General features: G+C 62.9%; 49 protein-coding genes, 1 tRNA gene, 1 pseudogene and 1 riboswitch (1 of these 52 only partly in view). Of the genes and pseudogenes, 19 read left to right on the top strand and 32 right to left on the bottom strand.

What is annotated here, in order from left to right; all coding sequences use genetic code 11:
* Positions 1-819: 819 nt before the first annotated feature.
* Positions 820-909 (bottom strand) — tRNA-Ser (locus IT775_RS16130).
* Between the two features lie 198 nt (positions 910-1,107).
* Between IT775_RS16130 and IT775_RS16125 the strand changes: the two genes are divergently transcribed.
* Both IT775_RS16125 and IT775_RS16120 read left to right on the top strand, forming a co-directional pair.
* Complete coding sequence (locus IT775_RS16125) at positions 1,108-3,282, top strand: YjbH domain-containing protein (protein ID WP_246525652.1); 2,175 nt, start codon at positions 1,108-1,110, stop codon at positions 3,280-3,282.
* 2 nt (positions 3,283-3,284) lie between these two features.
* On the top strand, positions 3,285-3,944 hold the full coding sequence (locus tag IT775_RS16120; protein ID WP_212702251.1) for a YjbF family lipoprotein: 660 nt from the start codon (positions 3,285-3,287) through the stop codon (positions 3,942-3,944).
* An 86-nt stretch (positions 3,945-4,030) separates the two neighbouring features.
* On the opposite strand, the gene ychF is transcribed toward IT775_RS16120, so the two are convergent.
* Positions 4,031-5,128: a redox-regulated ATPase YchF gene (gene ychF / locus IT775_RS16115; RefSeq protein ID WP_212702250.1), complete on the bottom strand. Its 1,098-nt coding sequence runs from the start codon at positions 5,126-5,128 to the stop codon at positions 4,031-4,033.
* 93 nt (positions 5,129-5,221) lie between these two features.
* On the opposite strand from ychF, the gene IT775_RS16110 reads away from it, so the two are divergent.
* Together IT775_RS16110 and trpA are read left to right on the top strand one after the other, a co-directional pair.
* Positions 5,222-5,626 (top strand): VOC family protein, encoded by a 405-nt coding sequence (locus IT775_RS16110; RefSeq protein WP_212702249.1) that lies wholly within the window; start codon positions 5,222-5,224, stop codon positions 5,624-5,626.
* A 67-nt stretch (positions 5,627-5,693) separates the two neighbouring features.
* A complete protein-coding gene (gene trpA, locus IT775_RS16105) occupies positions 5,694-6,485 on the top strand; it encodes a tryptophan synthase subunit alpha (RefSeq protein WP_212702248.1) in 792 nt (263 codons plus the stop codon).
* A gap of 209 nt (positions 6,486-6,694) precedes the next feature.
* Here the strand turns inward: trpA and IT775_RS16100 are convergent, their stop codons facing one another.
* Together IT775_RS16100 and IT775_RS16095 are read right to left on the bottom strand one after the other, a co-directional pair.
* Entirely contained in the window at positions 6,695-7,471 is a 777-nt protein-coding gene (locus IT775_RS16100; RefSeq protein WP_212702247.1) for a ZIP family metal transporter, read from the bottom strand.
* Positions 7,472-7,486: 15 nt separating this feature from the next.
* Positions 7,487-7,942 (bottom strand): MaoC family dehydratase, encoded by a 456-nt coding sequence (locus tag IT775_RS16095; RefSeq protein WP_212702246.1) that lies wholly within the window; start codon positions 7,940-7,942, stop codon positions 7,487-7,489.
* Between the two features lie 129 nt (positions 7,943-8,071).
* On the opposite strand from IT775_RS16095, the gene IT775_RS16090 reads away from it, so the two are divergent.
* From IT775_RS16090 to IT775_RS16060, 8 genes and pseudogenes are all read left to right on the top strand, one after another.
* Entirely contained in the window at positions 8,072-9,235 is a 1,164-nt protein-coding gene (locus IT775_RS16090) for an alpha-hydroxy acid oxidase (RefSeq protein WP_212702245.1), read from the top strand.
* A 145-nt stretch (positions 9,236-9,380) separates the two neighbouring features.
* The gene (locus IT775_RS16085) at positions 9,381-10,028 is read left to right on the top strand and encodes a hypothetical protein (protein WP_212702244.1); all 648 of its coding nucleotides are present in this window, start codon (positions 9,381-9,383) and stop codon (positions 10,026-10,028) included.
* Positions 10,025-10,783, top strand: coding sequence for a sulfite exporter TauE/SafE family protein (locus tag IT775_RS16080; protein ID WP_212702243.1), 759 nt, complete (start codon positions 10,025-10,027; stop codon positions 10,781-10,783). Before IT775_RS16085 ends, IT775_RS16080 begins: the two co-directional genes overlap by 4 nt.
* Before the next feature lie 232 nt (positions 10,784-11,015).
* Positions 11,016-11,651 carry a 50S ribosomal protein L25/general stress protein Ctc gene (locus IT775_RS16075; protein ID WP_212702242.1) on the top strand — a complete coding sequence of 212 codons (636 nt, stop codon included), beginning with the start codon at positions 11,016-11,018 and terminating at the stop codon, positions 11,649-11,651.
* A 136-nt stretch (positions 11,652-11,787) separates the two neighbouring features.
* Positions 11,788-12,465 (top strand): aminoacyl-tRNA hydrolase, encoded by a 678-nt coding sequence (gene pth / locus IT775_RS16070; RefSeq protein WP_212702241.1) that lies wholly within the window; start codon positions 11,788-11,790, stop codon positions 12,463-12,465.
* A pseudogene (locus IT775_RS21605) lies at positions 12,462-12,635 on the top strand (DUF2332 family protein); the annotation flags it as partial. The gene pth and the pseudogene IT775_RS21605, both read left to right, overlap by 4 nt.
* Positions 12,636-12,750: 115 nt before the next feature.
* Positions 12,751-13,497: a DUF2332 domain-containing protein gene (locus IT775_RS16065; protein WP_281414369.1), complete on the top strand. Its 747-nt coding sequence runs from the start codon at positions 12,751-12,753 to the stop codon at positions 13,495-13,497.
* Between the two features lie 171 nt (positions 13,498-13,668).
* A complete protein-coding gene (locus tag IT775_RS16060; RefSeq protein WP_212702240.1) occupies positions 13,669-14,046 on the top strand; it encodes a DUF2237 family protein in 378 nt (125 codons plus the stop codon).
* On the opposite strand, the gene IT775_RS21600 is transcribed toward IT775_RS16060, so the two are convergent.
* The 11 genes from IT775_RS21600 to IT775_RS16005 all read right to left on the bottom strand — a co-directional run bounded on the left by IT775_RS21600 (position 14,028) and on the right by IT775_RS16005 (position 23,268).
* The gene (locus IT775_RS21600; protein WP_343231153.1) at positions 14,028-14,306 is read right to left on the bottom strand and encodes a helix-turn-helix transcriptional regulator; all 279 of its coding nucleotides are present in this window, start codon (positions 14,304-14,306) and stop codon (positions 14,028-14,030) included. The genes IT775_RS16060 and IT775_RS21600 overlap by 19 nt on opposite strands.
* 268 nt (positions 14,307-14,574) lie before the next feature.
* Complete coding sequence (locus tag IT775_RS16050; protein ID WP_212702239.1) at positions 14,575-15,099, bottom strand: hypothetical protein; 525 nt, start codon at positions 15,097-15,099, stop codon at positions 14,575-14,577.
* A 102-nt stretch (positions 15,100-15,201) separates the two neighbouring features.
* Complete coding sequence (locus IT775_RS16045; protein ID WP_212702238.1) at positions 15,202-15,690, bottom strand: hypothetical protein; 489 nt, start codon at positions 15,688-15,690, stop codon at positions 15,202-15,204.
* Positions 15,691-16,198: 508 nt separating this feature from the next.
* Positions 16,199-17,440 carry a tryptophan synthase subunit beta gene (gene trpB, locus IT775_RS16040; protein WP_212702237.1) on the bottom strand — a complete coding sequence of 414 codons (1,242 nt, stop codon included), beginning with the start codon at positions 17,438-17,440 and terminating at the stop codon, positions 16,199-16,201.
* A gap of 128 nt (positions 17,441-17,568) precedes the next feature.
* Positions 17,569-17,829, bottom strand: coding sequence for an N-(5'-phosphoribosyl)anthranilate isomerase (locus IT775_RS16035; RefSeq protein ID WP_212702236.1), 261 nt, complete (start codon positions 17,827-17,829; stop codon positions 17,569-17,571).
* A 47-nt stretch (positions 17,830-17,876) separates the two neighbouring features.
* On the bottom strand, positions 17,877-18,521 hold the full coding sequence (locus IT775_RS16030) for a phosphoribosylanthranilate isomerase (RefSeq protein ID WP_212702235.1): 645 nt from the start codon (positions 18,519-18,521) through the stop codon (positions 17,877-17,879).
* A 7-nt stretch (positions 18,522-18,528) separates the two neighbouring features.
* Positions 18,529-18,885 (bottom strand): lipopolysaccharide assembly protein LapA domain-containing protein, encoded by a 357-nt coding sequence (locus tag IT775_RS16025; protein ID WP_212702234.1) that lies wholly within the window; start codon positions 18,883-18,885, stop codon positions 18,529-18,531.
* Positions 18,886-18,892: 7 nt separating this feature from the next.
* Positions 18,893-19,174 (bottom strand): integration host factor subunit beta, encoded by a 282-nt coding sequence (ihfB, locus tag IT775_RS16020; protein WP_212702233.1) that lies wholly within the window; start codon positions 19,172-19,174, stop codon positions 18,893-18,895.
* Between the two features lie 364 nt (positions 19,175-19,538).
* A complete protein-coding gene (rpsA, locus tag IT775_RS16015; RefSeq protein WP_212702232.1) occupies positions 19,539-21,218 on the bottom strand; it encodes a 30S ribosomal protein S1 in 1,680 nt (559 codons plus the stop codon).
* Positions 21,219-21,522: 304 nt separating this feature from the next.
* Positions 21,523-22,524, bottom strand: a complete 1,002-nt coding sequence (locus IT775_RS16010) for an aldo/keto reductase (RefSeq protein WP_212702231.1) — start codon at positions 22,522-22,524, stop codon at positions 21,523-21,525.
* A gap of 114 nt (positions 22,525-22,638) precedes the next feature.
* Positions 22,639-23,268 (bottom strand): NAD(P)H-dependent oxidoreductase, encoded by a 630-nt coding sequence (locus tag IT775_RS16005; protein WP_212702230.1) that lies wholly within the window; start codon positions 23,266-23,268, stop codon positions 22,639-22,641.
* A gap of 97 nt (positions 23,269-23,365) precedes the next feature.
* Here IT775_RS16005 and IT775_RS16000 point away from each other — a divergent pair, with 97 nt between their 5' ends.
* Positions 23,366-23,764 (top strand): winged helix-turn-helix transcriptional regulator, encoded by a 399-nt coding sequence (locus tag IT775_RS16000; protein WP_212702229.1) that lies wholly within the window; start codon positions 23,366-23,368, stop codon positions 23,762-23,764.
* On the opposite strand, the gene cmk is transcribed toward IT775_RS16000, so the two are convergent.
* The 5 genes from cmk to trmB all read right to left on the bottom strand — a co-directional run bounded on the left by cmk (position 23,761) and on the right by trmB (position 27,053).
* Positions 23,761-24,375, bottom strand: a complete 615-nt coding sequence (cmk, locus tag IT775_RS15995; RefSeq protein ID WP_212702228.1) for a (d)CMP kinase — start codon at positions 24,373-24,375, stop codon at positions 23,761-23,763. The two genes, IT775_RS16000 and cmk, sit on opposite strands and share 4 nt — an antisense overlap.
* The gene (locus IT775_RS15990; RefSeq protein WP_212702227.1) at positions 24,375-24,770 is read right to left on the bottom strand and encodes a GFA family protein; all 396 of its coding nucleotides are present in this window, start codon (positions 24,768-24,770) and stop codon (positions 24,375-24,377) included. The genes cmk and IT775_RS15990 overlap by 1 nt, the downstream gene beginning before the upstream one ends.
* A complete protein-coding gene (locus tag IT775_RS21485) occupies positions 24,767-24,892 on the bottom strand; it encodes a hypothetical protein (RefSeq protein WP_281414368.1) in 126 nt (41 codons plus the stop codon). The genes IT775_RS15990 and IT775_RS21485 overlap by 4 nt, the downstream gene beginning before the upstream one ends.
* Complete coding sequence (gene aroA / locus IT775_RS15985) at positions 24,889-26,241, bottom strand: 3-phosphoshikimate 1-carboxyvinyltransferase (RefSeq protein WP_212702226.1); 1,353 nt, start codon at positions 26,239-26,241, stop codon at positions 24,889-24,891. The genes IT775_RS21485 and aroA overlap by 4 nt, the downstream gene beginning before the upstream one ends.
* A gap of 98 nt (positions 26,242-26,339) precedes the next feature.
* Positions 26,340-27,053 carry a tRNA (guanosine(46)-N7)-methyltransferase TrmB gene (gene trmB / locus IT775_RS15980; protein ID WP_212702225.1) on the bottom strand — a complete coding sequence of 238 codons (714 nt, stop codon included), beginning with the start codon at positions 27,051-27,053 and terminating at the stop codon, positions 26,340-26,342.
* A gap of 224 nt (positions 27,054-27,277) precedes the next feature.
* Here trmB and IT775_RS15975 point away from each other — a divergent pair, with 224 nt between their 5' ends.
* Entirely contained in the window at positions 27,278-27,703 is a 426-nt protein-coding gene (locus IT775_RS15975) for a DoxX family protein (RefSeq protein WP_212702224.1), read from the top strand.
* Positions 27,704-27,806: 103 nt separating this feature from the next.
* On the opposite strand, the gene metK is transcribed toward IT775_RS15975, so the two are convergent.
* The 8 genes from metK to miaB all read right to left on the bottom strand — a co-directional run bounded on the left by metK (position 27,807) and on the right by miaB (position 35,789).
* Positions 27,807-28,988, bottom strand: a complete 1,182-nt coding sequence (gene metK, locus IT775_RS15970; protein WP_212702223.1) for a methionine adenosyltransferase — start codon at positions 28,986-28,988, stop codon at positions 27,807-27,809.
* A gap of 6 nt (positions 28,989-28,994) precedes the next feature.
* Positions 28,995-29,044, bottom strand: a riboswitch (SAM-SAH riboswitch).
* A 32-nt stretch (positions 29,045-29,076) separates the two neighbouring features.
* Positions 29,077-30,537, bottom strand: a complete 1,461-nt coding sequence (gene lnt / locus IT775_RS15965; RefSeq protein WP_212702255.1) for an apolipoprotein N-acyltransferase — start codon at positions 30,535-30,537, stop codon at positions 29,077-29,079.
* A gap of 84 nt (positions 30,538-30,621) precedes the next feature.
* A complete protein-coding gene (locus tag IT775_RS15960; RefSeq protein ID WP_212702222.1) occupies positions 30,622-31,512 on the bottom strand; it encodes a hemolysin family protein in 891 nt (296 codons plus the stop codon).
* Between the two features lie 35 nt (positions 31,513-31,547).
* Positions 31,548-32,066, bottom strand: a complete 519-nt coding sequence (ybeY, locus tag IT775_RS15955; RefSeq protein WP_212702221.1) for an rRNA maturation RNase YbeY — start codon at positions 32,064-32,066, stop codon at positions 31,548-31,550.
* Positions 32,067-32,134: 68 nt separating this feature from the next.
* Positions 32,135-33,145, bottom strand: a complete 1,011-nt coding sequence (locus tag IT775_RS15950; RefSeq protein WP_212702220.1) for a PhoH family protein — start codon at positions 33,143-33,145, stop codon at positions 32,135-32,137.
* Positions 33,146-33,292: 147 nt separating this feature from the next.
* Positions 33,293-33,607: a hypothetical protein gene (locus IT775_RS15945; RefSeq protein ID WP_212702219.1), complete on the bottom strand. Its 315-nt coding sequence runs from the start codon at positions 33,605-33,607 to the stop codon at positions 33,293-33,295.
* Positions 33,608-33,628: 21 nt separating this feature from the next.
* Positions 33,629-34,147: an OmpA family protein gene (locus IT775_RS15940; protein WP_246525650.1), complete on the bottom strand. Its 519-nt coding sequence runs from the start codon at positions 34,145-34,147 to the stop codon at positions 33,629-33,631.
* Between the two features lie 313 nt (positions 34,148-34,460).
* Positions 34,461-35,789, bottom strand: coding sequence for a tRNA (N6-isopentenyl adenosine(37)-C2)-methylthiotransferase MiaB (gene miaB, locus IT775_RS15935; protein ID WP_212702217.1), 1,329 nt, complete (start codon positions 35,787-35,789; stop codon positions 34,461-34,463).
* A 124-nt stretch (positions 35,790-35,913) separates the two neighbouring features.
* Between miaB and IT775_RS15930 the strand changes: the two genes are divergently transcribed.
* From IT775_RS15930 to IT775_RS21480, 3 genes are all read left to right on the top strand, one after another.
* Positions 35,914-36,783, top strand: a complete 870-nt coding sequence (locus tag IT775_RS15930) for a hypothetical protein (protein WP_212702216.1) — start codon at positions 35,914-35,916, stop codon at positions 36,781-36,783.
* A 164-nt stretch (positions 36,784-36,947) separates the two neighbouring features.
* On the top strand, positions 36,948-37,511 hold the full coding sequence (locus IT775_RS15925) for an OmpA family protein (protein ID WP_212702215.1): 564 nt from the start codon (positions 36,948-36,950) through the stop codon (positions 37,509-37,511).
* A 528-nt stretch (positions 37,512-38,039) separates the two neighbouring features.
* On the top strand, positions 38,040-42,677 hold the full coding sequence (locus IT775_RS21480) for a M10 family metallopeptidase C-terminal domain-containing protein (protein WP_212702214.1): 4,638 nt from the start codon (positions 38,040-38,042) through the stop codon (positions 42,675-42,677).
* 160 nt (positions 42,678-42,837) lie between these two features.
* On the opposite strand, the gene IT775_RS15915 is transcribed toward IT775_RS21480, so the two are convergent.
* From IT775_RS15915 to fabA, 3 genes are read right to left on the bottom strand one after another with little or no spacing between them, the layout of a single operon-like run.
* Entirely contained in the window at positions 42,838-43,629 is a 792-nt protein-coding gene (locus IT775_RS15915) for an enoyl-ACP reductase FabI (protein ID WP_212702213.1), read from the bottom strand.
* Positions 43,630-43,635: 6 nt separating this feature from the next.
* Positions 43,636-44,865: a beta-ketoacyl-ACP synthase I gene (gene fabB / locus IT775_RS15910; protein ID WP_212702212.1), complete on the bottom strand. Its 1,230-nt coding sequence runs from the start codon at positions 44,863-44,865 to the stop codon at positions 43,636-43,638.
* 49 nt (positions 44,866-44,914) lie between these two features.
* Positions 44,915-45,424 (bottom strand): bifunctional 3-hydroxydecanoyl-ACP dehydratase/trans-2-decenoyl-ACP isomerase, encoded by a 510-nt coding sequence (fabA, locus tag IT775_RS15905; RefSeq protein ID WP_212702211.1) that lies wholly within the window; start codon positions 45,422-45,424, stop codon positions 44,915-44,917.
* 168 nt (positions 45,425-45,592) lie between these two features.
* Here fabA and irrA point away from each other — a divergent pair, with 168 nt between their 5' ends.
* On the top strand, positions 45,593-46,018 hold the full coding sequence (gene irrA, locus IT775_RS15900; protein WP_425519563.1) for an iron response transcriptional regulator IrrA: 426 nt from the start codon (positions 45,593-45,595) through the stop codon (positions 46,016-46,018).
* A 138-nt stretch (positions 46,019-46,156) separates the two neighbouring features.
* On the opposite strand, the gene IT775_RS15895 is transcribed toward irrA, so the two are convergent.
* Positions 46,157-46,744: a hypothetical protein gene (locus IT775_RS15895; protein WP_212702210.1), complete on the bottom strand. Its 588-nt coding sequence runs from the start codon at positions 46,742-46,744 to the stop codon at positions 46,157-46,159.
* A gap of 252 nt (positions 46,745-46,996) precedes the next feature.
* Between IT775_RS15895 and IT775_RS15890 the strand changes: the two genes are divergently transcribed.
* On the top strand, positions 46,997-47,525 hold the 5' portion of the coding sequence (locus IT775_RS15890) for an alpha/beta hydrolase family protein (RefSeq protein ID WP_212702209.1). Its footprint extends 338 nt past the window's final position; 529 of the gene's 867 nt are visible here — the first part of the coding sequence; it begins with the start codon at positions 46,997-46,999; its stop codon lies beyond the right edge, outside the window.

Genomic DNA, 47,525 nt, shown 5'->3' with positions numbered 1-47,525 from the left:
GTCAGACATTTTACCGCTCGTTTTTCGAACGGTGAATCACGCCACCCGGCGGAAATCAATGGGTCCTGACCCTAGCGGCACGTATACCACGTCAGAAGCAGCTGCATGAACGCAATGCACAGGCACTGCTGGTGCAGATCGAAGCGCTGATTGGGCAACTATTCGGCCTTTCTGAAGAAGACATGACCTTGATCAGAGCAGTGCGGATCCCGGTATGAGTTAGTGTCAGAGTATGTGGTGCAATTTTCTCGGCCGCACTGATGCAGTCCCAGGCGGCCATCGAGGAGTATGGTCGAGTTGGAGTTTCAACGCTTCAATCACGTGTCACACGAAAACCTCGATAAAAAACTGAACCTTTCAGAGCTTCTAGCATAGCAGGTCAGCGGTGACTTTCTTCTCTCCGTCGTCGAAGCCGTGCTGCAGCTAACCCTGGAGGCCGATGTCGAGGGCCGATTGGCGCTGCCCACCCTGATGCGGTAGCTAGTCAGGCGGGCTCGACACCATCGCTATAGTATCGGCGAAGGGCCTCTTCAATACCAACTCTTTCCACCAGAAATCATCGGCTGGCTCAGCATGCCAACAGTTTTTCGTGTGTACGTGAACCAATTTGAACCAACTAGAATCATGAAATTTTCCTGCGGGCAAACCTTCCATCGTCCGTCGATACAAATAGCCAGACGTGTAAGAAAAGGTGTAGTGGGTTCAGCTACCCCAGCTTCAAGCGTGTCCGAATGTGGGTGAAAGTGTGGGGTAAATTTCGACACACGCCATCATGCCGCTCGTAAGACGCTGAATTTAATTCATATTTTTATATAATGGTGGCGGAGACGAAGGGATTCGAACCCTCGAGACGGTTTCCCGCCTACTCCCTTAGCAGGGGAGCGCCTTCGACCACTCGGCCACGTCTCCGCGGACGGGTTTATCTAGGCTGGCGGGCGGGGACAAGCAGAAAATTGAGCCGTCATGACAAAGCAGCGGCATCACTTGTGGGACATTGGCAACGCTGGGAGCGAAATCGGCCGCGGAAATCCCTCCGGATGGACAGGCAGTGCTTTTTTGCCTACCCAGAGGGACAGCACTTGCGAAACCAGCGAATTTTAAACGGGCATGAAACAGATGCGATTTTCCAGGACGACAACACCGGTCAAGACGCCCGGACGGGGCCGTCGGAGCCTGATGGCCAGCGTGTCGGTCCTGCTTCTGGCGCCACTTGCCGCGGCGGCCGAGGACGATGACGCGAATCCCTTCGTCGCGCCCCAGCCGCCGGGCTTCAACCTTTACGGCACCGTCGGCTTGGTCGACATGCCCACCGCCGACATGGCCCCCGACGCGACACTGTCGACCACGATTTCCCATTTCGCCGGCACCACCCGCACCACGCTGAGCTTCCAGGTTCTGCCGCGGCTGAGCGGCAGCTTCCGCTACAGCGCCATATCCGGCCTGCTGCTTCCGGGCAGCATCTATGACGGCAGCAAGACCTATTACGACCGCAGCTTCGACATGCGCTACCAGCTCCTCGAGGAAACCCGCGACCGCCCGGCCGTTTCGGTCGGCCTGCAGGATTTCATCGGCACCGGTCTTTATGGCGGCGAGTACATCGTAGCGAGCAAGTCGATCACGCCGCGGCTGAGAATCACTGGCGGTCTGGGCTGGGGCCGGCTGGGCAGTTACGGCGCGATCGGATCGACCGGCACCCGCCCGGCCGAGATCATCGGCCGCGGCGGCATTCCCACCTACGACCGCTGGTTCCGTGGCGATTTCGCCCCGTTTGGCGGGATCGAATGGCAAGCCACCGACCGGCTGTCCTTCAAGGCGGAATATTCCTCCGACGCCTATACAGACGAAGCGGACACCAGTGGGCTGTTCAGCCGCGACACGCCGTGGAATGTCGGCATCGACTACAAGTTCAAGAGCGGCATTCAGCTGTCGCTGTTCTCGCTCTACGGATCGGAAATCGGCGCCCTGGTCACGGTCCACAGCAATCCCAGATACGCCCCCTCGCCCGGCGGGCGCAACGGCGCGCCGGTGCCGGTCAAGCCGCGCAGCGCCGCCGATATGCGTGACCTGGGCTGGACCAGCGACGATGTGACGACCGCCAATATCCGCACCCGCCTGGCAAAGGCGCTGAAACGCGACGGGCTGGTCTTCGAAGGCATCGAACTGAGCGCGACCAAGGCGGTACTGCGCATGCGCAACCCGCTTTACATGGAAGAACCGCAAGCCCTGGGCCGCGCCGCGCGGGTGATGACCCGGATCCTGCCGGGATCGGTGGAACAGTTCACCATCGTGCCGATGGTCAGCGGCATGACCACCACCGCGGTGACCTTCCGGCGCAGCGACCTGGAGCGGCTGGAAAACGCCCCGGCTGCCGATTTGCTGGCCCGGACCCGGATCGAAAACGCCTATCGGCTTGCCCCTGCGGCGGAACAGGATCTCTATCCGGCGCTGTCCTGGTCGCTTGGCCCCTACGTCGCGCTCAGCGTGTTCGACCCCGACAACCCGGTGCGGGCCGATATCGGATTGCGGCTGAATGCGGATTACCATTTGGCTCCGAACTGGGTTCTGTCCGGCTCTGTCACCCAGAAACTTCAGGGCAACCTCGATACCGACACCACCTCGGTCCCTTCGGCGCTGCCGCGGGTGCGCACCGATTATTCCCAGTACAGCCGGAACACCGACCCGGCGATCGAGCACCTGACGCTGACCACCTTCGGCCGCCCGGGCAAGGATTTCTACAGCCGCGTGTCGGTCGGATACCTGGAAAAGATGTATGCCGGGATATCCGGTGAAATCCTGTGGAAACCGATCGACAGCCGCCTCGCCCTCGGGGCCGAGCTGAACTATGTCCAGAAACGCGATTACGACCAACTGTTCGGCCTGCGCGATTACGACACCGTGACCGGCCACGTCTCGGCTTATTACGCACTCGGCCGTGGCTTCCACACCCAGCTGGATGTCGGCCGCTACCTGGCCGGGGATTACGGCGCGACGGTTTCACTGGACCGCGAGTTCGCCAACGGCTGGCGCCTCGGGGCCTACGCGACCTTCACCGATGTGCCCTTCGACGATTTCGGCGAAGGGTCCTTCGACAAGGGCCTGCGGCTGACCATCCCGATGAGCTGGGCGCTCGGCACGCCGTCGCGGACCGTGAACAACATCAATGTCCAGTCGCTGACGCGCGACGGCGGCGCACGGCTGAATATCCGCGACCGGCTGTACCAGCGGGTGCGCGAGAATCACCGAAGAGACCTGATCAAGGAATGGGGACGGGTGTGGCGATGACGATGAATTCTGTTTTGCGGCGCCCTGCCCTGCTGGGCGCGGTCGCGCTCGGCCTTTTGGCTGGCTGCGGCAACGCGCCGGGGCGCGTCGACCTCAAGGAAATCATGCGCACCACCCTGAGCGGCAAGAAATCCGCGCCGCCCGAGGTGGATATCGCGGCCACCTTGCAGGCGACACCCGATCCGGTCTCGCTGGTGGTGCTGCAAAAGACCAATTCGGTTTCCCCGATCGTTGAAGTCGAACGCAACGGCGCCTATCGCACCTATGTCACGCCGTCACGCCAGACCATGACCCTGCGCCAGGGCGTGGTCACGGCGACGCGCGGGCTGAGCAACGATCTGATGTCATCGGACGTCGACGACACGCTGCGGCTGATTTCCGCCCGCCGGCCGGGCCAAACCCGGCGCGTCATGCGCTATCTCGATGGCGAGGAACAGATCGTCGCGCTGAATTTCGAGTGCCAGATGAGCGTCGGCGGCAGCCAGAAGGTCGCCGCGGGCGAAGTGTCGGCCATGGCCCGCGTGATGAGCGAAAACTGCAAGGGCGAAGGGCTGAGTTTCACCAACACCTACCTTGTCGACGGTTCCGGCGAGGTGCTGAGTTCGGTTCAGTGGCTCAACCCGACATATGGCCCCGCCGCGATCCAGGTGCTGCGCCGGTAGCACCGGACGGGAACAGGAATGTAAAAAGGCCCGCGCATGTTGCCCGGGCCTTTTTCATTGGGAATGCAGCCTGGCGCCGCCCCCGATCAGGTATTGAACAGGAAATGCAGGACGTCACCGTCCTTCACCACGTATGCCTTGCCCTCGGCGCGCATCTTGCCCGCTTCCTTGGCGCCCTGTTCCCCCTTGCAGGCGACAAAATCGTCATAAGCGATGGTTTCGGCGCGGATGAAGCCCTTTTCGAAATCACCGTGGATCACGCCCGCCGCCTGCGGCGCCAGCGTGCCCGCCTTGATGGTCCAGGCACGCGCCTCCTTCGGGCCAACGGTGAAATAGGTTTCCAGATGCAGCAATGCGTATCCGGCTCGGATCAACCGGTCGAGCCCGGCTTCCTCCAGCCCCATTTCGGACAGGAACATTTCAGCCTCTTCATCATCCAGCTGGCTGATCTCTTCCTCGATCCGGGCCGAGATGATGACATGGGAATTGCCCTGCTCGGCAGCCATTTTCGCCACCGCCTCGGAATGGGCGTTGCCGGTGGCGGCCTCTTCCTCGGATACGTTGCAGACGTAAAGAACCGGCTTGGTGGTCAACAGCTGCAGCATCTTCCAGGCCTTGAGGTCTTCATCGTCCACCTCGACCACGCGGGCGGGCTTGCCATTTTCCAGGGCCTCCTGCGCGGCGGCGAGCAGGCGGTCCTGCTGCTGGGCTTCCTTGTCGTTGCCCTTCAGCTTGCGCACCAGGTTAGCGCGGCGCTTCTCGATGCTTTCCAGGTCGGCCAGCATCAGCTCGGTCTCGATCGTGTCAGCATCGGCGACCGGGTCGACCCGGCCTTCGACATGGGTCACGTCGCCGTCTTCGAAACAGCGCAGCACATGGGCGATCGCATCGACTTCGCGGATATTGGCCAGGAACTGGTTGCCCAGGCCTTCGCCCTTGGACGCGCCTTTCACCAGCCCAGCGATGTCGACGAAGGTCATCCGCGCCGGCAGGATCGCCTTGGACCCGGCGATTTCGGCCAGCGTGTCGAGCCGCGCATCGGGCACGTTCACTTCGCCCACGTTCGGTTCGATGGTGCAGAACGGGAAATTCGCCGCCTGCGCGGCCGCGGTTTTCGTCAGCGCGTTGAACAGGGTCGACTTGCCGACATTGGGCAGACCCACGATTCCCATCTTAAAGCCCATGACCGGCCTCCTGTGACATTTCCGTGCCGCTTCTAGGCAAGGACTGTGTAGGACGCAAGCCACGTGTTAGCTTTGGGTATTGGAGGTGGCAAAATGACATTCACACCGCATTTGTATTTCGACGGCACCTGCGCCGAGGCGATGACCTTCTATGCCGACCTGTTCGGCGCCGGGGACCTGCAGATCATGCGCTTCAGCGACGCGTCCGGGGAAACCGGCCTGCCATCCAGCGACCGGGTGATGCATGCCCAGTTCAGCGCGGGCGGCCATGCCCTGATGGGATCGGACGTTCCGCCCGGGACGCCACATCAGCCGCAGACCTCGGTTGCGATCACCCATACCGCGCCCGATACCGAAACCGGACAGGTCCTGTTCGACCGGCTGGCCGATGGCGGCGAGGTCACGATGCCCTTCGCCCCCTCCTTCTTCGCCCCCGCTTTCGGCATGGTGACGGACCGTTTCGGCACCCATTGGATGATCATCGTAATGCCGGGATAAGGCGGCATTGATTTTCCCCGCCGAAACGGGCACATCCCTTCTGAGCAATGCAACAGAGGATGCCCGCATGACCCGCATCGACGCCAAATTCGCCGCCTTGAAGGCCGAGGGGAAGAAAGCTTTCGTGGCCTACATGATGGCGGGCGATCCCGACTATGACACCTCGCTGGAGATCATGAAGGCGCTGCCGGCGGCCGGTGTCGACGTGATCGAGCTGGGACAGCCCTTTACCGACCCGATGGCCGACGGCCCGACCATCCAGCTGGCCGGTCAGCGCGCGCTGTCAGCCGGGCAGACGCTGCAGAAAACGCTCGACATGGCGCGCGCGTTCCGTGAAACCGACGATACCACGCCGATCGTGATGATGGGATATTACAACCCGATCTACAGCCGTGGCGTCGACCGGTTCCTGACCGACGCCAAGGCGGCCGGGATCGACGGCCTGATCGTAGTCGACCTGCCGCCCGAGGAAGACGACGAACTGTGCATCCCGGCGCAGAAGGCGGGGCTGAACTTCATCCGGCTCGCCACGCCCACCACCGACGACAAGCGGCTGCCCAAGGTGCTGCAGAACACGTCGGGCTTCGTCTATTACGTGTCGATCACCGGCATCACCGGCGCGGCGGAAGCGCAGGCCACCAATGTCGGCCCGGAAGTGGCCCGGATCAAGGCCAAGACCGACCTGCCGGTGATCGTCGGCTTCGGCATCAATTCGCCCGAGGCCGCCGAAACCATCGCCGGCACCGCCGACGGCTGCGTGGTGGGATCGGCCATCGTCAAGCAAATCGGTGCCGGAAAATCCACCGAAGAAATCGCCGCTTTCGTCAAGTCGCTGGCCGACGGCGCGCACCGCGCCTGAGACACGGGCGCCGCTTCACAAAGAGTGCGAAAAGATGGGGGCGCTGCCACCGTCGCGCGCCGCGCGACTCCCCCGGGATATTTGTGAAAAGAAGAAGCAGCGTTTTCTTGGTGCCAATACCCCGCCGGAGGCATCCCCGAGTGAAATCGGCGGAGGCGATTTCACGAGACATCAGGCGCGCGCCACCGGCGCGCACAATCGGATCACGCTCAGCCCAGGATCACGTCGAGCAGCATCATCAGGATCAGACCGGCCAGAAGTCCCCTCGTCGCCTCGTCCTGATGGCCGTTGCGATGGGTTTCGGGGATGATTTCGTGGCTGATGATATAGACCATTGCGCCGGCCGCGAAGCTCAGCCCCAGCGGCAGGACATAGACGGAAACATGGACCAGCGAGACCCCAAGCGCCCCGCCCACCGGTTCCACCAGCCCGGTCAACAACGCGAGCAGGAAGGCACGCCCGCGGCCATACCCCTGCCCCAACAAGGCCACCGCCACCGCCAGCCCCTCGGGCGCATTCTGCAACGCGATGCCGGTGGCCAGCGTCAGCCCGTTGGCCATGTCGCCGCCGCCAAAACCGATGCCGACCGCCATGCCCTCGGGGAAGTTGTGGATGGTGATCGCCAGCACGAAAAGCCAGACCTTGGGCAGCGCGCCGGGATCGGCGCCTTCCGGACCGACGACGAAATGTTCATGCGGCAGCACCCGGTTGAGCCAGGCCACCAGCCAGGCGCCGAGCGCGATACCGACGCCCGACAGCCCCGCCGCCGCCGACACCGATCCGTAGATATCGGTGCCGTAATCGATCCCCGGCAGGATCAGCGAGAAGAACGAGGCCGACAGCATCACCCCTGCGGCAAAACCCAGCATGGTATCGTTGCTGCGCTGTGACGGGCGCTGCCCGAACAGTACCGGCAGGGCGCCCACCCCGGTGGTCAGCCCCGCCGCGAGGCTGGCCAGCGTGCCGATCAGGATGATGTTGTCCATCGCCCCTCCTTGCCGCTACGCTGGTTTGCCCGTTACAGGCCTCCGGCGCAGGATATGGGTGGTGCGATAGGTCATCACCTTGTCGCCGTCCTGGTTATACGTGTCGTAACGGATCTCGGTCCGGCCCCGGTCGGGGCGCGACCGCGACGGGGCCGATCCGATCACCTCGGCGTTGACGCGTAGCGTGTCGCCCGGGCGTACCGGCTTCAGCCAGCGCAATTCGTCTATGCCCGGCGAGCCCAGCGACGCCTCGTTCCAGATGTCTGCCTCCAATGTCAGCAGGAACCCCACCACCATGGTCTGGAACCCGCTGGCGATCAGCCCGCCATAGGGGGTGTCCCTGCCCGCATCTTCGTCGACGTGAAACGGTTGCGGATCGTATTTGCGGGCGAAATCAACCATTTCGTCCAGCGGGATTTGCCGCGTGCCGGTTTCGAAGGTAAAACCGACAGGCAGGTCGTCGAAATACATATGGCGTCTCCTCGCACCTGTGGTTGACAGGGTCGTGTATCTGACGCCGGATGGCAATGGATTTACCATTGCCCTGAATCGCCGCCATCGGTAAGGAAACCTAACCAATATCGCAGAAAGAGCACGATTATGCCTGTCATCACCTGCATTGAAGACCTCAAGCGTATTTATCAGCGCCGCACGCCGCGGATGTTCTACGATTACGCCGAAAGCGGCAGCTGGACCGAACAGACCTTCCGCGAAAACGTGTCCGATTTCGAACAGATCAGGCTGCGCCAGCGGGTGGCGGTGGACATGTCGGGGCGCTCGACCGCGACACAGATGATCGGGCAGAACGTGGCGATGCCGGTGGCGCTGGCGCCGGTGGGGCTGACCGGCATGCAATGCGCCGACGGCGAGATCAAGGCGGCCCGCGCGGCGGAGAAATTCGGCGTGCCCTTCACCCTGTCGACCATGTCGATCAATTCGATCGAGGACGTGGCCGAGGCCACCACGAAACCGTTCTGGTTCCAGCTTTACACCATGAAGGACACCGATTTCGTCAGCCGCCTGATCCAGCGCGCCAAGGCCGCGAACTGTTCGGCGCTGGTGATCACGCTGGACCTGCAAATCCTCGGCCAGCGCCACAAGGACCTGAAGAACGGGCTGTCGGCGCCGCCGAAGCTGACGCCGTCGACCATCGCCAACCTGATGACCAAGTGGCGTTGGGGTCTGGCCATGCTGGGCGCCAAGCGGCGCCATTTCGGCAATATCGTCGGCCATGTCGAGGGCGTGTCGGATGCCGCCAACCTCGGCGCCTGGACCGCCGAGCAGTTCGACCCGACGCTCGACTGGAGCAAGATCGCCAAGATCAAGGAAGAATGGGGCGGGCCGGTGATCCTGAAGGGGATCCTCGATGCCGAGGACGCCAAGATGGCGCTGCAGGTGGGGGCCGACGCGATCGTGGTGTCGAACCACGGCGGCCGGCAGCTTGACGGCGCGATCAGCTCGATCAAGGCGCTGCCCTCGATCCTCGACGCGGTGGGCGACCATGTCGAGGTGCATCTCGACAGCGGCATCCGGTCCGGCCAGGACATCCTGAAGGCCGTCGCGATGGGGGCCAAGGGCACCTATATCGGCCGCGCCTTCGTCTATGGATTGGGCGCGATGGGTGAACAGGGCGTCAGCACGGCACTGCAGGTCCTGCACAAGGAACTGGACACGTCGATGGCGCTGTGCGGCCGGCGCCGGATCGACGAGCTCGACCGGTCGGTGCTGCTGGTGCCGGAGGATTTCGGCGGCCGCTGGCAATAGGCGGAAAGGGGCGAAGGGGGGGCTGTCTGCCCCCCGGCCCTGGCGGGCCTCCCCCCGAGGATATTTTCGAACAGGAGAAGGGCTGGGGTTTTGACAGAGCCCGCGGCTTGGGGCAGGTTGACGCGGAGTTGCAAAGGGGCGCCGCATGCTGGTTTTCGTCGATGCCAATCTGGTTCTGTTCGCGGTGCCGAAAACCGGGTCCACCGCCTATCATATGGCGCTGAAGGGCATGGCCGATATCAGCTTCGCCCGCAAACCCGGCTACAAGCACATGGCGCTGCGCAAGTACGAACGCCATTTCGCGCCCTACCTGAAAGACGCGCATGGGCTGGAGCCGGAACGCGTGGCCGTCATGCGCGACCCCGTCGAACAGATCCGCAGCTGGTACCGGTACCGGTCGCGCCCGACACCGCGCAAGGAAAAGGGCGTGCTGGGCGGGATGAGCTTCGATGATTTCGTGGCCGAGGTGATCGCGCCGAAACCGGCGGAATTTGCCAAGATCGGATCGCAGCTGACCTTCCTGTCCTCCGATGACGGGGCGGTCCGGGTCGATCACCTATTCGCCTATGAACGCCCGACCCTGTTGCGGCAATTCCTGACCGACAGGCTGGGCAAGGATTTCGAGACCAAGCCGAAGAACGTGTCGCCGCAGATCGACGCGCCGCTGAGTGCCGAAATGGAGGCGCGGCTGCGCGCGGTGCGGGCAGAGGAATTCGCGCTTTACGACCGGATCGTCGCAGCCGACGGGCATCTGCGGGGGCCGGTCATCGCTCAATCGGGTTACGACGGATGAGTGTCGGGTTCGATCCCGTCATTGCGAGTGTCACGATTGCAGCGGTTTTCCTGATCTCGTTCATGAAAGGTGCCTTCGGCGGAGGCTTCGCGATCGTGGGCATCCCGCTGCTTGCGCTGGTGATGGACCCGATCGAAGCGGGGGCGCTGCTTGCCCCGCTCTTTGTCGCCATGGATCTGGTCGCCCTGCGCTTTTGGTCACCCGCCACCTGGTCGAAGCCGGACCTGAAGGTCCTGCTTCCCGCGCTCGTGGTGGGGATCGCGCTCGGCACATGGCTGCTTGGCGTTCTCGATCCGGGATATGTCGCGATCCTGATCGGGCTTCTGACACTCGTCTTCGCCATCCGCTGGTTTCTCGGCGGCGGCCAGCCAAAGCCCCGAGCGCGTTCGGTGCTGAAAGCGGCAGTCGCCGGGACTGCGTCGGGCATGACGACGATGTTGGCCCATTCCGGCGGCCCTCCGCTGGCAATCTATCTCCTGCCGCTCGGGCTGCCGAAAAACGTCTATGCGGGAACGACGAGCCTGTTCTTCACCGCCGGCAACCTCATCAAGGCCGTGCCGTGGCTTTGGATTTGGGCGCTGTCAGTTCAGCAGTGGGGGCTGATGGCGCTCTGTCTGCCGGCAATTCCGGCCGGAGTGTGGGCAGGCTGGCGGCTGCACGAGCGTTTGGACCAGGTTCTGCTGTACCGCATCCTCTATGCGCTGCTTGTCGTCGTTGCCCTGAAACTGATCTGGGATGGCGCAAGCGGCGGCTGACGGCCCACCGGCTGCGGAGCCGCTTCCCTGTCCCGCATGAGGCGCGGAATCCGCGCCGGTCACCACGTTCGGTGAACCGCATGCCCGCGGTGTGAAGCGGAGAACGCCGAGGCATGGGCAGACAACGCCAAAAACCCCTTTCCAATCGGGCCCGAGTCGTCTATACGCGCGGCTTCATGCGGGTATACAGCCTTGGAGGATACCCGCGCATCTAACATATTGGAGAATTCAAATGGCTGGAGAAATTCCTGATCTTCACGCCGAGGTCCGGACGGGGACAGGCAAGGGCGCCGCTCGTCAGGCACGTCGCGAAGGCAAAGTACCCGGTGTGGTTTTCGGTGGTGACGCCGACCCGGTGGCAATCAACCTGCCGTTCAACGAACTGTTCAAGCGCCTGAAGGCCGGCCGGTTCAAGTCGACCCTGTTCAACATGAAGCTTGACGGTCACGACGACGTGCGGGTGATCTGCCGCGACGTTCAGCGCGACGTGGTCAAGGACCTGCCGACCCATGTCGATTTCATGCGCCTGCGCCGCACCAGCCGCATCAACCTGTTCATCCACGTGGATTTCCTGAACCAGGAAACCTGCCCGGGTCTGAAAAAGGGCGGCGTTCTGACCGTTGTCCGCCCCGAAGTGGAACTGAACGTGCTGGCCGGCGACATTCCGGAAAAGATCGAAATCGATCTGGCCGAAACGGATATTGGCGACGTGCTGCACATCAGCGACGTCACCCTGCCCGAAGGCGCCAAGGCAACCATCGACCGTGACTTCGTGATCGCCAACATTTCGGCCCCGTCGGGGCTGCGTTCGGCCGAGGATGAAGCCGAGGGCGAAGAAGCCGAAGCAGCCGAAGGCGGCGAAGAGTAATCTGCGCGCCCTTGGGCCAGAAAATTCCGAGAACGCGGATCCCCCGGGGTCCGCGTTTTTCTTTGCGCGGCCTGTGCGTTGAACCCGCCCCTGCCAACCGCTAGATTGCGCCCGAGCAGGCAGAAGGAAACCGCGCATGCAGCTTTGGGTGGGATTGGGAAATCCGGGGGCGAAATACGCCGGCAACCGCCACAATATCGGGTTCATGGCGCTGGACCGGATCGCCGATAACCACGGCTTCGCGCCGTGGCGGAAGAAGTTCCAGGGCCAGCTGAGCGAGGGCAAGCTGGGGTCGGAAAAGGTGATCCTGCTGAAACCCGAAACCTTCATGAACCTGTCCGGACAGTCGGTCGGCGAAGCGATGCGGTTCTACAAGCTTTCCCCCGCTGACGTGATGGTATTCCACGACGAGTTGGACCTTGCGCCGGGCAAAGCCCGGGTCAAGCAGGGCGGCGGCCATGCCGGCCATAACGGTCTGCGCTCGATCCATCAGCATATCGGCGCCGATTACGGCCGGGTGCGGCTGGGCATCGGCCATCCCGGCCACAAGGATCGCGTGGCGGGGTACGTGCTGTCTGATTTCGCCAAGGCCGATCAGGATTGGCTCGACGATCTGCTGCGTGGGATCAGCGACGGGGCGGCGGATCTGGCGGCGGGCGACAGCGGCCGTTTCCTCAATGCCGTGGCGCTGCGGGTAGCCCCGCCGCGTAGTTCCGGCGGCGCCAAGCCGAAGCCGGAACAGCCCGCCAAGACCGCTCCGGAACCGCAAGACACCCGCAGCCCGATGGAAAAGCTGATGGACAAGTTCAAGTGAGCCTGCGGGCACATTTCCGCCAGCAGGCCGAGGTCTGCGATGCGCTCGGGTCGGCCTTCACCGCGCGCTTGTTGCGCTGTCTCGCCGCGCGAATGATGCCGGGGCGGGCGGTTGAAACCCGCCTGTTCGACTGGCCCGAAGCGCGACTGAAATCCGACGCGGTCGCGCTGCGGCTGGCAGGGGCGCTGCACGCGCTGGTGCTAATGGGCCGCGACGACGGCCTGAGCTCCCCCTCCGCCGCAGCAGGCGGCGGAGGGGGAGCTCTGGAATGCAGTCGACGCGGCGCTGGCGGCCCACGAGGCGCATATCCTTCACTGGCTCGACAGTGCACCGCAAACCAACGAGGTGCGCCGCGCGATGGCGCTGATCCTCGGGGCTGCAGTCGCCGCGGATCATTTTCCGGGCCTGCCCCTGCGGATCAGCGAACTGGGCGCTTCGGCCGGGTTGAACCTGAATTTCGACCGCTTCGGCCTGACCCTGCCTGAAGGCCGCATCGGGCCGGAAGATCCGGCGCTGACGCTGAGCCCGGATTGGCAGGGCACCCCGCCCCCTCTGGCGCGGTTCCAGCTCGCCGAGCGGCGCGGTATCGACCTCAACCCGGTCGATCCGCGTGATCCGGATCAGGTGCTGCGGCTGAAAAGCTATATCTGGCCCGATCAGCCGAACCGGATGGCAAGGACCGAGGCCGCACTTTCGATCGCGCAGCCGCTGGTCGATCCGGGCGATGCCGGAGACTGGTTGATGCGGCGTCTGGCCGACCCGGTGCCGGGCCGGATCGATTTCCTCTATCACACCATCGCCTGGCAGTATTTCCCCGACACCACCGCGCGGACCTGCCGGGCTGCCATCGACCGGGCCGCCGCGCGCGCCACGCCGCAGGCGCCCTTTGCCTGGCTCAGCTTTGAAATGGACGATCAGCGCCCCGGAGCGCCGGTTCTGCTGCGGCTCTGGCCAGGAAACATCGCGATGCCGCTGGGGCGGATGGATTTCCATGGCCGGTGGTTTCGCTTCGCCCGCAACCCCGCTCCCTGAAACGCCACGACAGCGCGAACTGCCGCGTTTCCGCCCCGTCATTCCGCCCGGCCGTCCGATACGCAAGCGGGGTTTTCGCAGGACTGACAGAGAGCCGCTGGCCGATCGTGAATTTCGTACTATCTCAACGCGTTGCCCACCCCTACACTGGTTCGTAAAACAGGAGCGCACATGGTCACCCCCTACCCGTCCGTCAATGTTCTCGGCACCGCGCTGGAACCCTGTTCCCGCGATCCTCTAACCGGTTATTTCCGCGACGGCCATTGCAACACCTGCCGCGAAGATACCGGCAGCCACACGGTCTGCGTGATCATGACCGCCGAATTCCTGGCCTTTTCGAAATATGTCGGCAACGACCTGACCACACCGCAACCACAGTTTCAGTTCGCGGGGCTGAAACCGGGCGACAGCTGGTGCCTGTGCGCCGCACGCTTCCTGCAGGCGCATGACGAGGGCTGCGCGCCGCTGGTGCGGCTGCAATCCACCCATCACGACGCGCTGGACATCGTGCCGCTGGAAATCCTGGAACTTTATCGCGCGCCGGATTGAAGCCGGGCCGCGCCCTGTTCCTCGAGACCGGGCAGGCCCTCGGCCATCAGGTCCTCGATGAACAGGCTCAGCAACTGTGGCCGGTTCGCCACTTGCGCCTTGCGATAGATCGCATTGGTCTGCGCCTTCACCGTGCCTTCCGAGGTGTTGCGCAACCCGGCGATCTCCGCAGTGCTCAACCCCTTGATCGAAAACAGCGCCACGTCGCGTTCGGCCGGCGTCAGCCCCCATTGGTCGAACTTTTCTTCCAGCAGGTCCATGAAGGCGCCCGAGGCCACCCGCAACTGCCCTTTCACTCGGCGTGCTTCGCGGATGCTGCGCAACAGGGCAAAGCCGCCAAGAACCAGCCCCAGCAGCAACCCAAGCGCCGCTCCGACTTCCAGCAGTTCCCGGCTTTGCCACGAAATCGGGCTGCTACGAACACCGAAAACCGTCAGCAGGATATCGGAAACGAAAAAGATCGCACAGATGGCCTGAACAACGAAAATCAGGACGATCGAGGCAACGCTGCGCATCCGGCCATACCGTTCAGTCATCGCCACCCGGCCCGTCATCACCACCCGAGTCGCCGCCGGAATCGCCTTCGCCTTCACCGGATTCTCCGCCACTGTCGGCATCCGCATCGCCGCCACCATCGTCGCCGCCGCCAGAATCACCACCGCCGTCGTCGCCACCGCTGTCGTCACCACCGTCACCGTGGCCGGAATCGCCGCCGTCGTCGCCGCTGTCACTGCCGCCACCGTCCGGGCCGTCGCCGCCCGTCGACGGGGGCCCCGGATTGGCCAGGATCACTGGGCCGCTATCGTCTTCGGAGGCCCAGAAATCACGCAGGATTTCGCCCGTACGCGGATTGACGATAATTTCACGGCGCTCACCATCCCGCCGCGCCAGAATCCTGGTCCGGCCCAGCCAGGTACGCGACACGGTGATTTCCTGGTAGCCCTGCTGCTTGAGCTGGGACACGACGCTGTCGCGCACCCCATCTGCCGCGGCAGGCAGGGCCGCCAGCATCATCACGATGATCAATGGCTTCAGTTGAACTTTGCCGAACATATCACAGACCTACACAGGATACTGGCTGCCCCGTCAAGCGGGGCAGCCTGATGTTAACTCATACAACGCTTACTCGTACAAAGCGATTGGTAAGCGCAGCGATCAGTCGTCACCGCCTTCGCCACCGTCGCCTTCTCCTTCGCCGCCTTCGCCACCATCGCCATCACCGCCGTCGCTGTCACCGCCGTCGTCGCCACCGTGGTCGCTTTCACCGCCGTGATCGCCTTCGCCATCGTCGCTGCCGTCGTCATCGCCGTAGCCGTGTTCTTGTTCCTGCTCCTGTTCCTGCTCCTGTTCCTGCTCTTGTTCTTGTTCCTGCGCCTGTTCCTGTTCTTGCTCTTGTTCACCGGCCGCGTCGTCCTCTTCATCGTCCGAGGACAAGCTCCCATCGCGCGGATCGAAATTCACGTTGCTGGCCGTCTGGTAGGATCCGGCCTTGAAGCTGTTCGCTTCTTCAGTACCAAGCAGCCCGGCCTGGAAAGTGGTCATGAACCGCGCGGTGACGCGGTGCATCGCGGTTTCCGGATTGCTTGCAGTCGCTTGATTGCCCAGCACCAGAATCGAAGCCGCCAGGGGGATAAGTACTTTCATCGATCAGTCTCCTGTTTGTGTTTTGCCGAAGCCGCGGCGGGGACATGCCACGTTCGGCTTGACTGCAAGAAAGACAGCTTCCGGGACATTGGCCATTCGCCCCGGGTTTATACCTTACCGATAAACCTGAGTTTACAAATTTATCATATTTATTCAGCCACTTAGGGAAAATTCACAGAGCAAGGAAATTGCCGCCCAACAACCGCTTCCATCCGAATAAACCTCAGTTTATGGCCTCATCTGCAACGGGATCGCGAATGCCCGTCCGTTTGCCCAGCGACATGTCCGCGAAGAATGACCTGGGCCGTCGCAACGATCCCGGCGGATGGAAAAGACCGCCCTGACAGGACGGGAAACCCCGGACCAAGGGCGCAATGCGATTCGGCCCGAACCGGGAAACCGCGGTGAACGCCATTTCCGGCGGCACATGACGAAAAAAGGGCGCCGCAACCGGCGCCCCTCTCACACGATCCCGAGGATAATGAAACTGTACTGATACCGCTTAAAATCAGCGCCCTATTTCACCGGCGATTTCCACCCCCAGATGGCGCGCCACGGTGAAGATATCCTTGTCGCCCCGGCCACACATGTTCATCACGATGATATGGTCCTTGGGAAGCTCGGGGGCGATTTTCATCACATGGGCCAGCGCATGGCAGGGTTCCAGCGCCGGGATGATGCCCTCTGTCGAACAGCTGAGCTGGAACGCCTCCAGCGCTTCGGCATCGGTGATCGACACGTATTCGGCCCGGCCGGTATCGTGCAGCCAGCTGTGTTCAGGCCCGATCCCGGGATAGTCGAGCCCCGCCGAAATCGAATAGCCTTCGAGGATCTGGCCATCATCGTCCTGCAGCAGGTAGGTTCGGTTGCCGTGCAGCACCCCGGGCCGGCCGCCGGTCAGCGAGGCGCAATGTTCCATGTTTTCATCCACGCCCTTGCCGCCGGCCTCGACCCCGATGATGCGCACCGATTTGTCGTCGAGGAACGGGTAAAACAGGCCCATCGCATTGGAGCCGCCGCCGATCGCGGCGATCACCGTGTCGGGCAGGCGGCCTTCGCCTTCCTGTTCTTCCAACTGCCAGCGCACTTCCTTGCCGATGATCGACTGGAAATCGCGCACCATCGCCGGATAGGGATGCGGGCCGGCCACGGTGCCGATGCAATAGAAGGTGTCGCGCACATTGGTCACCCAGTCGCGCAACGCGTCGTTCATCGCGTCCTTCAACGTGCCGCGACCGCTGGTCACGGCCACCACTTCGGCGCCCAGCAGCCGCATGCGGAACACGTTGGGTTTCTGCCGCTCGACGTCATGCGCCCCCATGTAGACGACGCATTTGAGACCGAACTTGGCGCAGACCGTGGCGGTGGCGACACCATGCTGCCCGGCGCCGGTTTCGGCGATGATCCGGGTCTTGCCCATCCGCTTGGCCAGCAGGATCTGGCCCAGCACGTTGTTGATCTTGTGCGCACCGGTGTGGTTCAGTTCATCACGCTTGAGATAGATCTTGGCGCCGCCCAGATGCTGCGTCAACCCCTCGGCATAGTACAGCGGAGACGGACGGCCGACGTAATGCTTCCACAGATAATCCATCTCGGCCCAGAAGTCCGGATCGGTCTTGGCCTTCTCATATTCCTCTTCCAGCGACAGGATCAGAGGCATCAGTGTTTCGGACACGAAACGCCCGCCGAAGTCACCGAAACGACCCTTTTCGTCGGGGCCGGTCATGAAGCTGTTGAAAAGATCAGTCATCGGGTGCGCCCTATTTTTACATCGGCATCTTCATACTGGCTTCGCCGCACGAAGGAAATGCCCGGCGACGAAATAACCCTGCAATGCGCATACCTGGCCACAGGCGCAAACGCGGGCGCGCGCCCGCGTCAATCGCCCGCGCGCGCGGGCGATCCCGCCGCCCGGACCCGGCGGATCGGTTCGACATTGCAGCAAACGATGAAGTGACGGCCGTTTTCCAACGCCTGCCAGCCGCGCTTGGCCACCTCGGACAAGAACGCCTCGCGCCCGACGATCCGTTCCACATCGCGGACCTGCCGCTTGATCACACCGCCAAGGCGGGCATCGCGCGATGAAAACACAGCGCGCATCCAAATCTCGAGGGCGATATTATCGGGCAAGCCTTGCATGCCCCGAACCTGGCAAATCTCGGTTAATTACGGATTAAACCAGGCCCTCAGGCCAGTGCCGCCTTGATAAACGCTTCGACCAGCTCCGGATCCTTCACCCCCGGCGCGCTTTCCACGCCCGATGACACGTCGACCTGCCGCGCGCCGGTCAGGTTGATCGCCCGGCCCACGTTTTCCGGCGTCAATCCACCGGCCAGCATCCACGGGCAGGGCCAGTATTTGCGCACCACCAGTTCCCAGTCGAACGGCAAGCCACGCCCGCCGGGCAACTCCGCCCCTTTCGGCGCCTTGGCATCGATCAGCAACTGGTCGGCGATCCCGGCGTAGAGATCGATCGCGGCGACGTCGTCGCGCGTCGCGATCCCCACCGCCTTCATCACCGGCAGACCGTAACGCGCCTTGATCTCGGCCACCCGCTCGGGGCTTTCGGATCCATGCAGCTGCCACATGTCGATGGCGACCTTGTCATTGATCGCATCGAGCTGCGCGTCGTCGGCATTCACCACCAGCGCCACCTTGGCCAGCCCCACCGGTGCCGCCCAGGCCAGTTCGCGCGCCTCATCGAGACCGAGATTGCGCGGCGACTTGGGAAAGAACACGAAGCCGACATAGGCCGCCCCGGCGCGCGCGGCGAGTTCGACATGCGCGGGGTCTTTCAGCCCGCAGATCTTAACTTTCACATCGGATGGCATCGGAAACTCAGGACGCCTCGTCCAGCAGGGCGAGCACTTCATCCTTCTGCTCGGCGGTGTCGGCGCGGCGCTTTTCGCGCTTCAGCTGGCGTTCCAGGTCGTGCACCTCGCGCGCTTTGCGGCTGGCCTCGGCGCGGTGTTTGTATTCGCGCATCCATTCCCAGAAAAACCCGATCAGCAGGCCGGCGACGATACCGCCGAAGATCACCACGAAAAGCGGCAGTTCGACGGTATAGGACAGCCCGGTCAGTTCGGCCAATGCCTCGGGCAGCAGCGACAGGCTGACCATGCCGCGATTGGCCAAGGCCACGGACACCAGAACTGCCCCCAGAGAGGCAAGAAAAGCATAACGAATATAGCGCATGAGCGATTTACTTTCCGTTCAGTCGGTCGCGCAGCAGCTTGCCGGTCTTGAAGAAAGGCACATGCTTTTCCTCGACCTGGACCGCTTCGCCGGTACGCGGGTTCCGACCAACCCTAGCATCCCGTTGCTTGACTGAAAACGCGCCGAAACCACGCAGTTCGACCCGGTCGCCGCGCGCCATTGCGCCGGTGATCTCGTCGAATATTGTGTTCACGATCTTTTCGACATCGCGCTGGAAGAGATGCGGATTTTCATCAGCGATTTTCTGGATCAGTTCCGAACGGATCATCGATTATCTCTCCCCAGTCAAATGCATTGGCTATCGATAGCGCGTTTCCGATGACTATAGGAAGAAAGATCTGGTTGGGAAACAAGCCGCTGGCCTGAAAACCCCCATTCGGGGCTATTTTCGCCCCCTTTGGCGCCAGTTTCCGCCGATCAGAGCGCCTGCCGGCCCTTCATCTCCCGGCATAAGGCCGCCTCGCCCTCCTGCCGCAGCGCAGAGAAGCCCTTGATTCGCATATGATTTCGTTCGCGCATTCGGCGCGGTCCGGGATCATGTTCGTCCCCCGCCGGGCGGCCACCGGCGCCCCACGAAAAAGCCCCGCAACCGTGCGGCTGCGGGGCTCGTTGTTTGCGGTCGGGAACGACGATTACTCGTCGTCGCCCTTCAGGGCTGCGCCCAGGATATCGCCCAGCGATGCGCCCGAGTCCGACGAACCGTACTGTTCCACGGCCTCTTTCTCTTCGGCGATCTCGCGAGCCTTGATCGACAGGCCCAGACGGCGCGACTTCATGTCGACATTGGTGACGCGAACGTCGACCTTGTCGCCGACCGAGAAACGCTCGGGGCGCTGTTCGGCACGATCACGCGACAGGTCCGAACGGCGGATGAAGGACTTCATGCCTTCGTATTCCACCTCGATGCCGCCGTCTTCGATCGCGGTCACTTCGACGGTGATGATCGAGCCGCGCTTCACGCCGCCAGCCGCTTCGGCGAACTTGTCGCCGCCCAGGGCTTTGATCGACAGCGAAATACGCTCTTTTTCCACGTCAACTTCCGAAACGACGGCCTTGACGACATCGCCCTTGCGGTAGTTCTGGATCGCGTCTTCGCCACGTTCGTCCCAGGACAGGTCGGACAGGTGAACCATGCCGTCGATTTCGCCCGGCAGGCCGATGAACAGACCGAATTCGGTGATGTTCTTGACTTCGCCTTCGACCTCGGTGCCCTCGGGATGGGTTTCTGCGAACACTTCCCACGGGTTGCGCATGGTCTGCTTGAGACCCAGCGAAACGCGGCGCTTGGCCTGGTCGATTTCCAGAACCATGACGTCGACTTCCTGGCTGGTCGAAACGATCTTGCCGGGGTGGACGTTCTTCTTGGTCCAGGACATTTCCGACACGTGGACCAGGCCTTCGACACCGGGTTCCAGCTCAACAAACGCACCGTAATCGGTGATGTTGGTGACGCGGCCCTTGTGCACCGAGTTCAGCGGGTACTTGGCAGCGACCAGATCCCACGGATCTTCCTGCAGCTGCTTCATGCCCAGGCTGATGCGGTGGGTGTCTTTGTTGATCTTGATGACCTGAACATTGACGGTTTCGCCGATCGACAGGATCTCGGAGGGGTGGTTCACACGGCGCCATGCCATGTCGGTGACGTGCAGCAGGCCGTCAACGCCGCCCAGGTCAACGAACGCACCGTATTCGGTGATGTTCTTGACCACACCTTCGACGGTGTCGCCTTCGGAGAGCTTGCCGATGACCTCGGCGCGCTGCTCGGCGCGGCTTTCTTCCAGGATGGCGCGGCGCGACACGACGATGTTGCCACGGCGACGGTCCATTTTCAGGATCTGGAACGGCTGCTTCAGACCCATCAGCGGGCCGGCGTCACGCACCGGGCGGACGTCAACCTGCGAACCGGGCAGGAAGGCCACGGCGCCGCCGAGGTCGACGGTGAAGCCACCCTTGACGCGGCCGAAGATCGCGCCTTCGACGCGCAGTTCGTCGGCATAAGCCTTTTCCAGACGATCCCAGGCTTCTTCGCGGCGGGCCATTTCGCGGCTGATGACCGCTTCGCCACGCGCGTTTTCTGCAGAGCGCAGGTAAACCTCGACCTCGTCGCCAACGGCGATTTCGGGGGCTTCACCGGGATTTGCGAATTCTTTGAGATCGACGCGGCCTTCCATCTTGTAGCCTACGTCGATGATGGCTTGGCCCGCTTCGATCGCGATGACCTTACCTTTGACAACCGAACCCTCTTGGGGGGTGTCCATTTCGAAGCTTTCGTTAAGGAGGGCTTCGAATTCCTCCATCGATGTATTCGCCATGTAGCGTTTCTATCCTTCTAAGTATCGATGTTACTGGCCATGCGGTTGTCTCCGCCGGTCTTGGGGTTAATCGTTGGTCCTCGGGCCATCCACAAAACAAAGAGGGCCGGTGATCCCGACCCTGCTCGATCTCTTTATTTTATGGCTCCACGCCTTATCGACAATGGGCTCTATAAATCCTGTCAGGCCAAGTTGCAAGCCTGAACCTTCTTTCGGACAGGCGGCATGGTGCCGGAACTCCGGCCCCACACCCGGCCCGTCAAGAACGTGCGGGCCGGGGTTTGTCCGGCCCCGCCTTCCCGGCTCAGCTAAAGCGTTCCGGCCCGACCCATTGGCCCGCCGAATAGCGGTCGCCATGGGCCCAGCCCACCGGCAGCACCTGTTCGATCCGCGCCACGTCGTCCGCGGTCAGCGTCGCGTTCGTCCCCTTGACCAGCTCGGCGAAATGCGAGGTCGACCTCGTGCCGGGGATCGGCAGAACGTGATCGCCCTTGTGCAGGGTCCAGGCAATCGCCAGCGATGCCGCCGGCATGCCCATTTCCGCCGCCAGAGCGCGGAACCTGTCGGTCGCGGCGATGTTGTAATCGTAATTCGGTTGCTGGAACCGCGGGTTCACCTTCAGGAAACCCAGTTCGGGCACCCGCGAGGCCGGGATCGGATCGTCGGTCAGGAACGACCGGCCCACCGGCGAAAACGCGACGAAGGCGGTGCCCAGTTCTTCGCAGGCCTGCAGCAGGCCCAGTTCCGGTGCCCGCGTGGCCAGCGAATATTCCGACTGCACCGCGGCGATGGGATGCACGGCGACGGCGCGGCGCAGGGTGCTCGGCGCGATTTCAGACAGGCCGATGGACTTGGTCTTGCCCTTCTTGACCAGCGCCGCCAGCGCCTCAGTCACCTCCTCGATCGGGCGCTCGGCCTGATAGCGGTGCATATAGAACAGATCGACACACTCGACGCCCAACCGTTCAAGGCTCTTGTCCAGTTCGGCCTCGAAATGTTCGGGCGAATTGTCGAAGCAGCGGTTGCCGTCGGCATCCTTGGAAATCCCCGCCTTGGTGGCGATGACGAAATGATCGCGCGCCGCGGTCCCGCGGGATTTGAGGAACGCCCCGATGGCGTTTTCGGACCGGCCCATGCCATAGACGTTGGACGTGTCGACATGGGTGACCCCGGCCTCCACCGCCGCATCCATGATGGCATATGAATTTTCGTCCGTCGTCGGCCCGTAGAATTCGGCGAAACTCATCGCGCCGATCCCAAGCGCGGAAACTTCAGGGCCCTGTGCTCCAAGTCGTCTCGATTGCATATCCTGTCCTTTTCGGAAAACGCAGCTGTTTGGCGCGCACAAAACAGACTTCGGTTCAGGGTTGCAAGGGTTCAGGGCCGGAAGGCAGGGACCAACAGGCCCCTGCCCGCGGGATCAGGCCACTTCGGTCACGAAACGGGCACGCGGGCGGCGCACCTTCTTGAGATTGACCAGCCAGTCGCCGTCTTCCTGACGATAGCCAAGCGGCACCACCAGAACCGAACGCAATCCGCGCGCCCGCAGGCCGAGGATTTCGTCGACCGCTTCGGGATCGAATCCTTCCATCGGCGTTGCGTCCACTTCCTCGAACGCGGCCGCGGTCAGGGCGATGCCAAGCGCGATGTAGGCCTGGCGGACGGCATGTTCGAAATTCGCCCGTTCCTCACGCGGCAGGTACAGCGCCTTGAGCCTGGAATAATAGTCGTCCAGCATCTCGCTCGCACCGCGTTCCTCGGCCATCTGGGCAACCACGGAGTCGATTCGCTCCTCGCTGTAGTTATCCCATGCGGCGAAGACCAGAACGTGAGAACCCTCGACCAGCTGCTGCTGCCCCATCGCCGCCGCGCTCAGCTTGGCGCGGGTGTCGGGATCTTTCACCACGATCACCTCGAAGGGCTGCAACCCGCTGGAGGTCGGCGCCAGGCTGATCGCCTCCAGGATCGCATCGACTTTTTCATCCGGAACGGTTTTCGACGGATCCATTTTCTTGGTCGCGTAGCGCCAGTTCAGCTTCTCTTTCAACATGACATCGGTCCTTCGTTTGCTCTTGACCGCATAGGGCGGTATAAAATCGGAACCGGATACATAATCCATACCAAAGGCACCGCAAGAGGGCACATGCATGACCCCTGGTTACACGGAAGGAACCACCGCGCATTCAGAACGGGACGCGGCCCAGTGCCAGTGCATCAAGGACGTGCTGTCGCGCGTCGGCGACCGCTGGAGCGTCATGATCGTCATCGCCCTTGATGACGGAACCATGCGTTTCAATGAACTCAAGCGCTATCTCGGCATCACCCAAAGGATGCTCAGCCTGACCCTGAAGGAACTCGAACGCGATGGGCTGATCAGCCGGACCTATCACCCGACGATCCCGCCCAAGGTGGAATACGCGCTGACGCCGCTGGGAAAATCCTTCAGTGAACCGGTGCGCGTGCTTGGCCGCTGGGCAATCGACAACCTGGCCAATATCGACGCGGCGCGCCAGCGCTACGACGCCGCGGCCGAAGAAACCGCCTAACCTGCCGCGCGCTTGGCGTCGACGGCGTGGATCGCCGCGGCCACCGCGTCCTCGATCGACAGCTCCGACGTGTCGATCAGCACCGCGTCAGCTGCCGGTTTCATCGGTGCGCTAGCACGTTCGCTGTCGCGCGCGTCGCGTTCCTTCACCTCGGCCAGCACCGCGTCGAAGCTCAGCTCCGATCCCTTGCCCTGCAATTCCTTGTAGCGCCGTCCGGCGCGCACCTCTGCGCTCGCGGTGACGTAGAGCTTGGCCTCGGCCTCGGGGCAGATCACCGTGCCGATATCGCGCCCGTCCAGCACCGCGCCGCCCTGCCGTTGCGCGAAGGCGCGCTGGAAATCGACCAGCGCCTCGCGCACTTCGGGGATCGCCGCGACCTTGCTGGCAGCCTGCGCTACCTCGTGGCTGCGCAGGTCCGGCGCCTCCAAATCCTTCGACGTCAGGGTCTGCGCCGCCTCGATCGGCTCCACCCCGTCCAGCATCCGCGCGCCCACCGCGCGATAGAGCAACCCGGTATCGAGATGGGCGAAGCCGTAATGTGCCGCCACTGCCTTGGAAATGGTGCCCTTGCCCGCCGCCGCCGGGCCGTCGATCGCAATTGTGAACGGCATCACTCTATCTCCTCGCTGGACCAGCCTTCGCGGTAGTGCGGCACCGCGTCGATCAGGTTTTCGTAATCGCCTTTGTAGGCGCAGAAGATATGGTTTTCCACCCGCGTTCCCGTCGCCCCGTCCACCGTGCCCAGGCTGACCCAGATCAGCCCGTCGCCTTCGTCCCAGAACAGGTAGGACCCGCAATCGGGGCAAAACCCGCGCCTTGTCCCGGGCGAAGATTCGAACCAGCGCGGATCGCCCTCGATGCTCAGGCTGCCCACCGGCACCGGGGCGGCGATGGAATAGCTGCCGGACGCCTTGCGGCACTGGTAGCAATGGCAGGCGGTCGCAGGGCCGAATTCGCCCGAAACCGCGTACTGGATACGCCCGCATAGGCAACTGCCCCGCCTCATAACCTTCCCCAACGGCGTAGCCCGACATGGCCAAGCGCGATCAGTGCCAGCGCCAGCAGGGCGGCAAAAAGCGCCGCGACCAGCAGCGTCAGCCCCCACCACGCCAGCCGGAACGGGGTCATTGGGAACCGCGTTCGATCCGTGCGCCCAACGCCCCCATCAAGCCTTCGAAAATCGGGAAGGAGGTGGCGATCGGACTGCCGTCATCGACGCTGACCGGCGCCTCTGTCGCCATGCCCAGCACCATGAAGCTCATCGCGATCCGGTGATCCAGGTGGCTGACACAGGTGGCCCCGCCTGGCACGTTGCCATGACCCCGCCCCTTTACGATCCACCAATCCGGGCCGTCCTCGACCTCGACCCCGTTGGCGCGCAGGCCCGCCGCCATCGCCTCGATCCGGTCGGATTCCTTGACCCGCAATTCCTTGACCCCGCGCATCACCGTGTCGCCGGTCGCGAAAGCCGCGACCACCGACAGCACGGGGTATTCGTCGATCATGCTGGCGGCGCGTTCGGGCGGCACCTCGATACCTTTCAGGTCGGGCGAAAACTTCGCCCGCAGGTCAGCCACCGGTTCGCCGCCCTCTTCGCGCATGTTCTCGAAGGTCAGGTCGGCGCCCATGTCCTGCAGCGTATAGAACAACCCGGCCCGGGTCGGGTTCAGCCCGATATTGGGCACCAGCACGTCCGATCCCGGTACGATCAGCGCGGCACAGACCGGAAAGGCCGCCGAGGAGGGATCGCGCGGCACCACGATGGTCTGCGGTTTCAGCTCGGGCCGCCCGGTCAGGGTGATGACCCGGCCTTCATCGGTCACTTCCGTCGTGATCGCGGCGCCGAAGCCCCCCAGCATCCGCTCGGTGTGATCGCGGGTCGCTTCCTTCTCGATCACCACCGTCTGCCCGGGCGCGTTCAGCCCCGCCAGCAAGACGGCTGATTTCACCTGCGCCGACGGCACCGGGACTTCGTAACGCACCGGTACCGGATCAGCGGCGCCCACGATGGTCATCGGCAGACGTCCGCCGGCGCGGCCCACCGCCTGCGTCCCGAACAGCGCCAAGGGATCGGTCACCCGCGCCATCGGCCGCTTGTTCAGGCTGGCGTCGCCGGTAAACGTCGCGGTAATGGGCGATGTCGCCATCGCCCCCATGATCAACCGCACGCCGGTGCCCGAATTGCCGCAATCGATGACGTTCCCGGGTTCGGCAAAGCCGCCGACGCCGACACCATGTACATGCCAGGTGCCGTCTTCGTCGCGCGCCACCTCGGCCCCGAAGGCGCGCATCGCCTTGGCGGTGTCCAGCACGTCTTCGCCTTCCAGCAACCCGGTGATCACGGTTTCGCCCACGGCCATCGCGCCAAGGATCAGCGACCGATGGCTGATCGACTTGTCGCCCGGCACATGCGCCTCGCCTGTCAGGGGGCCGCATTTGCGCGATGTCATCGGGATCGGGGTGCCGTGTCCGGACATGGGTGCTCTCCTCACTACCTGACGGTGTGATAGCGTAATCCCAAAGGGGCGTCCATGTGCCCTTTCATCGTTCCCCGGACACTCGGAACGGAGCGGCCTCAGCGCTTGCGGAACGTCAGGTAATGCGGCACCCGCCCCTCGCGCAGCGCCTTCTGTTCGTAGCGCGTGGAAATCCAGTCATCCCACGGCTCGCGCCAATCGTCAGGCCGTTCGGCCAGCCAGTCGAACCCGGCCTTGGGCACCTCTTCCAGCGTCTGGCGCACGTAATCGGGAATGTCCGTCGCGACCCGGAAAATCGCCCCCGGCTTCAGCACCCGGTTCAGCGGCCCGAGGTATTCCGGCGTCACGAAGCGGCGGCGGTGATGGCGCTTCTTCGGCCAGGGATCGGGATAAAGCAGGAAGGCCTTGTCGATCGAGGCATCGGGCAGCACGTCAAACAGGTCGCGCACGTCGCCCGGATGCACCGACACGTTCTGCGTGCCCAGCCGCCGGATCTTGCCCAAGAGCATCGCGACGCCGTTGATGAAGGGTTCGCAACCGATGATTTCGACCTGCGGATAGGTCTCGGCCATGTGCACCAGATGTTCGCCACCGCCAAACCCGATTTCCAGCCAGACCGGTTTACCGTGGAACCGCGCGGCCATGTCGATCGGGGTGCGGTCGGGGTTTTCCTCCCAACCCACCGCGCCGGGCGACAATGCTTCAAGGTCCTCGTCCAGATAATCCTTCTGCGCCTGATTCATCGTCTTGCCATGAATCCGGCCATAGAAATTGCGCCACGGCGCCTTGGGGTGCTTGTTCGAAGAGGTCATGGCGCGCCCTTTAGCCCGGATGCGCGCGATTCACAATTGCCTGCTTGCACCGGATGGCAAAGCACGCGCCGGACGCGCGCATAAACCGCCCCGCCACTGCGCAACTGTGCGCACGCGAACAATCATTGTCAAAATTGTCCGAATTTTCTGCGCGAGGGCATAAAGGCATGCTGGCCATGACGCCCGGCATGGGCGGACCAAAGATCTTGAAAGGACCTTTTCCGATGACCCAATACCAAACCTATGCCGCGCCGCTGGGCCGTTTTTTCCTGGCGCTGATCTTCATCATCGCGGGGGTACAGAAAATCACCGGCTATGCCGGCACGCAGGGCTACATGGAAATGATGGGCGTGCCCGGCTCGCTGTTGCCGCTGGTCATCCTGACCGAACTGGGCGGCGGCATCGCGCTGCTGCTGGGCTGGCAAACCCGTATCGTGGCCTTCCTGCTGGCGGGCTTCACCCTGCTGTCGGGCATCCTGTTCCACTACCTGCCGTCACTCGGGATGGAAGGGATGGAAGCGCAGGCCCAGAGCATCAGCTTCATGAAGAATATCAGCATCGCCGGCGGCATGTTGATGATCGTGGCGCTTGGCGCGGGCCGTTACGCGCTGGACAATCGCGGCACCGCAGCCAAAGTGCCGGCGGAATAATCCCCACTAAGGCCCTGCCCTGCGCAGGGTCTGGAGTTCATAAAAAAACGGGGCGGAAAATGTACCATTTTCCGCCCCGTTTTCTATTCTCGAAAACGCCCGATCAGAGCGCCGCTTTCAACGCCTCGACCAGGTCTGTCTTTTCCCAGCTGAAACCGCCATCCGCCTCCGGTTCGCGGCCGAAATGGCCGTAGGCGGCGGTACGCGAATAGATAGGACGGTTCAGCGACAGGTGGGTACGGATGCCGCGCGGGGTCAGGTCCATCACCTGCGGGATCGCCAGTTCGATCGCCGCCGCCTCGATATCACCGGTGCCGTGCAGGTCGGCATAGATCGACAGCGGATGCGACACGCCAATGGCATAGCTCAGCTGGATCGTGCAGCGCTCCGCCAGCCCCGCCGCGACCACGTTCTTGGCCAGGTAGCGCGCGGCATAGGCCGCCGAACGGTCCACCTTGGTCGGGTCCTTGCCGGAAAACGCCCCGCCGCCATGCGGCGCGGCGCCGCCATAGGTGTCGACGATGATTTTGCGGCCCGTGAGGCCCGCATCGCCATCGGGGCCGCCGATGACGAATTTCCCGGTCGGGTTCACCCACCATTGGGTTTCCCGGGTGATCCAGCCCTCGGGCAGAACTTCGCGGATATAAGGCTCGACGATGTCGCGGATATGATCGCTGGTCTGATCCTCCTCGGCGTGCTGCGTCGACAGCACGATCGAGGACACGCCAACCGGCTTGCCGTTTTCATAGCGCACCGAAATCTGCGATTTCGCATCCGGGCGCAGGGTCGGTTCGGCCCCGGATTTGCGCGCCTCGGTCAGTCGGCGCAGGATGGCGTGGGAAAACTGGATCGGCGCCGGCATCAGCGCGTCGGTTTCGTTGGTGGCGTAGCCGAACATGATCCCTTGGTCGCCGGCGCCTTCATCCTTGTTGTCGGCGGCATCGACACCCTGGGCGATATGGGCCGACTGTTCGTGCAGCAGGTTGGTGATCTCCACCGTTTTCCAGTGGAACTTGTCCTGTTCGTAGCCGATATCCTTGATGCAGTCGCGGGCGATGCCGTCGATCCTGCCCATGTATTCGGTCAGCTTGGATTGATCCGACAGACCTACCTCGCCGCCGATGACGACCCGGTTGGTGGTCGCGAAGGTTTCACAGGCAACGCGGGCTTCTGGTTCCTCGGCCAGAAACGCGTCCAGCACCGCGTCGGAAATCCGGTCGCAGACCTTGTCCGGGTGTCCTTCCGAAACGGATTCGGAAGTAAAAATGTAGTTCTGTCGTGTCATGAAAGGTGCTCCATTGGTGTACTGCCCGCCACGCCAGGTAGCCGTTGTGACGGGGATAGCTATTGGTTACGCGCGCCAATGCCTCTGGTCAATTGGCTTTTCGGGTCCTGACACCCGCCTTAGCTGCAATAACGGCAAGAAAAAGCAGCAGAATAGCGACGGCGGCAAATAAATCGCCGATACGCGCATAGATCGTGGGTGCTGCCGGGGCGGGCAGCGGCAGGTCGATCCACCCCGCCTGCCCCAAAGGCAGGCTGCCGGTGACCCTGCCACGCGCATCGATCACCGCCGACACGCCGGTATTGGCGACCCGCACCATCGGCAGCCCCTGCTCGATCGCCCTGAGCTGCGCCTGCGCCAGGTGCTGGTAGGGGCCGGAAAAGCGCCCGAACCACGCGTCATTGGTGATCTGCAGCAGGAAGCCGGGCCGTTCCGGCGCGCCCGCCACGTCCTGCGGGAACACCGCTTCGTAGCAGATCAGCGGCAAGGCCGTGCCAAGCGCGCCCAGATCGAACAGCCGCGGACCGGGACCGGCGGAAAATCCCGCGCCTTCATTCGCCGCCAGCCCGTGAATACCGAACCCTGCCAGCAGATCGCCGAAGGGCATGTATTCACCGAAGGGCACGAGATGGTGCTTGTCATAGACCTGGGTGACCGCGCCGGACGCGTCCAGCACCGCGGCGGCATTGTAGATCCGCTGCCCCTCAGCGCGCTGCGCCCCGAGGATCACCGGCACGCCCTTGGCAGCCCCCGCGATCACAGCCAGCGTTTCGTCGGCGTATTCAAGATAGACCGGGACCGAAGTTTCCGGCCACACGATCAGGTCGGGGCGCGGGGCGGCCGCGGTGGCCTCGACCGTGCGGCGGAAGAAGGTGGGGATGAATTCCGGGTCCCATTTCTGATGCTGCGGCGCGTTGGGCTGGACCAGCCGAACCACCGGCGCCGCGCGCGGCGCCGGACCGGTGGTCGCCAGCCAAGATCCCCCCGCGAACAACCCGGCAAGCAACAGCACCGGAACGGCCGCCTTCAGCGGATGGGCGGTGAACAGCTGGCGCAGCGCGACGGCGGCGGCCAGCGCGATCAGGCTCAGACCGTGCGGCCCGACGACCGCCGCCCATTGCGCCATCGCGGTCGGAATCCAAAGATGCCCGATCAGCGCCCAGGGAAAACCGGTCAGCAGGTAGGACCGCGCAAGTTCGGCCAGCGCCAGCGCCGCGATCCACGCCGCAACGCCCTTGCCCAGCCGATGCGCCAGCATCAGCGACGCGCCCCAAAAGATCGCCAGACCGGCGGCAATGAAAACCAACGCGAAAGGCGCCATCCAGCCATGCCGGGCGATATCGACAAGGAATGGTTCGACGATCCAGGACAGCGCCAGCGCGAAATAGCCCGTCCCGCCGGCCCAGCCGATCCAGCCCGCCCGCCGCGATGTTTCCGCCGTCAGGAAAACCGAATAAAGCCCGGCAAAGCCGACCAGCACCAGTTGCCACAGGTCGAACGGCGCCTGCCCGGTGGCTGCCAGCGCCCCGAAAACCGCCGCGACCGCCATGCGGCGACGCGGGCCGAGCCCGGCGAGCCAGCGTTCGAAATGCGGGGCCAGCGCCCAAAGCGGGGAAACCGGACGCGGCACCGGTCAGGACGCGCCGCTTTTCAGCCGCAACCTCAGCCGCTTGATGCGGCGCGGATCGGCATCGACGACTTCGAATTCCAATCCCGATGGATGCTGCACCACCTCGCCGCGCACCGGCACCCGGCCCGCCAGCATGAAGACCAGACCGCCCAGGGTGTCGATCTCTTCCTCGTCGACCTCTTCGGCCTCGGTCAGCCTGAGACCGGTTTCGGCCTCGAATTCATCCAGCGGCGTTTTCGCCAGCGCCAGGTACTGGCCGGGCTTTTCGGCCACCCACAGGCGGTCCTCGTCGGTGTCGTGTTCGTCCTCGATCTCGCCGACGACCTCCTCGATCAGGTCCTCGATCGTGACCAGCCCGTCGACGCCGCCGTATTCGTCGATCACCAGCGCCATGTGGCGGCGTTCGCTCTGCATTTTCTGCAGCAGCACGCCGATCGACATCGAAGGCGGCACGAAGAGAAGCGGCCGCAGCAGCCCGCGCAGATCGACCGCCTTGTCCGATCCGCCGTTGAAGCCGTAGCTGAGCGCGAAATCCTTCAGGTGCACCATGCCAAGCGGCGTATCGAGCGTGCCGTCATAGACCGGCAACCGCGAAAAACCGGTTTCGCGGAACGCCTCGACCAGTTCCGATTTGGTGGCGTCGACGGAAACGGCGACGATATCGGCCTTAGGAATGGCCACGTCGTTGACCCGCACCCGGCCCAGCGATTGCAGGTCCGGCGTGCGGCTTTCGAGTGACGTGACATGTTGATCCCCGACCGGGGAAGTGCGTTCGCCGGGGGCCTCGGGGCCAAGCGCCGCAAGGATACGCCGGAAGAAACCGGGGGTTTTCAAATTGTCCGATGACTGCGCGCTTCGCGCTGCCATAGAAGAGCCGTCGGTACTGTCGCCCATCTTACCTTTCCAACCTGGACGGGTGCATCACCCGCCTATTTTTCCATATATGGGTCAGGCAGCCCCATTTTGCCAAGTATTTCGGTCTCCAACCCTTCCATCAACGTGGCATCCTTGTCACGGATGTGGTCGTAGCCCAGCAGGTGCAGCGTGGCATGGACGATCAGGTGGGTGACGTGATCGGCCAGCGGCTTGTCCGCGTCCTTCGCCTCGCGCGCGCAGGTTTCAAAGGCGATCGCGATATCGCCAAGCTCTTCCGGCGGCCCCTCTCGGGCCCCAGCTGGTGCGGTTTCGGGCAGGTTGGGCGTATCGCCGTCAGCTTCGGCACCGCGTTCTTCCGATGGCCAGCTCAGCACGTTGGTGGCCGTGGTTTTTTCGCGAAAATCGGCGTTGAGTTCGGCAATCCGGGCATCATCGCAGCCCAGCACGGCAATCTCGAACCGATCCGGGTCGAGGCCGAGATGGGTGAGCGCGGCGCGCGCGGCCGCCTCTGCCAGCGGTTCGAGTTCCGCCTTGTCCCAGCGGTCGTCCTCAAGGATCGTATCGGTTAGCATCTGTTCTCACCCGTGCCGGTGGGGGCCAGCCCCCACACCCCCGGGGTATTTTCCCCAAGAAAAAGGGATCAGGCTTCTTCCGCCTCATAGGCTTCGATGATCGCGGCGACAAGGGGGTGGCGGACCACGTCCTTGGCGGTGAAATAGTTGAAGCTGATCTTGGGGATGTGTTTCAGCAGCCGTTCCGCATCGTGCAACCCCGAGGACACGCCGCGCGGCAGGTCGACCTGGCTGCGGTCGCCGGTGATTACCATGCGCGATCCTTCGCCCAGGCGGGTCAGGAACATCTTCATCTGCATCGAGGTGGCGTTCTGCGCCTCGTCCAGCACCACGAAGGCATTCGACAGGGTGCGGCCGCGCATGAAGGCCAAGGGTGCTATTTCGATGCGCTTTTCCTCGATCAGCTTGGCGGTCTGCTTGCCCGGCAGGAAATCGTTCAGCGCGTCGTAGAGCGGCTGCATGTAGGGGTCGACCTTTTCCTTCATGTCGCCGGGCAGGTAGCCCAGTTTCTCGCCCGCTTCCACCGCCGGACGCGCGAGGATGATCCGGTCGACCGCGCCGTCGATGAACATCGACACGCCCACGGCGACGGCAAGATAGGTCTTGCCGGTGCCGGCCGGGCCGATGCCGAAGGCCATTTCATTAGCGAACAGGTTCTGCACATAGGCTTTCTGCGCCTCGGTGCGCGGTTCCACCAGTTTCTTGCGGGTCTTGATTTCCACCTTGCCGCCGCGAAACATCTCCAGCTGGTCGCCGTCGCGGATATCGGTTTCGGTCTCCGCCCCGCCCATGCGAATTTCGCGGTCGATATCGCCGCTTTCGACGTCGCGCCCGGCTTCAAGCCGTTCATACAGCCCCCGCAAAACGGTTTCGCATTCCGCCACCGCGCCGGTTTCGCCGTGAATCGACAACTGGTTGCCGCGCCGCAGGATATGCACCCCGAGCTTCTGTTCGATCGCCGCCAGGTTGCGATCATATTCACCGCAAAGGTCTATGAGCAAACGGTTATCGGGAAATTCCAGAACCGCTTCGCTGAGGCTTTCGGGATCGGTGGGCGGGATCAACACGCTGTCGGACAAGCACGACTCCTTGCATCTGGCTGTATCTTAATGGTGCCAACTTCGGCCGCCACACGCAAGATATAGCGTTCGTTTGTCACCAAACCTGCACAAAAAAAGCCGCCGGCGATGAAACCGGCGGCTTTGAAATCTCTTCCGCCCGCGACGTCAGAGCGGGTCGGCGATCGGCGACCCCTGCTTGAACGGTCCGGTGGCCACGCCCGGAGGCGCCGCGCCGGAACAGACTGGCTTGCCGTACTTGTCGAGCCGCTGCGACAGGTAACCCTCGACGCCGTCGTCGATGATCCAGTGATCGCAGCCGTTCGGATCGACCCAGATCCCCGCCTTCAGCTGGCTGAGATGCTTCGCGTCGGTGCCGCGGTCGCGGCTCTTGTCCGGACCGACACTGCCGTGGCCGCCATATTCGCAGCCAGCCAGCGCGCCGATCAATGCGAGAGCTGTAATGGCTTTCCCAAAAGTCATGTTCGTTTCTCCCTCGCCCGATCAGCGGATACAGATGATTTCGACGCGGCGGTTCTGCTGCATGCCCGCAGCGGTCGCGTTCGACGCTTTCGGCATCCGTTCGCCATAGCCGCGCACATCGACGACCTTGGCGCCGACCCCGTTCGCGATGCTGGCAACCGCGTTGGCGCGGTTGTAGCTGAGCCGCATGTTGTAGGCATCCGAAGCCCGGCTGTCGGTATGGCCGGCGATGACATAAGCCCGCGCCTGCGCCTGGCGGAAGAAATCCTCCAGCCGCTTGCGGCCGCGCGCATCGACGCGGTAGCTGTCGGTGGCGAACAGCTGATCGCTGTTCATCACGCCGCAGACGTCGCCACGGCGGCACACCGGGATCCCCTGGCGATTGACATGCGGGCTCATGTAGCCCTCGGCACCGTCATCCATCACCCAGTGTTCGCAGCCATCCGGATCGATCCAGATGGTCGGAAGATATTTTTCGCCCGTGATCGTCTGGCCGGTATCCTGCGCAGCGGCGTATTGCACCGTCCCCGTGAACCCCATGACCGAAACGACGGCGCAAGCGAAAGCAGAACGAAATGCTTTTGAAATCATTTTCGCCACAGCCCCTGTCCCTCGTGTTGTTACCCCCCGGGCCCGCCGATTTTGGCAGCTAATTATGCGGGTCCCGACGCAAATGAATGGCCGGAGTGTAGCACCTTTGTGATGTAAGTGAAGATTTATTAACTACATATTGGGGCGAATCTGGAAACAATACCGCCATATGGTCGGCATCCATTCCAATTCAGCCCCATTCCAATTCAGCCATGGCGACCGCCCCCGGTTCGCGGCGGAACCGATCGCAGCCGGGTCGCGGTCAGACCAGCGTGCCGGCCAGCGAATTCGCCCCGCTTTCGACGATCCGCACACGGGCGATATCGCCCACCTTCACCCCGGCCTCGGCGGCGCCGGCGACATGGACCGCGTGCAGGTAATCGGACTTGCCGACCATCTGACCCGGCAGCCTGCCCGGTTTCTCGAACAGCACCGACACCTCGCGCCCGACCATGCTGTCCTGCACGGCGCGCTGTTGTTCGGTGATCAGCGCCTGCAGCCGCTGCAGCCGGTCGCTGGCCTCGGCGTCGTCGACCTGGGCGCGTTCTGCCGCCGGGGTGCCGGGGCGGGTGGAATATTTGAAGCTGAAGGCCTGACCGTATTCGACCGCCCGGATCAGGTCCATCGTGGCCTGGAAATCTTCCTCGGTCTCTTCCGGGAAGCCGACGATGAAATCGCCCGAAATCAGGATGTCGGGCCGCGCCGCGCGAATGCGTTCGATCAGCTTCAGGTAGCTTTCGGCGGTGTGGCTGCGGTTCATCCGCTTCAGGATCCTGTCGCTGCCCGACTGCACCGGCAGGTGCAGGTAAGGCATCAGTTTCTTGCATTCGCCATGCGCCGCGATCAGGTCGTCATCCATGTCGTTGGGATGCGAGGTGGTGAAGCGGATGCGCTCCAGCCCGTCGATATCGTTCAGCGCCCAGATCAATCTTGCCAGCGACCAGGCCCCGTCGGGGCCGTGCCCGTGATAGGCGTTGACGTTCTGGCCCAGCAGGGTGATTTCGCGCACGCCACGTTCGACCAGGTCGCGCGCCTCGCCCAAAACCCGTTCCACCGGCCGGCTGACCTCGGCGCCGCGCGTATAGGGCACCACGCAGAAGGCGCAGAACTTGTCGCAGCCTTCCTGCACCGTCAGGAACGCCGCCGGGGCGCGCCGCGCCTTGGGGCGGTTCTTCAGCTTCTCGAACTTGTCTTCCTCGGGGAAATCGATATCCAGCGCCTTTTCCCCCTGCCGCGCCTTTGCCTCCATCTCGGGCAGCCGGTGATAGGACTGCGGCCCCACGACCAGGTCGACCAGCGGCTGGCGGCGCATGATTTCCTCGCCCTCGGCCTGCGCGACGCAGCCCGCCACGCCGATCTTCAGGTCGGGCTTTTCGTCCTTCAACGCGCGGAACCGGCCCAGTTCGGAATAGACCTTCTCGGCCGCCTTTTCACGGATATGACAGGTGTTGAGCAGGATCATGTCGGCATCGTCGGCACTGTCGGTTTCGACATAGCCCGACCCGCCCATCGCCTCGGCCATGCGTTCGCTGTCATAGACGTTCATCTGGCAGCCATAGGTCTTGATAAAGAGTTTCTTGGGCTCGCTCATCGGGCTGATCCTGTCCGCGGTTTCAAGGCGCCGTCCTATACCAGAACGGGGGCGACTTGCAATGCAGGGCGATTTGGCCGAATTTGACCCCGAAACAGGCAAATGTTCGAGGTAAGGTTAAGGCATGCGGTATCACAGCCTGTCGGATTTTCTGTCCCGTGGCCGCGACGCGCTGCGCGAAGGCCCGCTGGCGATGACCTTCGCCGAGGACGAGACCGAGATCGACACAACCATCCGCCACCAGCTCAACAGCGGCTTCCGCACCGCTCTGGCCTTGATGCCCGACGACTTCGATCTGGCCCCGGACCTGAGCGACACAGTGCACCGGATCGATTATGACCCGCTGGCCGAAAACGCGGTGCAAACAGCGGTCAACACGATGATCGACGCGGCGCCGGGGCTGTGGATGTTTTACTGCTTCAACGCCGAATACCTGTTCTACCCGTTTTGCGAAACTCGAACCGTGGGCGAAATGCTGGCTTTTCATTCCGAGGAACGGCGGGACGCGATGCTGACCTATGTCATCGACCTCTATGCCGCCGATCTGGACCAGAACCCGAACGCGGTATCTCTGGACAGCGCACATCTGGACAAGTCCGGGTATTACGCGCTGGCCCGAAACGATCCGGACAATCACAACCACCCGAAGGAACGGCAGCTGGATTTCTTCGGCGGACTGCGCTGGCGGTTCGAGGAACACGTCCCCCCCAAGCGCCGCAAGATTGACCGGATCGCGCTGTTCAAATCGAAACCGGGGCTGAAGCTGCGCGACGATCACACCTTCAACGACGAGGAATACAACACCTATTCCTGTCCCTGGCACCACAACCTGACCGCCGCGATCTGTTCCTTCCGTACCGCCAAGGCGCTGAAACGCAATCCCGGATCGCGGTTCGACATCCAGAATTTTCGCTGGCACAACTCAACCCCGTTCGAATGGCATTCGCGGCAGTTGCTGGATCTGGGGTTGATGGAACCCGGCCAATGGTTCTGACACGAGCCGCCGATGTCTTGACGCAACCCGGAGGAAACATGCCGATCCCGGCCGGCTCCGGGCAAGGGGCTGGAGCAAACCGGCGCCATCGCTTATCCTGAACGCGATGGAATCCCCATTTCGGGATTTGCCCCGTAGTGCGATCGTTGCAGAGGGCGGATATCATGATTGCGGCAAAGATCCTTCTCAGCCTCGGAACAGTCCTCGCGACGACCCAGACTGGCTGTTCGCTTCCCGAAACCCGGCACCCGGCCAGTTCACTGCCCGAGGACCGAACCCAGCTCCCGCCGCGCCCGACCGGCAACCTGAACGATCTGGAAACCGAACTGCGCCGAAAACTCGCGGCGAACGGCGTTGAGATCAGCAGAAAAAATGGAAGGCTGACGATCACCATGCCCGCCGACATCCTTTTCACCAGCGGCCAGGCCGTTCTCGACACCGGACGGCAGCAACAGCTTGACCTGCTGGCGCAGGAATTGCTGCGCGGCCCGTTCGCCACGATCCAGATCACCGGCCACACCGATGACAGTGGTACGGCCGAGGCCAACCAGGCGCTGTCGCAGCACCGCGCCGAAGCCGTCGCGGAGGCATTCCTGGCCCAGGGCTGGCAACGCGGCCTGCTGCATGTCATGGGACGCGGCGCCAGCGAACCAGTCGCATCGAACGAAACCGAAGAAGGCCGCAGCCGGAACCGGCGCGTCGAAATCGTGGTCCTGCCGAATTTCTAGCACCCGCCCATCGCGCGTTGGCGCAACGCGGGTGTTTCAAAAAAAATAGAGAAAATCATGCCGCTCCTCACGGTTTTGTGTTAAGAATCGGATGAGTTTGTTAGAATTGATGAGACTGCCACAGCTACACCGTATGGTGCGTTGATTAATTGTTCCGGAAAACCGGGGCCGACAGGTGACGGATCAGGAATTGTTCCGTCTGGCTATTGAATAAAGAGCAGTGCCGCGCCGGACGGCATGCCGTCATTTCGCCTCTGATATCTCTTCGAGTGGAGATGGAGGGCCTGAGAATGACGTGTTTGCAACGCGTTCGGAACGAAGCCGAAGACCCCGCCGGGCTTTTAAGAAACACTTCTTTGGAGTGCCTTGCCGCTTTGCCGAAACCAGCGGCGAAGACGCTTTTTTAACAAGACCAAGCTTGCCAGTGGCCATCCCGGCCAGGGGCGCTTGTAGAACATCCTATTCCGTGAGGGCCATCGGCAGGTGCCGGCTGCGTTCACCAGATTTATCAATCCGACGGAGGTTGTGATGCGCGATTTCGAAAACGATGACTTGAACACACCGATTTTTGACAAGGACAACCTGCATGACCCGGTCGTGGGCGGTGCCGTGGGTCTTTCGAACGACGTGCAATACGAATCGAAGGCGCCGAAGGATCAGGACGATGCCGATACGCCGGAGGACAGCGGTCCCATCACCGAGGGGCTGGATGGCGATCCTCTCGGCGGGGAGCCTCTGAGCAGCGAAGAAACCGAAGAACCTTCTGGCGATGACGGCTCGGCGGGGCTGGACGGTGGCGATTGGGACGATGGGGGAGACACCCTTGGCAGCTATGCCATCACCGAAACGGAACCGGTCGACATTTCGTTCGATTTTCAGCCCGTTCCCGAACCACGCGATGCCATCTACGAACCAGCACCGGACTATGGCCCCACCTCCGTCGGACCAGTCACGCCACAGGCTTATACGACAACTAATTGGGAAGATGGCCGCATCTTCGTAGGCGGCTCCAATGTCAGCGCAGCGCCGGATCAGGAATCGAACGCCGATCCGGATGGCGGCGCGGCGGCGATGCCCGACGATCTGGCGGCCCCGGCACCGCCGACTTCCCTGTTGACCCTGTCCACCTATCTCAACGAGAACAACACTGGCAGCGGTGGCAACGATTTCTGGGATGAATTCTGGAATCCGTACCCTTACACCAATTCGCCCTTCTTCAACCTCACTTCGTCTGGCACCAACGCCAAGAACGGCGTGATCCATTACAATGTGACGAGTTTTCCAGGAGTCGATACGGATGGGACCGGGACGGCGTCGCGGGTGGATTCGATCCGACATGCGCTGAATGTCTACGAAGACATCCTCGGCATCAACTTCGTCGAAACCACTTCGACGGACACCGCGATCGTCGATCTGTTCTTCTATGACAACGTAGCGGGCAAGGCCTTCGCCAATTTCAACCAGTCCGCGGACGGTTCGATCCAGTACGCCTGGGTCAACGTGGCCACCGGCTGGAACGGTGGCTCCGCCGGTAATATCGGCGATTACACGTTCCAGACCTACCTGCACGAAATCGGCCACACGCTGGGCCTTGGTCACCAGGGACTGTATAACGCGGGTTCCGGCAGTCCGACCTACAACGACGCCTACTGGGAAAACGACACCTGGCAGCAGACCATGATGTCCTACTGGTCCCAGGACAACTACAATAGCCAATCCTATGCCCGCCTGATCGGTCCGATGGCGGTGGATTGGATGACGCTCGACCGGATCTACAATCCGATGGGCTACGGGATCGATGACGGGACTACCACCGGCAACACCACCTGGGGCTTCAATTCAACATGGTACGACTGGACCCCGTCGAGCACCGGTCCGCTCTTCGGTTATGCCAACACGGCCTATGCTTCGCTTGACACGCTGCTGGACACCAACGCGACCTGCATCGTCGATGGTGGCGGCATCGACACGCTGGACCTGTCCGGGTTCTCGAACAACACCGTGATCGACGTCCGCACCTTCTCGAGCTCGTCGACCACCGGCACGATCTCCAGCGTGGGCGGCCTGACCGGGAACCTGACCATCGCCTACGGCACGGTGATTGAAAACGTGGTGGGCGGCTCCGGGGCTGAAGTGATCCACGGCAATAATGTCGCCAACTCGATCCGCGGCGGCGGTGGCAACGACACGATCTACGGCTATTCAGGGGCCGACAGCCTGTATGGCGACGACGGCAACGACACCATCTATGCCGGCGGCAACAACGGCGACTATGTCGATGGCGGCGCCGGCAACGACCGGATTTACGGCGGCCTGAACGGTCAGACCCTGCTCGGAGGTTCGGGCAACGACACGATCTACGGCGACGATGCCACCCCGATCTCGGGCGTGGGCGACACGATCGATGGCGGCAGCGGCAACGACTATATCCTGGGTGCCAATGGCAGTGACTTCATCCAGGGCGGCAGCAGCATCGACACGCTGATCGGAAACGACGGCAACGACACGCTTGAGGGCGGCTTCTCCACTGACAGCGTCAATGGCGGGGACGGCGATGACCTGATCCGGGTGCTGAACGGCGAATACTACGATTCCGTCGACGGTGGCGCCGGCAACGATACGCTCGACCATTCGGCAAGCACCTACAGCGGCGACGTGTTTAACTTCAACACAGGGTTGATCACCGGCTCCCATCTGAACTCTCCTTCGGCAACGCTGATCAATATCGAGACTTATCTCGACGGATCGGGTGACAACACGATCCATTCCGACGGGTCGGGCCTGTTCGACGGCAATGACGGCAACGACACCATCTTTGCCGGGCTTGGAACCAACGAGACACTCGATGGCGGTGCCGGAACCGACCTGCTGGACACCACGACATGGAACGGAAACTATACGATCGACCTGGGCACAGGCGTGACCAATTATGTTCCGGAATCCTTCGTCAACTTCGAGAACCTGATCACGGGTTCCGGCGATGATTCCCTGACCGGCAGTTCGGGTAACAACAGCATCGATGGCGGCGCCGGCAACGACGTCATCCTAGGGGCAAGCGGCGTCGACACGCTGATAGGTGGCGACGGGAACGACACGCTGAATGGCGGCCTTTTCGACGACTTCTGCTATGGCGGCGCCGGCAACGACGTTTTCCAGATCACCGGTTCTGACCTCGCCGACAATGTCTATGGCGGTAGCGGCATCGACCTGCTGGACCTGAGCGCCTATGGCAACGTCTCGCTGGGCTTCAATGTCGACCTGGCGGCCCAGACCTATGACTTCATGCCGACCACATTCGGCCCCTATGACGTGCAGGATGTCGAAAACGTCAGCGGTTCGGAACGGGCCGACAACATTCTTGGCGATGGTGTCAACAACCTGCTGTGGGGCAACGGTGGCGACGACACCCTGAACGGCGGCGGCGGCAGCGACATCCTGATCGGCGGCGACGGTGCAGACAGCCTGCTCGGCAGCTTCGGTTACGACACGCTGTATGGCGGCAATCACAACGATACGCTCACGGGACAGGGCGGCAACGACCTGCTCTATGGCGGCCTCGGCAACGATACGCTGTGGGGCGGCAACCACGACGATACGCTTTCGGGCCAGGGCGGCAACGATGCGCTCTATGGCGGCCACGGCAATGACCAGATGGACGGCGGTATCGGAAACGACACCCTGCGCGGCTGGATCGGAAACGACACCCTGACCGGGTCGACGGGCATCGACGTGTTGCTGGGCGAGGATGGCAATGACAGGCTGGATGGCGGTGACGACAACGACATCCTGTACGGCGGCAACGGCGCCGACATCCTGCTTGGCCGCAATGGCGCGGACGTCCTGAACGGCGGCGCTGACAACGACACGCTGCTGGGCGGCAATCACAGCGATACGCTCTCGGGCGATGCCGGCAACGACGCGCTTTATGGCGACCATGGTCACGACCAATTGGACGGCGGTGCCGGTAACGACACCCTGCGCGGCTGGATCGGCGACGACACCCTGATCGGGGCGGCGGGCAATGACTTCCTGTTCGGCGAGGACGGCAATGACAGGCTGAACGGCGGTGACGACGACGACCTGCTCGATGGCGGTGTCGGCGCCGATATCCTGATCGGCGGCAATGGCGAAGACACGCTGAACGGCGGCGCTGACAACGATACGCTGCTGGGTGGCAACCACAATGACACGCTCGCGGGTGACGCCGGTAACGATGCGCTTTATGGCGGCCATGGTCACGACCAGATGGATGGCGGTGTCGGCAACGACACGATGCGGGGCTGGATCGGCGACGACACCCTGACCGGGGCGGCCGGCAATGACTTCCTGTTCGGCGAAGACGGCAATGACAGGCTGAACGGCGGCAGCGACAACGACCTGCTGGATGGCGGTGCCGGCACCGATGTCCTCAGCGGCGGCGACGGTGAAGATACGCTGAACGGCGGTAGCGACAACGATACGCTGTGGGGCGGCAACCACAATGATACGCTCGCGGGTGACGCTGGCAACGATGCGCTCTATGGCGGCCATGGCAACGACCAGATGGATGGCGGTGTCGGCAATGACACGATGCGGGGCTGGATCGGCGACGACACCCTGATCGGGGCGGCCGGCAATGACTTCCTGTTCGGCGAGGATGGCAATGACAGGCTGTATGGCGGCGTCGACAACGACAGGCTGGACGGCAATGTCGGTGCCGATACTTTGGTCGGCGGCGATGGCGAGGATACGCTGAACGGCGGCAATGACGGTGATACGCTGTGGGGGGGCAATCAAAACGATAACCTCTGGGGTCAAAACGGCTTCGATTTCCTGCATGGCGGCAACGGCTACGACTTCATGAATGGCGGGAACGGCAACGACACCCTGAACGGCGGGAACGGCAACGACACCGTGATCGGCGCGGCGGGCAACGACCTGCTGACCGGGAATGCCGGCGCCGACGTGTTCCGCTTCTACCCGGCCAATTGGGATGCCGACACCATCACCGATTTCGAGGTCGTCACCGACCAGATCGAGATCGCCGGCGGTTACGGCACCTCGGATATCAGCTTCACGCAGATCGGCAGCGATGTCCTGATGACCCTGGTCACCGGCGATACCATCCTGTTCCAGAACATGCTGGTAAGCGATCTGAACAGCTTCGGCGACTTCACATTCATCTGAGGTCGTCCCGCCCAACGCCCCATACCCACCATGCACGGGGCCGGACACGGAGCAAAGAAAGGGCCCGCCAAACAGGCGGGCCCTTTCTCGCTTGATCATGATCCGCTTCCCGTTGCCACCAACCGGCCAGGCGCCGGGGCGCCCGTGCCGATGGACAGGCTTACAGGTTCTCCGGCTGCGGCATGCCCAGCACGTGGTAACCACCATCGACACGGACGATCTCGCCGGTGGTAAAGGCCCCAGCCTCCGAGGCCAGGTAAACCGCCGTGCCGCCGACAGCTTCCAGCGTCGCGTTCGAGCGCAGCGGCGCGTTCTGGTCGGTGTGCTTGTAGGTCTTGCGCGCGCCGCCGATTGCGGCCCCCGCCAGCGTTTTCATCGGACCGGGCGAGATTGCGTTCACCCGGATGCCCTCCGGACCAAGGTCGTTGGCCAGGTAACGGGTCGCCGATTCCAGCGCCGCCTTGGCCACGCCCATCACGTTGTAATTCGGCGTCACCCGGTTCGACCCGCCATAGGTCAGGGTCAGCAGCGTGCCGCCGTTTTCCTTCATCATCGGATAGGCGCGCCGCGCCACGTCGATGAAGGAGTAGCAGGAGATATCCAGCGAATTCTTGAAATTGTCGCGGCTGGTATTGATGAAGCGCCCGGTCAGTTCGGCCTTGTCGGAATAGGCGATCGCATGGACCACGAAATCGATCATCGGCCAGCGGTCCGCCAGCTGAGCGAAGGCCGCGTCCAGCGACGCCTCGTCGGTGACGTCGACATCAACCATGAAATCGGATCCGACCGAGGCGGCCAGCGGCTCCAGCCGCTTGCCGAAGGCTTCGCCCTGGTAGGTGAAGGCCAGTTCCGCCCCCGCCTCGCTCATCGCCTTGGCGATGCCCCAGGCGATCGACCTCTCATTGGCGACGCCCATGATCAGGCCGCGTTTTCCGCTCAGAACTCCGCACATCCGCATTTACCCCAGGTATTTGGAAAGAAGCATCGACCCGTTGGTGCCGCCGAAACCGAAACTGTTGGTCATCACCGTGTCGAGACCCGCGTTTTCGACCAGCTTGGTGGCGATCTCTCCCTCGCGCAGGGCGGGATCGAGCGTGCCGACATTGATCGACGGGATGATGAAATCGTGCTCCAGCGCCAGCAGGCAGTAAATCGCTTCCTGCGCGCCGGTGGCCCCTTGGCTGTGGCCGGTCATCGACTTGGTCGAGGAAATCGGCGGCACGTAGTCGTCGCCGAAGACGCGGCGGACCGCTTCGACCTCGCCGACATCGCCGACCGGGGTCGAGGTGCCGTGCGCGTTGATGTAGCTGACCTTGCGGTCCTCGGCCAGGGTCGACAGCGCCAGCCGCATCGCCCGCTCGCCGCCCTCGCCCGAGGGCGCGACCATGTCGTGGCCGTCGGACGTTGCCGCGAAACCGGTCACTTCGGCATAGATCTTGGCGCCGCGCGCCAGCGCGCGTTCCAGATCTTCCAGCACCACGATGCCGCCGCCGCCCGAAATCACGAAGCCGTCGCGATCGGCGTCGAAAGCCCGCGAGGCCTTTTCCGGGGTGTCATTGTACTTAGAGCTCATCGCGCCCATCGCGTCGAACAGGCAGGACAGGGTCCAGTCCAATTCCTCGCCGCCGCCGGCGAACATCACGTCCTGCTTGCCCATCATGATCTGTTCCGCGGCATTGCCGATGCAATGCAGCGAAGTCGAACAGGCCGAGGTGATCGAATAGTTGATGCCCTTGATCTTGAAGGCGGTCGACAGGTTGGCCGAAATCGTCGATCCCATGCATTTGGGCACCGCGAAGGGTCCGATCCGCTTCGGGCTGCCCTTTTCCAGCACCGTCTGATGCGCCGCCAGCATGGCGCTGGTCGACGGCCCGCCGGACCCGGCCACCAGACCGGTGCGCGGGTTGACGATGTCGGCTTCGGTCAGCCCGGCATCATTGATCGCCTGTTGCATCGCGATATGGGCATAGGCCGCACCCGGCCCCATGAAGCGCAGGGTGCGCTTGTCGATATGTTCGGTGACGTCGATATCCACCGCGCCCGCAACCTGGCTGCGGAAGCCGTGTTCGATCATCGCCTCATTGGCGGTGATCCCCGATTTGCCCGCTTTCAGCGAGGCCAAGACCTCTTCGACGTTATTGCCGATGGACGAAACCACGCCCATCCCGGTAACCACTACTCGGCGCATCTGCGCTCTCCTTCTTTACCCAAGGGCGGTCTGTGCTTTCTCGGCTTTCTCAGCCTTCCGACAGAGCGACCTTCATGTCCTTGACCTGGTAGATAACCTCTCCATCGGCTTCCACAATACCATCGGCGACACCCATGGTCAGCCGGCGGGTCTGGATCGCCTTGGTGAAGTCGACCTTGTAGGTCAGCATCTTGCGGTCCGGGCGCACCATGCCGGTCAGCTTGACCTCGCCCACGCCCAGAGCATAGCCGCGCCCTTCCCAGCCGCGCCAGCCCAGGTTGAAGCCGGTCAGCTGCCACAGCCCGTCAAGGCCAAGGCAGCCGGGCATGATCGGATTGCCGGGGAAATGGCATTCGAAGAACCACAGGTCCGGATTGATGTCGAATTCGGCAACCACATGGCCCTTGCCGTGCAGGCCGCCATCGCCGGAAATCTCGGTGATCCGGTCCATCATCAGCATCGGCGGCGCGGGCAGCTGGGCATTGCCGGGGCCAAACAGTTCGCCACGGGCGCATTTCAGAAGGTCTTCCTTGTCGAAACTGCTCGGATATTGTGCCATTCTGGCCGCCCCCTTCGGGAAATATTGTTGCTTTCAATCTCCCTCTAGCACCCCGTGGGGAAGTCCTGCAAGTCCATGCACGCGGGCCTTGGCGGACAGATGCGACCTGTTTTCATTTGAATTCCACCGGTGGTCTCTCCTATATTGTCATATTAGGAAGGGAAGACGATGATGAAGCTGAGCACGCAACCGGCACAAAGAGGGTCCGAGTGGCTGGCAGGGGCAGGATTGCGCCCGACCCGTCAGCGGCTGACCCTGGCGTCGCTGCTGGTGGGCGACGGACAGCATCGCCACGTCACCGCCGAAAGCCTGTTCGCCGCGGTGCGCGAAACCGGCGAAAGCGTGTCGCTGGCCACGGTCTACAACACCCTGCGCACCTTCTGCGAAGCCGGGCTTATGCAGGAAGTCACCGTCGACGGGTCGAAAAGCTATTTCGACACCAATACCCACGATCACCCGCATTTCTTCTGGGAAGATGACGGCAAACTGACCGACGCGCCGACCGAGGAACTGGTCATCACCCGCCTGCCCGAGGCGCCGGAAGGCGCGGAAATCAGCTCTGTCGACGTGGTGATCAAGCTGCGCCGGAAATAACCGCCCTCGGTACGACTGCAGGGTGGGGTTTCCCCCATCATTCCCGAACATCCTTTGTTCATGCTGACGGGCATGGGTTCGCTTCGGACCTAGTGCCCGCGCCCCACCTCCGGCCCCCGGAATTTCAGCGCCGCGTGCTCATTCCTCGTCCTTCAGCCCGTTCCGCGATTTCACCAGCCCGCCGTGCCATCCCTCGCCATCTCCGTATTCCAGGAATTCGTGATAGTGGTCATGCCGCCCGTCGACCCGATCTGCGTGTTTGATCGGGCACCAATAGGCCTCGGTCCGGCCAGCGATTTCGCGGACATAGGAAATCAGCCCGTTGGCATAGCCGCAATAAACGCAGTTCAGCTTCTGCATCCCGTTGAGGTAGGCCAAGTGGTGACGGTCGATGCGGATGTGATCGCGGCGGCGCACCTTGGGGATGCCGTAGATCGGGAAACAGATCGCGTGATAGACCGTCACGAACAGATCCAGGATCACGAAGGGCACGATCAAGGAGTAGATCACCGGCGCGCTCAGCACCTCTTTCGGTCGGGTCCGGGCAAGGAAGCGCAGCAGCCTGACCCGCAATTGCCGGTGTGCCTTGCGGGTCTCTTCTTCGAACACCACCCGGCCATTTTCCAGCCGGTAGCGGAACTGCTTCCGCCGCTTGGACAGTTCGACTTCGAACTGTTCCTGCAACTCGCGAATGCGTTCGATCAGGGCTTCGGCTGGGCTGGGCATGGCGGACCTCAAGGTCTGGATGATGCTCCGAGCCTAGCACAACTGCTGCACAGGCCAAGACGAACCGATCCGTTCAAGTCGGGAACATGCATGTAAAAGCTGCCGCCACGGCACCCGGCTCCCGGCTCCCGGCTCCCGGCTCCCGGCTCCCGGCTCCCGCCGCAACGGCACTTTTTCCGCCGCCTAGTCAAGGCCGAAAACGCCGCGCTAGGCTGGGTGGGAAACACCCTGACCGATATGGTGATTGGCCCCATGACCGATATACGAACCGAACCCGTGACCTTCCCGGCCCGCGACGGCACAACGCTCGGCGGCACCGTCATCAGCGGCCCCGATCCGCAACGCGCGGTGCTGGTTTCCGCCGCCACAGGCTTTCCGCAGTATTACTACCACAAGGCGGCCCAGTATCTGGCCGGCCATAGCGCGCTGGTGCTGACCTATGATTACCGCGGCATCGGCGCATCGCGGGCCGGCGATCTGGCCGGGTCGGATATCGACATCGCCGACTGGGGCCGGTTCGACATGGCGGCGGCGGTCGACCTGCTGGCCGATCGCGCCGGCGGCCTGCCGATGGGCCACCTGACGCATAGTGTCGGTGGCCACCTTGTCGGATTGCTGGACAATCACGAAAAGGTCGACAAACACGCCTTCTTCGCGGTCGGGTCCGGGTTCTGGCCGTATCACAAACCGCATTACATCCCGCTGGAGCTCTATTTCTGGTGGGGTATCGGGGCGTGGTCGCTGATGCGGCACGGCTATCTGAAAACCGGCGGCGGCTGGA

The sequence above is a fragment of the Thalassovita aquimarina genome, assembly GCF_018219815.1.
In the GTDB taxonomy this organism is placed as follows: Bacteria; Pseudomonadota; Alphaproteobacteria; order Rhodobacterales; family Rhodobacteraceae; genus Thalassobius; species Thalassobius aquimarinus.
This window is presented reverse-complemented; position numbering and strand designations above follow the sequence as displayed.

What these genes read in the sequence shown, in the direction of transcription:
- IT775_RS16125 (WP_246525652.1), top strand. Translation starts at nt 1,108, where the DNA reads ATGAAACAGATGCGATTTTCCAGGACGACAACACCGGTCAAGACGCCC.
- IT775_RS16120 (WP_212702251.1), top strand. Translation starts at nt 3,285, where the DNA reads ATGAATTCTGTTTTGCGGCGCCCTGCCCTGCTGGGCGCGGTCGCGCTC.
- ychF (WP_212702250.1), bottom strand. Translation starts at nt 5,128, where the DNA reads ATGGGCTTTAAGATGGGAATCGTGGGTCTGCCCAATGTCGGCAAGTCG.
- IT775_RS16110 (WP_212702249.1), top strand. Translation starts at nt 5,222, where the DNA reads ATGACATTCACACCGCATTTGTATTTCGACGGCACCTGCGCCGAGGCG.
- trpA (WP_212702248.1), top strand. Translation starts at nt 5,694, where the DNA reads ATGACCCGCATCGACGCCAAATTCGCCGCCTTGAAGGCCGAGGGGAAG.
- IT775_RS16100 (WP_212702247.1), bottom strand. Translation starts at nt 7,471, where the DNA reads ATGGACAACATCATCCTGATCGGCACGCTGGCCAGCCTCGCGGCGGGG.
- IT775_RS16095 (WP_212702246.1), bottom strand. Translation starts at nt 7,942, where the DNA reads ATGTATTTCGACGACCTGCCTGTCGGTTTTACCTTCGAAACCGGCACG.
- IT775_RS16090 (WP_212702245.1), top strand. Translation starts at nt 8,072, where the DNA reads ATGCCTGTCATCACCTGCATTGAAGACCTCAAGCGTATTTATCAGCGC.
- IT775_RS16085 (WP_212702244.1), top strand. Translation starts at nt 9,381, where the DNA reads ATGCTGGTTTTCGTCGATGCCAATCTGGTTCTGTTCGCGGTGCCGAAA.
- IT775_RS16080 (WP_212702243.1), top strand. Translation starts at nt 10,025, where the DNA reads ATGAGTGTCGGGTTCGATCCCGTCATTGCGAGTGTCACGATTGCAGCG.
- IT775_RS16075 (WP_212702242.1), top strand. Translation starts at nt 11,016, where the DNA reads ATGGCTGGAGAAATTCCTGATCTTCACGCCGAGGTCCGGACGGGGACA.
- pth (WP_212702241.1), top strand. Translation starts at nt 11,788, where the DNA reads ATGCAGCTTTGGGTGGGATTGGGAAATCCGGGGGCGAAATACGCCGGC.
- IT775_RS16060 (WP_212702240.1), top strand. Translation starts at nt 13,669, where the DNA reads ATGGTCACCCCCTACCCGTCCGTCAATGTTCTCGGCACCGCGCTGGAA.
- IT775_RS21600 (WP_343231153.1), bottom strand. Translation starts at nt 14,306, where the DNA reads ATGGACCTGCTGGAAGAAAAGTTCGACCAATGGGGGCTGACGCCGGCC.
- IT775_RS16050 (WP_212702239.1), bottom strand. Translation starts at nt 15,099, where the DNA reads ATGTTCGGCAAAGTTCAACTGAAGCCATTGATCATCGTGATGATGCTG.
- IT775_RS16045 (WP_212702238.1), bottom strand. Translation starts at nt 15,690, where the DNA reads ATGAAAGTACTTATCCCCCTGGCGGCTTCGATTCTGGTGCTGGGCAAT.
- trpB (WP_212702237.1), bottom strand. Translation starts at nt 17,440, where the DNA reads ATGACTGATCTTTTCAACAGCTTCATGACCGGCCCCGACGAAAAGGGT.
- IT775_RS16035 (WP_212702236.1), bottom strand. Translation starts at nt 17,829, where the DNA reads ATGCAAGGCTTGCCCGATAATATCGCCCTCGAGATTTGGATGCGCGCT.
- IT775_RS16030 (WP_212702235.1), bottom strand. Translation starts at nt 18,521, where the DNA reads ATGCCATCCGATGTGAAAGTTAAGATCTGCGGGCTGAAAGACCCCGCG.
- IT775_RS16025 (WP_212702234.1), bottom strand. Translation starts at nt 18,885, where the DNA reads ATGCGCTATATTCGTTATGCTTTTCTTGCCTCTCTGGGGGCAGTTCTG.
- ihfB (WP_212702233.1), bottom strand. Translation starts at nt 19,174, where the DNA reads ATGATCCGTTCGGAACTGATCCAGAAAATCGCTGATGAAAATCCGCAT.
- rpsA (WP_212702232.1), bottom strand. Translation starts at nt 21,218, where the DNA reads ATGGCGAATACATCGATGGAGGAATTCGAAGCCCTCCTTAACGAAAGC.
- IT775_RS16010 (WP_212702231.1), bottom strand. Translation starts at nt 22,524, where the DNA reads ATGCAATCGAGACGACTTGGAGCACAGGGCCCTGAAGTTTCCGCGCTT.
- IT775_RS16005 (WP_212702230.1), bottom strand. Translation starts at nt 23,268, where the DNA reads ATGTTGAAAGAGAAGCTGAACTGGCGCTACGCGACCAAGAAAATGGAT.
- IT775_RS16000 (WP_212702229.1), top strand. Translation starts at nt 23,366, where the DNA reads ATGACCCCTGGTTACACGGAAGGAACCACCGCGCATTCAGAACGGGAC.
- cmk (WP_212702228.1), bottom strand. Translation starts at nt 24,375, where the DNA reads ATGCCGTTCACAATTGCGATCGACGGCCCGGCGGCGGCGGGCAAGGGC.
- IT775_RS15990 (WP_212702227.1), bottom strand. Translation starts at nt 24,770, where the DNA reads ATGAGGCGGGGCAGTTGCCTATGCGGGCGTATCCAGTACGCGGTTTCG.
- IT775_RS21485 (WP_281414368.1), bottom strand. Translation starts at nt 24,892, where the DNA reads ATGACCCCGTTCCGGCTGGCGTGGTGGGGGCTGACGCTGCTGGTCGCG.
- aroA (WP_212702226.1), bottom strand. Translation starts at nt 26,241, where the DNA reads ATGTCCGGACACGGCACCCCGATCCCGATGACATCGCGCAAATGCGGC.
- trmB (WP_212702225.1), bottom strand. Translation starts at nt 27,053, where the DNA reads ATGACCTCTTCGAACAAGCACCCCAAGGCGCCGTGGCGCAATTTCTAT.
- IT775_RS15975 (WP_212702224.1), top strand. Translation starts at nt 27,278, where the DNA reads ATGACCCAATACCAAACCTATGCCGCGCCGCTGGGCCGTTTTTTCCTG.
- metK (WP_212702223.1), bottom strand. Translation starts at nt 28,988, where the DNA reads ATGACACGACAGAACTACATTTTTACTTCCGAATCCGTTTCGGAAGGA.
- lnt (WP_212702255.1), bottom strand. Translation starts at nt 30,537, where the DNA reads ATGGCGGTCGCGGCGGTTTTCGGGGCGCTGGCAGCCACCGGGCAGGCG.
- IT775_RS15960 (WP_212702222.1), bottom strand. Translation starts at nt 31,512, where the DNA reads ATGGGCGACAGTACCGACGGCTCTTCTATGGCAGCGCGAAGCGCGCAG.
- ybeY (WP_212702221.1), bottom strand. Translation starts at nt 32,066, where the DNA reads ATGCTAACCGATACGATCCTTGAGGACGACCGCTGGGACAAGGCGGAA.
- IT775_RS15945 (WP_212702219.1), bottom strand. Translation starts at nt 33,607, where the DNA reads ATGACTTTTGGGAAAGCCATTACAGCTCTCGCATTGATCGGCGCGCTG.
- IT775_RS15940 (WP_246525650.1), bottom strand. Translation starts at nt 34,147, where the DNA reads ATGGGGTTCACGGGGACGGTGCAATACGCCGCTGCGCAGGATACCGGC.
- miaB (WP_212702217.1), bottom strand. Translation starts at nt 35,789, where the DNA reads ATGAGCGAGCCCAAGAAACTCTTTATCAAGACCTATGGCTGCCAGATG.
- IT775_RS15930 (WP_212702216.1), top strand. Translation starts at nt 35,914, where the DNA reads ATGCGGTATCACAGCCTGTCGGATTTTCTGTCCCGTGGCCGCGACGCG.
- IT775_RS15925 (WP_212702215.1), top strand. Translation starts at nt 36,948, where the DNA reads ATGATTGCGGCAAAGATCCTTCTCAGCCTCGGAACAGTCCTCGCGACG.
- IT775_RS21480 (WP_212702214.1), top strand. Translation starts at nt 38,040, where the DNA reads ATGCGCGATTTCGAAAACGATGACTTGAACACACCGATTTTTGACAAG.
- IT775_RS15915 (WP_212702213.1), bottom strand. Translation starts at nt 43,629, where the DNA reads ATGTGCGGAGTTCTGAGCGGAAAACGCGGCCTGATCATGGGCGTCGCC.
- fabB (WP_212702212.1), bottom strand. Translation starts at nt 44,865, where the DNA reads ATGCGCCGAGTAGTGGTTACCGGGATGGGCGTGGTTTCGTCCATCGGC.
- fabA (WP_212702211.1), bottom strand. Translation starts at nt 45,424, where the DNA reads ATGGCACAATATCCGAGCAGTTTCGACAAGGAAGACCTTCTGAAATGC.
- irrA (WP_425519563.1), top strand. Translation starts at nt 45,593, where the DNA reads ATGATGAAGCTGAGCACGCAACCGGCACAAAGAGGGTCCGAGTGGCTG.
- IT775_RS15895 (WP_212702210.1), bottom strand. Translation starts at nt 46,744, where the DNA reads ATGCCCAGCCCAGCCGAAGCCCTGATCGAACGCATTCGCGAGTTGCAG.